The following is a 57,671-nucleotide window of genomic DNA, read 5'->3' as shown; positions in this document are numbered from 1 at the left end:
TGCCATGAGGCAATTCATAACCAGACGCGACCTATTTAGCTCCGCCGGCGGACGTTCCCTCGCTGAGCAGATTATGAGGCAGGTATACGTAGCGGTACTGCCACGGCCGCCACAGGCACCGCCAGAACAGATAATTGCCGCTCTTCTTGCTGAGCGCACCAACCGGGAATCTACCCGCCTACAAGCGGAAGAGCGTATGCGAACCCACCTGCTAGGAACTAAATAAACCCCTTACAGTTGGGACAACCTTTCGACAGATAATTAGTGGGGCCAGCGCTAGCTGGCCCCACTAATTATCTAGAGCCTATTTCTTCGGAAGTACGACGTTCACCAGCTTCGGTGCCTTGACGATGACACGCATGGGCTCGCGGCCACCTAGTGCCTCCTTCACCGCGTCCGTCGAAAGCGCTGCCTCCTGCAACTCTTCAGCAGAAATTGAGGGCGACACTGAAAGCCTCTCGCGCACCTTGCCTTGAATCTGCACAATACAGGTAACTTCGTCCTCTTCCAGCAAGGACTCATCAGTTACCACGGGGAAGGACACGCGGGCGATGGAGTCTTCGTGTCCCAAAATCTGCCACAATTCCTCGGCGATGTGCGGGGCGACAGGCGAGAGCATGAGCACTAGCGGCTCAACTGCCTTTCGCGGTACCTGCTTCAAACCGGTCAGGTGGTTATTCAGCACGATCATCTTGGCAATCGCCGTATTGATGCGCATATTGTCGTATTCGACAGTCACATCGGCAATCGTGCGAGCCAGAAGCTTTGCAGTCTTCCGATCAAGTTCTTCCTCGGTGACAGTTACCTCTCCGGTGTTTTCATCGAGGACGTTTCGCCACAGTCGCTGCAAGAATCGTTGGGAACCAACAACGGCGCGGGTCTCCCAGGGACGGGACATGTCAAGCGGCCCCATCGACATTTCGTATACGCGGAACGTGTCGGCACCGTATTCTTCACACATCTGGTCGGGAGTAACGATGTTTTTGAGGGACTTCCCCATTTTGCCGTATTCCTGGGTGACTGGCTCTCCTTGGTAGGTGAAGCCAGATTCCTCGTCGCCCTCGACCTCGTCTGCGGGCACATATTGACCGCGCCCGTCAGTGTACGCGTATGCCTGCACATAGCCCTGGTTGAAGAGCTTGTGGAAAGGCTCCGAACTAGACAGATAACCAAGGTCAAAGAGCACTTTGTGCCAAAAGCGAGCGTAAAGCAGGTGAAGCACGGCGTGTTCCACGCCGCCCACATACAGGTCAGTTCCGCCAGAGGCACCATCTGAGCGCGGACCCATCCAGTAGGCTTCGTTCATGGGATCCACGAACTGGCCGTCATTATTCGGGTCAGTGTAACGGATCTCGTACCAACAAGAACCCGCCCAGTTCGGCATCGTATTTGAGTCGCGATAGTAGGTTTGCTTACCTTCGCCCAGGTCAAGTTCTACACTCAACCAATCTCGTGCCCGTCCAAGCGGAGGTTCTGGCTCCGACTTAGAATCGTTGGGATCAAAGACTCGCGGGTTGAAATCATCCAGTTCCGGCAAGGTCACCGGAAGCATGTCCTCGGGGAGGGCATGAACGCGCCCATCCTTCGAATAGACCACCGGGAATGGTTCCCCCCAGTAGCGCTGCCTAGAGAAGAGCCAGTCACGCAACCTGTAGGTGGTGGCGGCATGACCATGGCCGGTCTGCTCCAGCCCCTGCACCATCGCCGCGATTGCCTCTTTTTTGTTCTTACCGTTCAGGTCAATAGAATCGTTGGCAGAATTCATGAGCACGCCGTCGCCGGTCCAGGCTGCTTCACTGGGGTCAAAACCTTCTTCCGGCGAAATGGTGGTGATGATATCCAGATCAAACTTCTTAGCGAATGCGAAGTCGCGCTCATCGTGTGCTGGCACCGCCATAATGGCGCCCGTTCCATAGCCCCAAAGCACGTAGTCGGCCACAAACACTGGAACCGGGACACCACTGACCGGGTTCGTAGCAAAGATACCGGTGAATACGCCAGTCTTTTCGGTTGCATCACCACGTTCTTCGTCACTCTTCGCAGCGGCCTGGAGCCGGTATGCCTTCACAGCCTCCTTCGGGGTCGCCGCACCGCCGGTCCACGCCTCCCTGGTACCCTCAGGCCACTGAGCTGGCACATGCAGGTCGTCATTTTGCGGATCCGAATCGCCCAGCAGAGGATGTTCAGGAGCAATAACCATGAAGGTTGCTCCAAACAGAGTGTCCGGCCTGGTCGTGTACACCTCTAGGGAAGAAACATCAGATCCGGCAGAATCAGCCAAATCGAACGTTACGTTCGCCCCATGCGATTCACCAATCCAGTTCTCTTGCATTGCCCGCACCTTGTCGGGCCAATCAATAGTTTCCAGGTCCTTGGTAAGCCGGTGGCCATATTCCGTAATCCGCATCATCCACTGGCGCAGCTTCGACTTGTAGACCGGGTAATTGCCACGTTCGGAGCGGCCCTCGGAAGTAACTTCCTCGTTTGCGAGCACAGTGCCAAGGCCAGGACACCAGTTGACCGGCGCATAGGACACGTAGGCGAGCCGGTAGCTATCTACGATATCGGCCTGTTCCTTCTTAGACAGTTCTGCCCACTCGCGACCATCTGGTGTCTGCCGAGTTCCGTCCTCGAACTGGGCAATCAGAGTCTCGATAGGCCGCGCACAGCCCTTGCCGCCTTCACGGTTTTGCGCATCCGGGTCGTACCAGGAACTAAAAATTTTCAAGAAGATCCACTGAGTCCACTTGACGTATTCGTTGTCAGTAGTGGCGAAAGAACGACGCTTGTCATGAGAGAGGCCGATCTGCCGCAGCTGCCTATTCATGTTTGCAATGTTCTGTTCGGTAGTTACCCGAGGATGCTGCCCGGTCTGAATCGCGTACTGCTCAGCAGGCAGGCCGAAAGCATCGTAGCCCATGGTGTACAGCACGTTCTTGCCGAGCATTCGCTGATACCTGGCAACCACGTCAGTCGCGATATAGCCAAGCGGGTGCCCCACGTGCAGCCCTTTCCCTGAAGGGTAAGGGAACATGTCTAGGAGGAAGAAAGGATCGGCCTCGGCCAGAGGGCCTGCAAGGTCTCCTACCGGGTTATCGGCAGCAAAGGTCTGTTCAGTTTCCCATTTGTCCTGCCATTTTCTTTCAATCTGGCCTGCCAGAGCGGCGGTATACCGGTGAGCAGTCTCTTCAGCCATGAATCTTGTCTCCTCCTTGCGGCGTTATCGCCTCAATCCTAGGTCATTTAGCCCCAACCATTGAAACTAGCTCACAATCCGACTTCCAAATTCATAAGATTGAAGCGGTATAACAAGGAGGATAAATGTCCGTTTTCACCCAAATCATCGATGGGCAAATTCCCGGCACTTTCGTCTATGCGGACGACGTGGCGGTTGCGTTTATGACTATCGAGCCGGTAAATGCCGGTCACACTTTAGTTGTTCCCCGCCAGGAAGTGGAGAGCTTCTGGGAGGCTGACGAAAAGCTTTTCAGCCACCTTGCCGTGGTTGCTAAGCGGATCGGCGCGGCCCAGCTAAAGGCTTTCGACTGCGAGCGCGCTGGTTTAGTCATTGCCGGTTTCGACGTTCCACACCTGCACCTGCACGTCATCCCGGTTCATGGTGAGGGCGAACTCAACCTTGCTAATGCAGCACAGGCTTCCCCTGCCGAACTGGACGAGGCGGCCACCAAACTCCGCCGCGCACTTGTGGATGCAGGTTTTGAGAAGCTCGTGCCAAAGGATCTTCACTCGCTCAAGTAATGGCACAAAAGATGGCGGCGGCCACCGGGTCGCCGATCGTCTTTTCTTTTCCATTTACCACCACTTGCATAACTCCGGCGTACGTCTTGTGTTCAGCTACAAAGACTTCCGCACCGGGTAACAGCTCCTGTGCAATTACTTCCTTCAGGATTAGCGGATCTTCGTCGGAGACGCGTTCTATGCGTGCCAGCGCTCCCTTGTCGACCGCGCTCAGGCGAACCCATTGGGCGTCCTCGACACTGCCGTCAGCTGCGGGAATCGGGTCACCGTGTGGATCGCGTCTAGGGTGGCCCAGGACCTTGTCAATGCGCCCTAAGAGGCGCTCCGTGACAGCGTGCTCCAAAATCTCGGCTTCCTCGTCTACTTCCTCCCAGGTGTAACCAAGAATGTCCACCAAGAAGGTCTCCAGTAGCCGGTGCTTGCGCACGAGCTGCACCGCCAGTTCGTACCCCTGTTTCGTTAACCCTATGCCGCGGTAACGTTCGTGTTCGACCAGTCCGGCGTCCACCAGACGACGAATATTTTCCGAGGCCGTAGAGGGCGCCACGGCCATTGCGGCAGCTAGAGAGTTGGTTCCTACATGGGCATCTTCAAATTCTGTTGCCGAGTAGATGTATTTCAAATAGTCCTCGGCCATCGCAGAAAGATCCATTTACAACACCAACGCAATCTGGTCCGCCATTGCCAAGACGACCACAACCGCGCCAACGAGATAGGTAAGCACAGTTGGAGCCCACGGGTAAGCGGACAGGAAAGAACCCACCGCCCCGTCTGGATTGCAAAGGCGCGCAGCCTTACCAATTAGCATCCACGCCATAGCAATGGCGACCACCCACACCACAAGGCAGTAGGGGCACAGTGCCCCAAAAACGACAATGGACTGGTAGAGGAAGAACGCCACAGCCCCCAATCCCACAATTCCACCAGCGGCACCCAAGAACCAAGCTACCTTCGGCAAGGCAACGTCCATGGCAAGTAGAAGTGCTACCGCGACTGCAAACGCAAAGATCGCAGTTCCGACTAGGGCGTTGGGCACCCCAAGCAAGTGCGCTGCCGGCGACATCAGGGACTTGCCACACCCCACCAGTGGGTTGATGTCGCAAGCCAAAGCTGCATCTGGATTCTTTAGATGCGAAAGCTCTGCCTTTACCAGGGCAATGGAGGCCGCCATCCCGACTACCGAAAGCAGCAGAAAACATTCCGCCCAAGTGCGGCCTACCCCGCTATGCTCGTTCAAAATCTCTCCAAACACTCTTCCAATCTGAAGCTAGTTTAACCGGGATTGACATCCCATTGCGCTACAGCTTCAGGGCAACGCGATGCATGTCACAGGGAGCCAATTTGATATCTGAACAGACGTAGCGCTACAGTAGTTCTCGGACGTTTTGAGAAACAAACGCCTGCGCCATTAGCTCAATTGGCAGAGCAGCTGACTCTTAATCAGCGGGTTGGGGGTTCGATTCCCTCATGGCGCACTCTCTCCCAGCCGCGGGCTGGGATATTTTTTTATCTAGACTGGATTTCGCCTGTGCCCTCTTCAAAAGACAAGATAGCCGCCCTCCTTTCTAAGAGTCCGCGCGAGGACGAACTTGCCCAGGAGGTATTGCGACTAGTCCGGTCCCTAGTAAACACTCCCCTACGCCTGACAGAGCTAGTTGGGCCGTGTTGCACAACTCCCGAACTAGTTGCGTGGCTAGGTATTTCTAGACAGGGAATACATAAAGCGGCAACGGAAAACCGGCTTGTAGCAGTGCAACTGGGACGCACCTGGTATTACCCGACTTGGCAGATGCGTCCAGATCGCGCCCTCGACAAAAACATAGGTAAAATCCACGCGCTACTGCGGCAAAAGATGGGTCCAGTGGAAGCGGCCTGCTGGTGGGCATCCGGCGAGACTCCTCCGAAGCAGGCTATATTCAGCGGCGATACTCACAAGTTGATGGCTCAGGCTCGCAAGGCTAGCAGCCACGGCGAGCCTGAAGTGATGCCTTAGAGGGCGAGTTCCTTCCGAAGCCGGCTAACGTGGCCTTTGGCGCGCACGTTATACATGGCAACTTTTACCAGTCCGTCCTTGCCCACCACGATGGTAGAACGGATCACTCCCTGAACCACCTTGCCGTAGTTCTTCTTCTCGCCGAAGGCTCCGTACGCCTTCATGACTTCCTTATCTTCATCAGATGCAAGCGGGAAAGACAAAGAATACTTTTGCGCAAACTTCTCTAGCGCTCCCATCTTGTCGGGACTAATTCCGACCACCGCGTACCCAGCGCCTTGCAGAGAGGCTAAGGAGTCACGAAAGTCGCAGGCTTCAGTGGTACAACCGGGGGTCGAAGCTCGCGGGTAAAAATATACGATTGCCCCGCTTTCGGTCTTCTTCAGTTCATCTGCCAGAACAAACTGGCCTCCTCCGCATAACGGGATAGAGAAGTCGGGGGCTTTCTGTCCTATTTCCAGTCGCATGCTGCTCCTTCCAACGCTGTTACAGAGTAAGAGTACTTCCCCACAGGGAGCTACCCAATTTCGAAAGTGGGGCAAGACGAGTGACATCTGCCAAGCCATCTGCCCCAAGCACATCTTTCGCCACATGTATGCGGGTCACCTGCCCGAAAGTTAGTATCGCCCCACCAACCTGATGGGTGTCCACTAGTCTGCATTCAAAAGCAGCTTTAGTGCCTGCCAGCATAGGTGCATCCACGTCCTGGGCAGGGATAACTTCTAGGCCCAATTCGGTTGCCTCCGAAACGTCGCGCCTAAATTCCCTCGAGCTAGCCGCAACCAGTTCTTTGTCGCCTACCCCGGCAAAATTCACAACGAAAGCACCGCGTTCACAGGCATTATGGTAGCTGTCCTTGGGCTTTCTAGAAGAGAATTGCACAATCAGCGGTTCCGTACTAGCAGCAGTAAATAACGCGTACGGCGCGACGTTGGCTTCTCCCTTGGAATTATAGGTAGAAATCCAGGCGATTGGCCTGGGTACCACCAGGGACATGGAAAGCCGATAAAAATCTTTGGGATCGGACATATCTGCCACAAACGTTGTTAGGTTCATCGAGCGCCTTTCTACTGCCTTTTAGTCTAGTTAGCGCTAGCGCAAAACAGAAAAGCACGAAGAAGGTATATAAAAAACTGGCCGCAGCGTTTGCTGCCGGCCAGCGATTCACATTTATAACCAGTTGTCAGTACTGGTGAGAACTATTTTGTGGTGCGCGCGGGGGGACTTGAACCCCCACGTCGTAAGACACTGGAACCTAAATCCAGCGCGTCTGCCAATTCCGCCACGCGCGCGAGACTCAATAACCATACCAGCGCCAGTGGCCTATCTCCAAAGCCAAAATAATGGTTATCGCCACATTCTTCAGGCGACCTGCTGTGCCACCCTGGAAGCCTTCATGATGGTCGCCTCAGCCACCACCTGCGAGCCGCGGTACACCACCAACGACTGTCCTGGTGCAACTGCTCGCACAGGCTTTAGTAGCTCCGCTACGAATCCTGCCTCAGTACGCACGATCGTCGCTTCTATCTGCCGCCCATGTGCTCGGAATTGGATTCGCGCGCCCTCTCCGTAAATATCGGACGCCATTGGAACCATGTCCGCGCACTCAATCCGATCAACCGACAAGAGTTCAGCAGCTCCCACCACTACCTGATTGGACTGTGGGCGCGTCTCCAGCACATATCGAGGGCGGCCATCCGGAGCGGGAACAGTAAGTCCTAGCCCTTTCCGCTGCCCGACCGTGTACCCAAAATATCCCTTGTGGCTGCCTAGCACGTTGCCATCGACGTCCACGATCTGGCCCTCTTTCTCGCCAAGTTTAGAAGCAAGAAAGTTTCGCGTGTTTCCGTCGGGGATGAAGCAGATGTCGTATGAGTCCGGCTTGTTAGCCATGATCAGTCCGCGCTCTTCCGCTTCGGCACGAACCAGTGCCTTAGACGGAACCTCTCCCAGCGGGAAAAGTACGTGCGAGAGCGCCTCCCTGCCCATTACCGCGAGCACGTAAGACTGGTCCTTCTCCTCGCAAATAGCCCGATGTAGTTCAGGGCCGTTTTCGCCCTGAACTAGTCGGGCATAATGGCCTGTACAGACAGCATCAAAGCCGAGGGCGATCCCCCTCTCTAGCAGCTCGCGAAACTTCACGAATTCGTTGCATCGCACGCACGGGTTCGGAGTTCGGCCGGCCTGATACTCCGCGACAAAGTCGGAAACTACTGTATCCTCGAAATCTTCTGCCAAATCCCAAATGTAAAAAGGAATGCCCAACTTGGCGGCAGCCCTGCGGGCATCATCCGCATCTTCGATAGTGCAACAGCCACGCGAACCACACCGAGTAGCCTGACTGGAACCGGAGAGCGCCATGTGTACCGCAGTTACTTCGTGCCCGGCCTCTACGGCGCGCGCACATGCAACCGCCGAATCGACTCCGCCCGATAGTGCAGCGAGTACCTTCATTTACGCCCTTCCAGTCTGCGCGCTATCTGCACCGCCTGCGGTAGGCAAGCACAAAACGCTTCTATGTCCTCTTCAGTGGTATGCCAGCCCATTGACACCCTCAGAGAGGACGCCGCTTGAGCTTCGGTTCTGCCCATGGCTAGGAGCACCGACGATGGCCTGGCTACCCCAGCTTTGCATGCAGAACCAGCGCTGACGCATATTTTGCTCTGGTCAAACCCGAAGAGCAAGCCCTCTGAGGTGCATCCCTCACATGTGAAGTTGATTATTTCGGAAACGCCCTCTGCAGTAACCTCTACGCCATCAATTTGGGCAGCTGCTTGCAGAATCTGTTCACGAAACTTCCTGGCTCGCAGTTCTTCTTCGTGCTGGCACGCCAACGTGGTAGTAATGGCTTCGGCAAAGCCAACCGCCCCCAGCACATTTTGCGTGCCGGAGCGAAGGTCGCGTTCCTGCCCCCCGCCTTTGCGATCTGTGCGCAAGGACTGGCCTTTGCGTAAGAGTAGCGCCCCGATACCCGCGGGGCCCCCTAGCTTATGAGAAGCCACCGAAAGAGCGGTAAGACCGGATTTTGCAAAATCAAAATCGATTCTGCCTACTGCTTGGATAGCGTCAGTATGCACGAGGGCGGGGCGCGGCAACGAATTGGCGATTTCAACCAGTTTCGCGATTGGCTGGATTGCCCCGTTTTCGTTGTTTACAGCCATCACCGAAATCAGTGAGGGGCGTTCCCTCTCAATTACCTCTCGGCTCGCTTCGAGGTCTAGCACTCCGTCGGACCCCACAGGCAGGTGAAGTAAGCCAATTCCTTCGCGCTGTGCTATGTCGGCAGCGTTCTTTGCCACCGCCTCGTGCTCGACCGCGCTAATTGCCAAGGGACCAGAGCCGACCAGGCCGCGGACCGCGAGCGCGTCAGCTTCCGTTCCTCCACCTGTGAAGATGACTTCTGCGGGGGCTGCGCCCAGTGCTCGGGCTACCCGTTCGCGGGCAGCCTCGAGCATTTCTTTAGCGGAGCGGCCGGCAATATGGAGCGCGTTGGGGTTGGCCACCATGGGACCGCTCAGTACCTTCATCATTGCTTCCCGTACCGATGGGCGCATCGGAGCGGTGGCTGCATAGTCCAGGTAGACCGGACTCATTTGCGAAGGTCCTCCAATGCCTGAGGGATCACCTGGTTGATGTCCCCTACGACGCCAAAATCGCACAGTTCAAAGATGGGGGCGTCAGGGTCGTCACAAACGGCGACAACCATGCCGGCTCCTTGAATGCCGCAGGTGTGATGGACAGCGCCGGAGACGCCTAGGCCTATGTATAGGGATGGTGCCACGGTCTCGCCTGTCTGTCCGATCTGGATAGCACGATCTACCCATCCTTCGTCGGCTGCCACGCGGGTTGCTCCAACTGCGCCGCCAAGGGTACTTGCCATCTGGTTGACGAGCGAGAAATCCCCATTTGTGCCGCGACCGCCACATACGACTACTGCTGCTTCTGTCAAAGACGGCCCGTCGCCCTCGCGAGCTTCGGAGCTGACCACGCGAACTGCCGAGGAAGAATCTCGAAATTCTACTGTCAGGTCGATTCGTTCAACGTCTGCAGGAGAATCCACCTGTACCGCCTCGAAAGCGGAAGGGCGAACCGCGATCACGGGAGTACCACGGCGCACCGCGAAAATGGTTTCCCAGGAACCCGCCAGCACCGATTTGCCCGCAACTAACTTACCGTCGCGCACACTGAGTCGGGTGACGTCTACAGATGCTCCCGCATCCATCAAAGTGGCCATGTGAGAAGCAACTTCACGACCTCGGTAGTTCGACACCGTAAACAAAGCTGCGGCCTCCGGAAGATGCTTGATGCATGCTGCAGCGGCGTCAGCTACCACTCCAGCTACGCGCGGGCTGCGCCCCTGCAGGTCAGGAACAAATACACTATCCGCGCCGAATGCGGCAAGACGGTCCATTTGCGGGGTGGGATTTAGCGCTACCGCATACACCTTGCCAGAAGTCAGCTTCCGGGCTGCGCTGAGCAGCTGTTCAGAAGGAGGGGTCAAGGTGTAGCCATGAGTGGCATCCCCGACGTGGTCGACCACGACGATTACAGGGTCAGTAAACTGCTTCATTATTTTTCCTCCCCAGAAAAGCCGGCGTTAATCAAAAACTGCGCGAGCTGGTGGCCGCCCTCACCGGCGTCGGCAACTACCTTCCCGGCAGTCTTGGCGGGAGCCTGGCGGGCGCGTAGCACATTGGTACCGGCGCCCTCAATACCGGTACGGTCATCGCCTTGCAAGCCCAGGTCGGAAACCTGCCACACCGTTACCGGCTTCTTTCGCGCCGCAGCCATATCCGCAAAATTCGGGAATCGCGGCTCATTTACCTGGTCAGTCACAGAAACGACTGCCGGAAGATCAGCTTCGAGTTCGTCGACAAAGCCGTCTGCCACCTTGCGAATTCGCACGGTCTTCTCTGTTACTTGCAGTTCCTGGGCAAGCGTCAAAGATGGCAGCCCCAACTGAGTTGCCAGCGATCCCGGCAGCATCGAAGTCATACCGTCCAAAGATGCCATACCCGTAATGATCAGGTCGACCTTGCCGTCTTGACCTATCTTCTGAATTGCCTTAGCTAGCACCTCAGCAGTTGCCAGCGCATCCGAACCCGCCAATTCATCATCCGTAATTCGAACACCCGAATCAGCCCCCAGCTGCAAGGCCCGGCTAATTGCATCCTCAGCGTCTTCGGGGCCCATGGTGAGAGCTACGACTTCCCCACCAAATTCTTCAACAGTAGACACTGCTGCTTCGACAGCATTTTCGTCTAATTCGTTCAGCACGTCGTCTTCGCCACGGACGAGGACGCCATCTTCCAACCTGCGATCTGATTCCACATCAGGCACGTGTTTTACGCATACGACAATCTTCATGACTCCAGCGTGCCACAAACATGCCTGCAATGACGATATGACTTAAGTTATCCGCCAATAACGAAAATGTAAATAAGTGCCAATCCGCGCAATTTCGTGCCTTTCTACGCGAAGCGGCGAAAAGGCGAAACGCTTCCAGAGTTGTTCCAGACCATCTATGAGAATATGCAGTAGTGAGTAACGATCGGACTTTTGCCCCCACTTCAGAACTGGCCCTTCCCATCATGGGGGCCATGCCCGCCCTCGGCGTAACCCTGGTTGGCGGTGGGGTCGACATAGCTGTCGTTGCTCCCCGCGCGACTGACATCGAATTTTGCATCTTCTCTTCCTACGAACCCGACGCAGCAGAACGGCGAATTCGCCTTCGCGGCCCCGTAGAAGGCATCTTTAGCGGGCATGTTTCCGACATCGGCCCGGGCACAGCCTACGGTTTCAGGGCTTGGGGCCCGTGGGAACCCGAAAACGCAATGGTCTACAACCCCAACAAACTGCTGCTCGACCCGTACGCTCGCGCTATCACCGGCAAAGTAGAACTTTGCCCGGCAATTCACGCCCACCAGACCGATGATGAGCTTTACCCGCTCCAGCCGATGCGGCCAAACCCAACAGATTCGGCTCCTTACACGGTGCGCGGGGTCATTACCGGACCATCATTCGAGGTCGCTCGACGTCCACATACCAGCTGGCGAGACACGGTCATCTACGAATCCCATGTGCGGGGCCTCACCGAGAATCTCGAGGGCGTGCCCGCGCACCTACGTGGCACCTACGCTGGGGTGGCGCATCCGGCCACCATCAGCTACCTGAAAAAACTGGGCATTACTGCCCTGGAACTCTTGCCAATTAATGCGAAGTTTGACGAGCCCTTCCTAGCCGAGCGCGGCCTGACCAACTACTGGGGCTATTCGCCGCTGTCCTACTTCGCCCCCGAACCCTCACTGGCAACGAAGCAGTCGCAGCACTCCGGTCCAGGCGCCGTAGTTGACGAGGTACGTGGCATGGTGTCGATCCTTCACGAGGCCGGCATCGAAGTAATCTTGGACGTCGTATACAACCACACCGGCGAGGGCGGACCGGGCGGGCAGTCCCTGTCGTGGCGCGGCCTAGATGAAGCTGAATATTACCTATATGACCCGGAGGGCAAATTTGCTGACGTTACCGGCTGCGGCAATTCGCTCGATGCCGGCTCCACCCGCGTTCAGCAGATGATCCTGGATTCATTGCGGTACTGGGTGAGTGACATGGGAGTGGACGGATTCCGCTTCGATCTAGCTACTACTATCGGCCGCTTTGGCACGCAGTTCACGCCCGACCATCCGATCCTCTCTGCAATCGCTACTGACCCGATTCTTTGCCAGGTGAAGATGATCGCCGAGCCGTGGGACGTAGGCGAAAATGGCTGGCAGACTGGCAATTTCAAGAGGCCGTTCTCTACCTGGAACGACAGTTTCCGCGACAGTTTGCGCACTTTCTGGATTAGCGACGCCAAGGCGCAGGCTGAACGCTCCTCCCGAGGCAGTTCTCCCCGGGATCTAGCCACCCGCCTTTCAGGTTCCCCCGACCTTTACTACCGTGCCGACCCTGCGCAGAATGTAGGCACCAGAGCCTCGGTGAATTTTATCTGCGCTCACGACGGTTTCACCCTGGCCGATCTTGTTTCGTTCAACGACAAGCACAACGAGGCGAACCTAGAAAATAATCGGGACGGCTCTGACCACAATCTCTCTTGGAACCACGGGCTCGAGGCGCCCATTTCGCTCCCTTGGGGAGACATCCGCGAAAGTTCGAATGGCGGTTCTCAGGTCATCTCTTTGATGGAGGATCGCCTGAAAACGATTCGAAATTTGCTCGGCACGCTGTTCGTCTCTGCGGGTACCCCCATGCTGGTTGCCGGAGACGAATTTGGGCGCACTCAACAGGGCAATAACAACGCCTACTGCCAAGACAACGAAATATCGTGGCTGAACTGGAATCTTGCACCCTGGCAGCGGGAATTGCAAGAAACCGTAACCCACCTTATTTCCTTAAGAAAAAGGTATCCGGCAATGCGCCCGGACTATTTCTTGACAGGCACCCAGTACGGCGACGATTCCATCCCGGACCAAAGCTGGTTTGACCGAAGCGGAAAGCCTATGAGCGAACGCGCCTGGCACGATCCGGCCGGACGGGCCTTCCAGATGCTCCGATCTGGCCTACCGTCCACGTCCAACGACGTTCTTGTTTGTTTCAATGGCCTAGACGAGGCCATCCCGTTTTCTCTGGCGGATGGACGAGGCACATTCTGGAGGAAGGTGTGGGACTCTGCCCTATCGAAGCCCCACCCGTTAGTCGCCCTCGATAACGAAGTTCCAGAGGTCGAAGAACCGGGTACAAAAGTCGACCTCCCGGCCCTTTCGATGCAGATTTACATTTCGCGCTAAAGTGGAGCCATGACAAACGCAGAAGACCTACTGGAAACCTCTACCAATGAGGCTTCACTTGCCCGCTCTATTGAGCGATCGGCGCAAATTGACAAAGCAATTGATGAAGACCCTTCTCGTTTCCGCGTACTGACGGGCGACCGACCCACCGGCCACCTTCACCTAGGCCATTACTTTGGTACCTTGCAGAACCGCGTGAAGTTGCAAAATCGCGGCGTCGAAACTTGGGTACTCATCGCTGACTACCAAGTCATAACCGACCGAGACGGTGTGGGACCACTCAAAGAGCGAGTACTAAGTCTTCTGACTGACTATCTAGCAGCAGGCATAGACCCTGCTAAGTCTGTTATTTTTACTCACTCCCAGGTACCGGCACTAAATCAGCTACTGCTACCTTTCCTCTCGCTGGTCACCGAATCGGAGTTGCACCGCAACCCGACAGTGAAGGCCGAATTGGAGGCCACTGAGGGGCGAGCAATGTCCGGACTCATGCTTACCTACCCGGTTCACCAGGCGGCAGACATCCTGTTCTGTAAGGCGAACGTGGTTCCCGTAGGCAAGGACCAGCTCCCCCACTTAGAACAGACCCGCCAGATCGCTAACCGCTTCGATAAGCGCTACGGGCGGGCAGATAAGGAACATGCTGTTTTCCCGCGCCCCGATGCACTGCTATCGAACGTTCCGCTCCTGCTTGGCCTTGATGGAACCAAGATGTCTAAGTCCCGCGGCAACACCATCGAACTGCGCATGAGCGCCGACGAGACTGCCAAGCGCATTAAGAAGGCTAAGACCGACGCCGATCGCCACATTACGTACGATCCGCAGAACCGTCCCGAGGTCGCAAACCTGCTGACGCTAGCCTCACTCGCAAGCGACCAGAGCCCCGAAGAGCTGGCCGACCAGATTGGTGACGGCGGTGGCGGCACTCTAAAGAAGGTCGTCACGGAATCGCTGAATGAATTCTTGGCTCCGATGCGTGCCCGTCGCGCGGAGTTGGAACAGGATCCTGACTATCTGCTTTCCGTACTACACAAGGGCAACGAACGCGCCAATGAAGTAGCAAACGCTACGCTGGCTGAAGTCAAGGCTGCAATGCAGATGGATTACTAAAGACAATTTTTTTGGGGGTCGATAAACTCGGCCCCCAAAATTTTTTGTCTCCCCTTGAAGGCGCTAAAAACCACGAAGGGGGACGCTTTTCAATAGACTGGTACACACGAGCTACGTTGAAAGGCGGCCTCATGACTGACCGGAAGATTTCCAAGGCATCTTCGCCCGTGACCTCCACTAGCCCACGTAGGGCCAGAAAGCCTAGAAAGAGTCTGAAAAGGCCTACTGGAGGGCAGATTGCACGTATTCCGGTTACCGAAGTTTTCCCGTCCATAGAAGATGGGCTGTGGGCAGCGAAAGCTGTCGAGGGCGAATCTTTCCCCGTGCGCGCCACGGTATTCCGTGAGGGCCACGACCGCTACGCCGCCGAAGCGGTCCTTATCAGACCCGATGGAAGTGAACATATGCGGGTCCGGATGGTTGACATCGCGCCCGGGCTAGATCGTTACGAAGCTTGGCTCCGTCCGGGTGAACCCGGCGACTGGAGCTTTCACATAGAGACGTGGGCAGATCCTTACGAGACCTGGTGCCATGATGCGTCAATCAAAGTGGCCGCCGAGGTGGATACCGAATTAATGCTTGAAGAGGGCGCCAGGCTGTTAGAGCGGGCAATTGTCGGCAAGGCAGCCCATAATCCGACGCAGGCAAAGCTAGATCCCAAAAATGCCCAATCCCTTCGCGAAGCAATCGATATGCTACGCGACAAAAGCAAGTCGGCACAGACCCGCCTCTCTGCAGGCCTACATTCTAGAATCCGCCACATCATGCGCAAATATCCCCTGCGGGACCTTGCCGGAAGATCCCGGTCTTACCCGGTGCAGGTAGACCGCGAGCGCGCCCTGTATGGCTCTTGGTACGAAATCTTTCCCCGTTCTATTGGGGCACACTGGCAAGATGGCGAGTGGGTATCGGGCACTTTGCGGACTGCTGCCGACATCGTGCCAAGGGTGGCACAGATGGGGTTCGACGTCGTGTATCTAACCCCAGTTCACCCGATTGGGACCACCTTCCGGAAGGGCAAGAACAACACACTAGAGGCGTCCCCGAGCGATCCCGGCTCCCCTTACGCCATCGGCGCTTTAGAGGGCGGCCATGACGCCATCCATCCAGACCTAGGCACCATGGAAGATTTTGACTTCTTCGTGTCGAAGGCGAAGGAAGCTGGCCTTGAAGTAGCGCTGGATTTCGCCCTCCAATGTAGCCCGGACCATCCTTGGGTCAGTGAGCACCCTGAATGGTTCTCGAAGCGGGCAGACGGGTCCATTGCTTATGCCGAGAACCCACCCAAGAAATATCAGGATATTTATCCGCTGAACTTTGATAACGACCCCAAAGGCATCTATGAGGCGGTCTACGCGGTAGCCGAACAGTGGATAGCCCACGGGGTGACCATCTTCCGCGTAGATAACCCGCATACTAAACCGCTGGCATTCTGGCAGCGCTTCTTGAAGCAGATGCACGAGGAGCATCCGAACATTATCTTCTTGGCGGAGGCTTTCACCCGTCCAGCAATGATGCGCACTCTTGGAGGACTTGGCTTCCACCAGTCCTACACCTACTTCGCGTGGCGCACCACTAAGGAGGAACTGCAGGATTACTTTAAGGAGCTGGCTAACGACACCGCACACTTGCTGCGACCAGCATTCTGGCCTACTACCCACGATATTTTGACGCCGCAAATGTGGACCGGGGGCAGAGCAATTTATGCGATCCGTGCGGTTCTTGCCGCTACCGGCTCCCCCACCTATGGCATCTATTCGGGCTATGAATGCATTGAAAACGTCCCGCGGCCGGGATACGAAGAAAACAATGACAACGAGAAGTACGAATACAAGAACCGCGACTTCGAAGCTGCAGAACAGTTGGGCATTGCCCCGCTTATTCGCTCGTTGAATCGAATCCGCAAAGCGCACCCTGCTTTGCAGCGGCTGCGTAACATTCATATTCACGAGACCTCTAGCCCGAATCTACTAGCTTTCTCGAAACACGTTAGTGCCGAGGAGTCACCTACTGGCAGCGCTGATACAGTTCTGGTGGTAGTTAATTTAGATCCGCATAATACGACCCGGGGCATGGTGTCCGTTGACATCCCGGCACTGGGACTTGCGCTCCCGCCTGCCGAGGGCGGAAGGCCAGTTATGCGGGTACGCGACGAACTCGACGGGCGCACCTACGAGTGGGGATCTTCCAACTATGTGGATTTGTGGCCGAACGGAAAGGTCGCGCACGTCTTTAGTGTGGAGGCACTGTGAATCTTCCCGAACCGCTAGATCCGGAGCCGGTCCGCCCTCTTCATGAGGCTCAGAACTGGCACCGCAATGCCGTTTTTTATGAGGTACTTCTTGGTTCCTATGCCGATTCGAATGCGGACGGAATAGGCGATTTCCAAGGGCTGCGCTCTAGGCTCGGCTATCTGGCTTGGCTTGGGATTGACTGTTTGTGGATTCCCCCGTTTTACCCGTCTCCACAACTAGATGGCGGCTATGACATTTCGGACTACACGGGGATCGATCCCAAGTACGGCACCCTCGAAGATTTTCAGGCGCTGATCGAGGACGCACATGCCCTCGGCATTCGCATTGTCATCGACATGGTCATGAACCATACTTCTTCTGAGCACCCCTGGTTCCAGGCGTCTCGGGAAGAGCCGGATGGTTTCTACGGGGACTATTATGTTTGGCGCGATGAGCCGGACGCCTACCAGGACGCGCGCATCATCTTTGTCGACACTGAACATTCGAACTGGACCTATGACGAGGTGCGCGGCCAGTACTACTGGCATCGGTTCTTCTCGCATCAACCAGATTTGAATTTCGAAAATCCGCACGTGCGTGAATCCATGCGCGAAGTAGTGCGCTATTGGTGCTCGCTGGGAGTCGACGGGATCCGCCTAGATGCAATCCCCTACCTATTCGAGGAAGACGGCACTAACTGCGAGAATTTACCCGAGACACACGAGTTCATTTGCGATCTGCGGCAGATGATTGACGAAGAATTTCCCGGCGTTATCATGATTGCCGAGGCCAACCAACCACCCGAAGAGGTCGTAGATTACTTCGGTACCGATGCGAATCCGGAATGTCACATCTGTTTCCATTTCCCGATCATGCCTCGTCTTTTCGCTGCGATGCAGGAAGAAACATCCAAGGGGGTAAAGCAGATCTTGGCACAGCTGCCTCCCCTGCCAAGCGGTGGCCAGTGGGGCACGTTCCTACGCAACCACGATGAACTTACCCTGGAGATGGTTACTGATCGGGAGCGGCGGGCCATGTACGGGTGGTACGCTCCCCAGGATCGAATGCGCGCGAACGTTGGTATTCGCCGCCGACTTGCTTCACTTTTAGGTTCCTCTCGCCGCCGCATCGAACTGGCGCACGCCCTCTTGCTTGCTTTGCCTGGTTCGCCATTCCTGTACTATGGCGACGAAATTGCGATGGGCGACAATATTTGGCTCCATGACCGTGACGGTGTGCGCACCCCGATGCAGTGGGATGCTTCCGAAGGGGCAGGCTTTTCTGAAGCCGATCCAAAGACGTTTAGGCTACCGCTGATCGATACGCCGGCGTGGGACTATCGCGCGGTGAACGTCGAAGAGGCGTGGGGGCGGCCTACCTCACTGTTGAACTGGCTGCGCCGCACCTTAGCAATCCGCAAGTCCTACCCCGTCTTTGGGGTGGGACAGATGACCTTGGTACATACCTCCGATGATGCAATATTGGCTTTCACCCGCCGCGACGAGTCAGACACTGTCCTTTGCGTCTACAACTTGGCAGGGACTCCTCATGCGGTGAACCTATGGCTTCCCGGCATGGCAGGGTGGCGCACGGTTGACATGTACGCGGGCAACCCGTTCCCCACAGTTGACGCAAACGATGAGCTGACACTGACCTTGGGGCGACACACCTTCTACTGGCTCCGAATGAAACAACCTGAAAAGGGCGATGATGAATAGTATTCCTTCCCTTACTCAGTGGGTCGAATCCAAAAGGTGGTTCCCAAAACGCCTGGCTGGACAAGTCCCTACCGTGCAAGTGTTGGACCACTCCGACCACTGGTGGCTTGTTGAGCTGGATTATGAGGGAGCCTGCCTGCAAGTTCCCCTCGCAGAAGGCAAGGAAGCGCTCTTCAACGGTCACCTGGTAAAGGACGGCTGCGCAGACCCTAATTTTTTGAAGGCATGGTTGCAGAAGGTGGCTAAGAGCGGCGGGTTGTTTCCGTCGCAGCCTGAGCTGGTTGACGAGGCCTACACCGATTGGATGCAGGCCCTTGGCGGTGCCAAGGTTCTTACCGGAGAACAGTCCAACACCTCAGTGCTGGTACCGGCGCGGCGTTGGCCGGTAATTATCAAGTTTTTCCGTGTCCTCTACGGTGGTGAACAGCCTGAGGTATCGCTACCGTTAGCCCTTACCAAGGCTGGCTTTGAAGGGGTGCCGCAGGTACGCGCTATTTCGCAGATCACCAGGAATAACGAGGTCATCACTGACTCTGTTGCCAGTGACTACGTGCACCGGGCCGAGGACGGCTTCGTGTTCTTTACCCAGGCGGCCAAGGCAGGCGATTCTCTCTCCAAGGAGGCCTTCGAACTGGGCAGGATAAGCGCGCAAATGCATTCGCTGTTAGAGCGCCACTTTGGTAGCACTTTGAAGGACATTGATGCCTCTAATCGGCTGAGGGCCTCCTACGAGCGCGCCGCTGCCGCCTACCCGCCCATTACCCAGATAAATCTGCCCATTGCTGACCTTCCGAAGCTGTCGGCTCCCGTGTGTCGGGTGCACGGCGATTTCCATCTTGGACAGACACTTCATAGCGCCACGGGCTGGTCGATCATCGACTTCGAGGGCGAGCCTCTTCGCCCTCTTTCGGAGCGCCTAGAACCCGATATGCCGGAGCGGGACATAGCAGGCATGTTGCGTTCCTTCGACTACGCTAGGGCCACCGGCGGAGCATCGCAGCAGTGGGAGCAAATCCACCGGAAAGCCTTCCTAGAAGGCTACAGCTCAGTAAGGCAGTTCCACCAGGAGGCCTTGCAGATCCTTGAGATTGATAAGGCCCTATACGAAGTTGCCTATGAAGCTCAGCACCGTCCTACGTGGGTACATGTTCCGCTTGGTGGGCTGAAGCGTCTTTTAGGCTAACTTGGCCCGTCAAAATCATCACGTTTAGGGCCTAAACGTGTAAGGCTTAACACATGAACGCAAAACCTGTCTACGTGGATCCACAGACCCTCCTGGATGTAGCGCATGCTCGCTACCATTCGCCCCACGCGGTACTCGGGGCGCACCTAGACCAGGGAGGCGTCACGATTCGTACTGTCCGGCACCTGGCTGATTCGGTGGATATCGTCACCGCCGACGGCACTTACCCTGCAAGCCATGAGCAGGACGGGGTGTGGGTGGCCGTGCTAGAGCGCGAAGACATTCCCGACTACCGGTTGCGAGTGACTTACGGCGATCAGACTTCTACCGTCGACGATCCGTACCGCTTCATGCCCACTTTGGGTGAACTGGACTTGCATCTAATTGGCGAGGGCCGCCACGAGCAACTGTGGAATGCCCTGGGAGCGCACGTACATTCTTACGGGGGCGAACTTGGCCAAGTAGATGGGGTTTCCTTTGCGGTGTGGGCCCCCAATGCGCGTGCCGTGCGCGTGGTGGGCGATTTCAACTACTGGGATGGTTCCGGTTCGGCTATGCGCTCGCTCGGTTCCTCTGGAGTCTGGGAGCTGTTCATCCCCGATGTGAAGGTGGGAGCCCGCTATAAATTCGAGATCTGCGGCCCGGATGGTAACTGGTTCCAGAAAGCTGACCCGATGGCTCGGGCTACGGAGGTGCCCCCGGCAACCGCATCAGTAGTCACTGACCAGTTCCATGATTGGGGCGACGGCGACTGGATGGAATATCGTGAAACGCACGATCCGCACTCGGCCCCCATGTCCGTGTATGAGGTACATCTAGGATCGTGGATGCAGGGACTGCAGTATCGCGAACTAGCTGATCATCTAGTAGACCATGTAACCAAGTTGGGCTTTACTCACGTTGAGTTCATGCCGGTTGCAGAACACCCGTTTGGGGGATCTTGGGGGTACCAACAAACCTCCTACTATGCCCCGACAGCTCGCTTCGGCACCCCGGACGATTTCAGGTACTTGGTAGATAGACTGCACCAGGCTGGTATTGGGGTATTGCTAGATTGGGTACCTGCACACTTCCCCAAGGACGAGTGGGCGCTAGCAAACTTCGATGGCACAAAGCTTTATGAGGACCCGGACCCGCTGCGTGGGGAACACCCTGACTGGGGCACGTTGGTGTTCAACTTTGGCCGTCGAGAGGTACGGAACTTCCTTGTTGCCAACGCACTGTACTGGCTGAGCGAATTCCACATCGATGGGCTGCGAGTCGACGCGGTAGCTTCCATGCTTTATTTGGACTACTCGCGTTCTGACGGAGCGTGGCGCCCCAATATTTACGGCGGCCGCGAGAACCTTGAAGCCATCAGCTTCTTGCAGGAAGCAAATGCCACCGCCTACAAGAACAATCCTGGCATCGTCATGATCGCCGAAGAGTCCACAGCCTGGCCCGGAGTGACCGCCCCAACTGACGCTGGTGGGCTTGGGTTCGGACTTAAGTGGAACATGGGGTGGATGAATGACACCCTGCGGTACTTGAACGAGGATCCGATCAACCGGCGATTCCACCACGGAGAACTCACCTTCTCGCTGGTATACGCTTTCTCCGAAAATTATGTGCTGCCGCTTTCCCACGACGAGGTCGTCCATGGAAAAGGCTCTCTGTGGAATAAGATGCCGGGCGATAACTGGCGGAAAGCAGCGGGGCTGCGCGCGCTGTACGCCTACCAATGGTCCCATCCGGGCAAACAACTCATGTTCATGGGATCCGAATTTGGCCAGGAACGCGAGTGGGACGCCGATTCCTCCATTGACTGGTGGCTGTTGGATGATCCTCTGCATGCCGGAATAACTAGGTTGCTGACCGACCTGAACAACCTCTATAAGGCTGAACCGGCGCTCTGGGATGACACGCATTCGGGCTTCGAGTGGATAGAGGCCGGCGACGGTGACCGGAACACTATCTCTTACTTGCGAAAGGGACAAGACAAGGACGGGAATTGGAAGTTCCTGGTATGCGTAACAAACTTTGCTGGAAATCCTCACGAGGGGTACCGAGTCGGCGTGCCATTTGAAGGGCGGTACGAGGAACTCATCAACACTGATAGCGAGGCCTATGGCGGTTCGGGAGTTACCAATCTTGGTTCGGTCACCGCAGAACCAATCCCGTGGATGGGCAGGCCCTACTCCGTTGAGCTCAGGGTGCCGCCCCTCGGCGCACTGTTCCTCCGCCCTCTAGACATCAAATAGAGCCAAGCCAGCCCCCGATCTTCCCGTTTTCCTTTGTGAGGAGGCAACGCAAGATCGGGGCTGCCGCCCAGCGCGACACTCAGGAGGCTCCAAGGCTAAGACCGAACGGATGACTCTTACCCGCAAGAATGGCCCAGTACCGCTGGTACTGGGCCATTAAGCTGCTAAGACGGTTAGAACAAAATTGCCGACATCTGCCGCCGCGCCTCGTTCACTGCAGCCGAGTCACTGGCAACCTTGAATAGCTCGACTAGCCTCTGCCGGTAGGGCTCCCGCTCTTGCCCGGTGTGGTTGCGCATTGCTTCGAGCAGCACGTCGAAAGCTGCCTTTTCGTTGCCGACTCCCGCGAACCGGTCGGCAAGTACCAACGGGTCGTCCTCGGATTGATTTTCTTCCTGCCTCAACCGCATTTGCAGCTGCACACCTGCCAGCTGCACTTTCAGTTCTTTATCTGCCGGGTGGTTAGTTACTTCCTTCTGTAACAGCTCCTCTGCCCTGGCGTAGTCTTCCTCGGCCAGCGCAGCATCAATTAGTCGCTGTGCTTCGGACACGGGCTTTTCTGCCGGCTGCGCAGCAGTAGCACTTACTCTGCCGGTAATCCCCTGTTGTTGAGCGGCCTGAACTAGTTGGTTCAGCAGCTGTTCCAACTGTTCCTTGGGCTGCGGACCCTGGAATAGAGGCATTGGCCGCCCGCCCAGGAGGGCAAATACTGCGGGCACAGACTGCACCCGAAAGGCAGCGGCCACCTGCTTGGCCGTATCCGTGGAAGCCTTTGCCAGCTGGAACTGCCCACCCATTTGTCCGGCAATCTGCTCCAGATCAGAGGTGACCTGTTTCGAAGCATCGGACCAATCTGCCCAGAAGCTGACCACCACAAGCACATTTTGTGATAGCTGCAGTTCTTGCTGCAGATTCTGCTCAGTTAGCTCGACTACCAGAGCCGGCCCGGCTTGCTCTGCCGCCGGCGCAGTCTCTTGTGCCTTCTGGCTGCCTAGATCGACAGCCCCATATGTCGATGGATTTGCCATTACCTATTCCCCTGCTGGCGCCGCCCCATCGTCGCGCGTCGCTGCAACGATAGCCGTCTCGGCACCAATAGCTTGAATCTTGTCTTTAGAGCCCTTGGGAGGCACTACAAATAGCGCCATGACCGCAGTAGTCCAGTTCGCTGCGCCCGGTACCTTTCCTTCGCCTCCAAGCAGATCTGCGACGCGTCCTTCAAAAGTTATGGTGCCACGAGCTTTGGTAACTTTCACATCAGTTTGCTGTTTTAAGCTAACCGCTACAAGGGCTCCCCCATTGGGTAGCGAAAAGGCCATCGGCTCATTCTCCGGAGAGGGAGATAACTTCACGCTTACCTGGCCGTTATCACCGATCTGGTCGCGCAACTGCGACAAGTTCTTCCGCACCGACTCCGCGTACGGGTCGGCCTCGAATTTGCCAGCCGCCTTATCTTTCGGGTTGACCACTACCTTCGAGTACTGGCTGACCAGGTCTGTCGGAGAGATGGCCAGATCCTTCGTATCGTTGGGCAGAATCTGAGTGCCCTTCTTCTCGCCGGTAGTCTCGGGCACAGTCACCCCTGGGAACAGCCGCACCCAATTCCACAACTTGTAGTTCTGGCGGGCGTCTTCCTGGCGCAGCAAGAATATTGCTGCTGACTTGCTTGAGATCGACTGATCCAGAATTGCTCGCGGCCACCCGGCCGACTTAGTAACGGTAAGCGCGGTGGGGGTCATGTCGAGGGCGGGCGGGGCATCTTTCTTCGCAGCGTCGTATTGCGCAGTACGAGTCTGCAATGCCGGCCCGTACACCCTCTCGGCAAGAACCTTTTTGTCCTTCTTCTGGTCTGCCTTGGAGACCGTTTCCTGCACCTTGCTAATCACTTCGCGAACCTGCGTCGCATTCAAGGAGGGCGCGTCGACCTCTTTGGGAGCACTCACGGAAGGTGGACTCGAGGGCGAGCATGCGGTTGCAGTAAGCACCAGGCATCCTGCCAGTGCAGTAGTTAGGAGCGTCTTACGCATTATTTACTGCTCCTTCTTATTCTTCTTGAAATTAAACTTACTCAGATCGATTCTGCTTGAGCCGGACTTTTTTGGTAGCTCGACCACGGGAACTGCTAGTTCCTCTTCTGGATTGTGTCCCTCTGCGGTGGCCTCATTATCTTTTGTCTCGGCCTCCGGAGTAGCTACCGGTTCCGCTTCTTCTGCTTCGGGGGTCAGCTCAGGTTGCTCCGCTTCTTTCAACTGGGATTCGGGACTATCGGCTTCTTCCTTTTGGTCAGCCTGATCCTGCGCCTGGGTTTCAGCTGCGTCCTCTTCGGCAGAATCTTCCTTCTTGGAAACAACGGGAATCAGTCCGGTCGGGAAGGACACCCCGTCCACAACTATCTCTGACTCACCGCGTTCGCGGGCCTGCCGCAACGCCTTCCTACCCGGAGCCTCAATCTTTCGCGAACCAACATTGATAGAAACGGTATCTGTCTTAGGTTCGTTCTTCCCCGTGCCAGAACGCTTGCGGAACGAACGCAACGCAAGCACTGCCGCGAGCGCAGCTAGCAGAAGGAACACTATCCCGGCGCCAACTAGCGGCCACAGCCACGGGGTAGTAACAGTCCTATGCCATGTCAGCTGTACCTTGGCAGGAGCTTCAGGAGAGTAGATGAGGGCGGACCAGGATCCTTCCTTGTTCTGCCACTTCATCTGTGCTTTGCCGTTCTTGGCTTCCTGTTGCACCCACATGTCAGAGTTGGTGGGATCAGGTAGGTCGACGTTCTTGCCTTTTACCTCTTTGGTGTCTAGGGCAGTAAAGGTCTTCAGGCCGTTGATTTCGGTGTAGCCGGACTGCCCTACCCACGCATTCACGTCGCGGGAGCGGCCGACCATTATGGCAACTGCTCCTTTCGAAGTGCTCGCTTGAATATGGACGTCCTTAGCGATCAGCTCAAGCACCCCGGGGCGGGTGACGCCCAACTTCTGCACTGTAGTTGTTGCTGCAACCGTGGGACTTGGCTTCCAAATGGTAGCGCTGGCAATACCGGCAAGGATCAGGCACAGCCCTATTACGCCCAAGATGAGTGCGATGATGTTCCGGCGAAGAATTGCTAGCACGGTTCCCCTCTTTCAGCACCTTTTCGGCACATTTGACAGTCTTACGTTTAAGAATACGTTCTTTTGGCCAATCCGTACTATCTACCCTGCCTTTTGGCACAAATAAGGCCCTTTTGCTCCGGCGAAGGCAAGACCGCGGCCTCGAGCGCGCAGGTTTGTCATGTTGGCCCTTGGGAGAACCGGCCATCACTGCCGACTGCTTTTCTTCGTCCTCTACTTCGGAGCAAATCATGCAACCGAACATGTATGGGCGAACCTTCGGCGTGGAACTTGGTCGAAATAGGAAAATGGTGCGACAATAGGAACGATTTTTGTATGGATGCCCCCGGGCGCTTACGCGCGGCACGCGCGAGGAGGAACACGTGGAAGAGCAGACTGATTTTCCAATTGTGATGCGTGGCTATGACCGCGTGCAAGTGGATACGCAGTTACAGAACCTGAACGCAGAACTGTCTGAACTGCGTGAACGACTCGCAGCAGCTGAGGCCCGAAGCGAGGATCTGTCCGAACAGCTCTCCGATGCTAAAGCGCAGGTGCGTGACATCGATCGCGGTTCGTACGAGGGCGTGGGCGCACGTATTGAGCAGCTTCTTCGCTCGGCCGAGGAGCAGTCCACCGCCATTGTCGGTAAGGCTAATGCGGACGCCGAGGCACTTCTACAGAAGACTCGCGACAACACTTCCCGAATGACTCAGAGGGCGGAAGCCGAAGCAGCGGGAATGCTTTCTGAGGCTCGTCGCGAAGCTGAAGAGCGCACTACTCGTGCGGCAACTGAGGCCGAAACCGTACTGACCAATGCTCAGCACCGCGCAGATGAGCTCGTTGCTGCTGCAGAGCGTGAAGCCTCTTCCCTGCGCGCTGAGGTGAACACTGAAATTGCCGATCTGCGCGCCACTACCCAGCGCGAGACCGAATTGCAGCGGGCCCAGGCTGAAAAAGATTATGTCGAGATGCGCGTGAAGGCCGAACAGGAATCTTCGCAGATGCGCAACGATGCTTCTACCGAAGCCCAGTCGCTGCGCGATTCTGCTCTTTCGGAGACTAACCAGGCACGGGAGGCGGCCAAACTCGAGGCCGAACGTCTACTAACCGACGCGAAGAACGAGGCCGACGCCCTCTTGCGCGAAGCCCGCGTCGAAGCAGAAAACCTGCGCAACCAGATCGAGCAGAACAGGCAGGAGGCGGACACCGAGATCGCCCAGGCTCGTGCCGAGGCCAAGGAAGCTGACGCTGCCGCCCACCAGCAGGCATATGACGAAACCTCTCAGATGGTTGCCGCTGCCAAGGCCCAGGTTGCCGAGGCGGAAAAGCATCTAGGTGACACCCTGCAGCGAGCCGAACGGTTGCTCACCGACACCGACGCGGTGGTTCGCCGTCGTCAGGAAGAGGCTCGCCGTTCCGCTGAGTCGATTATTGCGGCAGCCGAGGCCGAAGCCGAGCAGCTGCGCGAGTCTGCACGTGTCGAGGCCCAGTCCGAACGAGCCTCCGCTCAGCGGACGGTCGAAAAGCTCACCCAGCAGCGCAACTCGGTTGCCGCCTACCTGGAGGAGCTACGTGGCCTGCTAACTACCGAGACCGCTTCTGCACTAGAGGGAATTACCCCCATGCAGGAACGCCCGCTCGCCCTAGACGAGGGCGAAGCGAGCGCTGCAGATCTGCCGTCGGCTTCTCAGGACTAACCGAATACGTGCTTATATAGATCGCCCAGGTGGCGGGCCACAATACTCGGAGCCTCGATAGGCACCAAGTGCCCGCACCTGGGCACTTCTATAACCTGAGTTTGCAGTGCCTCGGCCATGGCTGTCGCCTGCTCGGGGCTCGTGACGGGGTCTTCAATCCCACGAACTACGATGCCTGGGATGTTCGCCCTCTGTAATACGTGTAGTCTTCCCGGCCTACCGGCCATTGCCCGCTGGCACCATGCCACGGCCTCTGCGGGAGCCTCCGATGCCCAGGAGCGAATTATGTGCACGAGCTCCTCGTCCTTCCTGGAGGAGGCGCCTAACAGGTCCCGTGTGCCTTCGGCACGGGCCGGCATATCTGATCCTGCTAGCGCTCTTACCGCAGCTTCTGTGCGTCCAGCTCTAGCGGCAGCGCTGTCGGGGCCGGCATGGGTACCGAACAGCCCGATTGCAGCCACCATTTTAGGGTACCGTTCCAGCATAGTGAGCGCTGTGTAGCCGCCCATCGAGCAGCCGGCTACCAAGACTCTTCTAATGCCTTCACCGCGCAGCTTGTCTACCACCGAAGAAGCATAGGCTTCCAGGGAGGGGGTGACCGGCACCTGATCTCCACTAAACCCCGGTGGGTCAACCGTTACCACGGGCAACCCTTCAAGCTGGGAGGCGACTGCCTCCCACAGGCGGGAATCAAAAGGAAACGGCGGCAGTAGGACGAGAGCGCCCTCGCGCGCCTCGCCATAGGTATGAATAGCGCTCATGACACTAGTCTAGTTGCCGGCCTGCCTTGATCACGGTTCTTGCTGACAAGTTGGTATCCGCCAGGACTAGATCTGCTTGCTTGCCCACTTCTATGCTTCCCACGTGCTTCATTCCCAGCACCTTCGCACCGGAGGTGGCCGCACAGTAGACGGCGTCGAGCAGCGGGATTCCAGCCGTAACCGCGATCTTTACACAGCCCAGCAGGTGAGAGGTGCCGCCGGCCAAAGAGGTGCCGCCGGCCAAGAATGCTTTCCCGTCCCGCACGTCCACCTCTTGCGGGCCGAGCCGGTAGTGCCCGTCTTCCATGCCTGCAGCAGCCATGGAGTCGGTAACGAAAGTGATTGCTTCGCGTCCGACAAGCTCATAAACGTTCCGCACCAACGAGGGCGATACGTGCACTCCATCGCAGATCACCTCTACGATCAGTCTCCCCCGCCGCGCGGCCGCTAATGCCTCCGGGACAGGTCCCGGTTCCCGATGGTGCATAGGAGCCATTCCGTTAAACAGGTGGGTAGCCGTAGGAACGTTGCAGCGGGCATTCCCGCCAGACATCATCTGAGCAGTCTGTTCTACCGCCTCGCGGAATTCTTCGGAGGAAGCATCAGTATGCCCGTAAGACGGAATCACACCCCCGGCTATCAGTGCCGCGGCAATCCCGTCCTCGCCCAAAACACCCGGCTTTTCCGGCGCGATCGTCATGGTTCGAGCCCACCCATTGCAGGCGGCCAGGAGTCCGTTTACAAAGTCAGTGTCGGGCTCGCGAATATAGCGAGGATCCTGCGCGCCGCAGTGTCCTGCAGACACGAAAGGACCTTCAAAATGGATGCCTGCAAGCATCCCCTCTTCGCACAGTTGCGCAAGCAGCTCGGCCTGTTTTAGCAGAACCGGTTCGTCCTGTGTTACCAGCGACCCCACCATGGTAGTAGTGCCGTGGCGCAGATGTTCTGCCGCCGCCCGTTTCGCATCCGAAGCATCGAGGGCGTCCGGGAAGGATGCGCCCCCTCCCCCGTGGCAGTGCACGTCAACTAGGCCCGGCAAAATGTAGTCAGAGTGGGTAGTAATCTTGCCGGTGAATTCGGCTGCGGGCCCCACCCAGGAAATCGTCTCGCCCTCTATCGCGACTACTCCGTTCGCAATTACTTGTTGCTCCGTTACAACTTTTCCCTCGACGGCAAACATTTCTTCCCTTCTAGAACAATCTTGCTTCCACGTCGTCGGTTCCCCGCATGGCTGCATAATCTAACAGCATTGTGGTAATACCGCGGTCCTCGGCCAATACCTTGGCCTGTGGGCGGATTTGCTGGGCAGCAAAAATTCCCTTAATTCCAGCAAATTTGGGGTCTCTTCCGAGCAATTCCAGGTATCGGGTAAGCTGTTCTACCCCGTCCATACCGCCCACACGTTTTACTTCGATCGCCCACGCATTTCCTTCGGGATCGCGGACCATCAGGTCAACCGGTCCGATTGCGGTCGGGTATTCTCTGCGCACCAGCCGCCACCTTTCGCCGAGGATCTGCGGCACCTGCTCCGCCAGCAGTTCCTGCAGATGGGCTTCTACGCCATCCTTGGTAAGACCAGGATCAATGCCGAAGGTTTCTTCGAGGTCGTGCAGTACTTCCCCGATGCGCACTTTCAGCTTGTCGTCGCTCTTTTTGGCCCGCACATCCCAAACCTTGGTGATGCCAGCTTCCCGTTCGCTCTGGTCGGGCTCTATCTCGCGAAGGGTGCAGGGAGCAGCCATCCAATTGAGCGGCTTGTAGGAGCCGCCGTCAGAGTGGACAAGCACAGAGCCGTCGGCCTTGATCATCAAGAGCCGGATTGCCATGGGCAGGTGGGCGTCAAGACGCCCTGAATATTCGACAGAACATGTCGCAACAACGAGTCGCATGAATTCCCTACTGTGCGCGTGGTGGTGCAGCCTCTGACCAGGAGACCAGGCCGTTCAGATCGTCTCGGTCCATAGCCAAATCGAATTTGTGTCCGTCGGCGCGCACATTCGTCAAAAATACTTCTTTGTCATCGCGTTTCCCGATTCGAACGGGTCGCTCGAGCGTCATTGTCCTGCGCCCCCACGATAGATCAGGGCGGTGACGGAACGACACCAGGCGATACCAATCCAGCGAATCGCGCTCATAGACAGCGAAACCGGCCGTCCACCCCGAGGTGATGTCCGGCCGGTAATCGCAATCGAATGATGCGGCATGCATAACGCGGCGCATGCGGAACGCATAAAGTCCAACGACGACAACAATAATCAGACCAATACAGGCAATAACTGCCAGAACGATGGTCAGTGCATTAGTAGTCGTCATGCACTATATGTTAGCTGTTTTAGCTAGTTCTTATCCAGTTCGTCTATAAGTATGGTTACCATGTCGGAATCGACCGAGATCAATCCGCGAAGAACCTTTACTTCTTTGACTAGTGAATCGCCATTTTTCACCCGCACAGTGCCTCTGGCCATTGCTGCCAGTAGGGGCTGCCTACCCGGCAAGATGCCAATCTCGCCGTCAATAGAGGGAGCCGCCACGAGGCTGGCAGTGCCAGACCAGATGGATTCTGTGCGCGATACCACGTTTACGTCTAACATTTATGCCTTCTGCATTTCGTGCCAGTTGCGTTCCAGATCGTCGATGCCGCCGATGTTGAAGAAAGCCTGTTCGGGTACCTTGTCGTAGACACCGTCACAGATGCGCTTGAATGCCTCAACGGTTTCTGCGAGCGGAACCGTAGAGCCTTCTACGCCAGTGAACTTCTCGGCCATGTAGGTGTTCTGCGACAGGAACTGCTCGATACGACGAGCTCTTGCCACAGTAACCTTGTCCTCTTCAGACAGTTCGTCAACGCCCAGGATCGAGATGATGTCCTGCAGTTCCTTGTTCTTCTGCAGAATGGACTTCACCCTGGTGGCAACCTGGTAGTGCTCGTCGCCCACGTAGCGCGGATCCAGGATTCGCGAGGACGAAGCCAACGGATCCACTGCCGGGTACAGACCGCGGGAGGCAACTTCACGAGAAAGCTCAGTAGTAGCATCCAGGTGAGCGAAGGTAGTCGCTGGTGCCGGGTCAGTGTAGTCGTCAGCAGGCACGTAAATTGCCTGCAGCGAGGTAATCGAGTGGCCCCCTGCCGAGGTAATACGTTCCTGCAACTGTCCCATTTCATCAGCCAGGTTGGGCTGGTAGCCCACTGCCGAAGGCATGCGCCCAAGAAGGGTCGATACCTCAGAACCTGCCTGAGTGAAACGGAAGATGTTATCGATGAACAGCAGCACGTCCTGGTTCTTCACATCGCGGAAGTATTCAGCCATGGTCAGACCGGTGAGCGCGATACGAAGACGTACTCCTGGCGGTTCGTCCATCTGACCGAACACGAGTGCTGTCTTGTCGAAGACACCCGCCTCGTCCATTTCGTGAATCAGGTCGTTACCCTCACGGGTACGCTCGCCGACGCCAGCAAATACAGACACGCCGCCATGGTCCTGAGCCACACGCTGAATCATTTCCTGAATCAGAACGGTCTTACCCACACCGGCTCCACCGAACAGACCGATCTTGCCACCCTGCACGTACGGGGTGAGCAGGTCGATAACCTTGATGCCGGTCTCGAACATCTGGGTCTTCGGCTCTAGCTGGTCAAACTTCGGGGGCTGTCTGTGGATTGGCCACCGTTCGGTAACCTCGAGGCTCTCGCCCTTTTCCAGGTTCAAGCATTCACCGATTACGTTGAAGACGTGGCCACGGGTCACGTCGCCCACCGGGACGGTGATTGCTTCGCCGGTGTCGATTACCTTCGCGCCACGCACCAGGCCATCAGTCGGCTTCAGCGCAATAGCGCGCACCAGGTTGTCCCCTAGGTGCTGGGCAACTTCCAGCGTCATCTGGGTGACGCCTTCGCCCTCGCCCTGACCGGATAGGTTTACCTCAACCTTGAGGGCGTTGTACATGTCGGGGATCGCATCCGGCGGGAACTCGATGTCGACAATTGCGCCCGTAACGCGCGCAATGCGGCCGACGCCCGGGACTTTTTCTTCAGTTTCAGTCATTTTTGTGTATTCCCTCTAACTTGCCAGTGCGTCGGCACCGGACACGATTTCGGTAATCTCTTGAGTGATTTCGGTTTGCCTTGCGGCGTTAGCCAGACGAGTGTAGTCGTTGATCAGCTCTTCCGCGTTATCCGAGGCAGTGTGCATTGCTGTCTGCCTGGAAGCCAATTCGGAAGCAGCCGACTGCAAGAGCGCGTGGCGGATTCGCACGCCCACGTACATGGGCAGCACGTAATCCAAGAGCGCATCGGCGGAAGGCTCAAACTCGTACAGGGGCATTGCGTCGCCCTCGGAGTACTTGTTCCACATTTTTTCGGCATCCAGATCGATGACTTCTTCGGAATCAACAACCTTCAGCGGCAGCATCTTGCGCACCTCGGGAACCTGCGAAACCATCGACTTGAAACGCGTGAAGACCATGTAGACCTCGCCCACTCCGCCCTCTTCGGGGCTGGCTAGGAAAGCCTGCTGCAGGGTCTTCGCAATATCGGTGATCGTTTCTTCATCGGGGTTGTCCGAAACACCGGTCCACGACTTCTCAATAGCCCGTTCCCGGAAGCGGAAGTATGACTGCGCCCGCCTACCAGAGGTGTACAGGACCGGCTCTTTGCCTTCTTCCTGCAACTTCTTCAGCAGCTTTTCAGTTTCGCGCAAAATATTTGCCGAATATGCGCCCGCCATACCGCGATCAGAGGTAATAGCAATTACTGCAACCCTATTGGTATCGGTACGTGGCCGCGTGAGCGGGTGATCCATGTCCGAGTGTACCGACACTGCCATGACTGCCTTGGTCACCGCACGCGAGAACGGTTCCGCTTCGTCAGCAGCCTGGCGCGCTTTGCCAATACGAGAAGCAGCGATCAACTCCATGGCGCGGAACACCTTCTTGAGTGTAGCCGTGGAGTTAATCTTGTGCTTATATACGCGTTGCTTGCCGCCCATTAGGACCGCTTTCCGCGCGTAATCTGCTCTTCGGTATGTTCCGCTTCAACTTTGTTATCGGCACCATCAACGTGGGCCGACTCGAAGTTTGCCGCAAAGGTCGAGTGGAATTCTTCGACAGCATCCTTCAGCGAAGCTTCCGTGTCATCTTCTAGCAAGCCTGTGTCGGCGATCGTCTGCAGCACCTGCGAGTGCGAATGCAGATGGTCGATCAGACCTGCCTCGAAGTCCTTGACAGCGGAAACTGGCAGATCGTCTAGGTACCCGTGGGTACCAGCCCAAATGACTGCTACCTGGTCTTCGACCTTCACCGGGCTTGACTGGGGCTGCTTCAGCAATTCCATCAGCCGCTCGCCGCGGGTCAGCTGCTGCCTAGTAGCTTCGTCGAGGTCGGAAGCGAACATAGCGAAAGCAGCCTGGCTACGGTACTGCGCCAGCGTAAGCTTCAGCGTACCGGCAACCTTCTTCATGGCCTTGATCTGGGCGTCACCGCCTACTCGGGACACCGAAATACCCACGTCCACAGCGGGTCGCTGGTTCGAGTTGAACAGATCGGATTGCAGGAAGATCTGCCCGTCAGTAATTGAAATTACGTTGGTCGGAATGTATGCCGAGACGTCATTTGCCTTGGTTTCGATCAAAGGCAGGCCGGTCATCGAGCCGCCGCCGAGTTCGTCAGAGAGCTTGGCGCAACGTTCGAGTAGACGAGAGTGCAAGTAGAACACGTCGCCAGGGTAAGCTTCGCGTCCCGGCGGACGACGCAGCAGAAGCGAGACTGCACGGTAGGCTTCTGCCTGCTTCGACAGGTCATCAAATACGATCAGCACATGCTTGCCCTGGTACATCCAGTGCTGGCCAATTGCCGAACCGGTGTATGGGGCAAGGTACTTGAAACCTGCCGGGTCTGATGCGGGCGAGGCGACGATAGTCGTGTATTCCAGAGCACCGGCCTCTTCCAGAGTGGAACGAACAGAAGCAATGGTAGAGCCCTTCTGCCCGATAGCTACATAAATGCAACGTACCTGCTTCTTCGGGTCACCACTGAGCCAGTTCTCGCGCTGGTTCAAAATCGTATCGATCGCGATCGCGGTCTTACCCGTCTGCCGGTCACCGATGATTAGCTGACGCTGGCCGCGGCCAACCGGGATCATCGAGTCAATTGCCTTCAGACCAGTCTGTAGCGGTTCGTGCACGGACTTACGCATCATCACGCCCGGTGCCTGCAATTCGAGGGCGCGGCGACCTTCAAGGTCGGTGATCTCGCCTAGTCCGTCAATCGGAGCACCCATCGGGTCAACGACGCGGCCGAGGTAGCCGTCGCCTACGCCGACTGAGAGAACCTCACCGGTGCGGAAGACCTGTTGACCTTCTTCAATGCCACCGAAGTCGCCAAGAACCACACAACCGATTTCACGGACGTCGAGGTTCATTGCCAGACCCAGGGTGCCATCTTCAAACCGAAGAAGTTCGTTTGCCATCGTGCCAGGTAGGCCTTCGACGCGTGCAATGCCATCAGCCGTCTGCGTGACGTGACCGACCTCTTCAGTATCTGCCTGAGTTGGTTCGTAGCTGTCAACAAAGCTGTTCAGCGCTTCCCGAATCTTGTCGGGAGCGATGGAAAGTTCAGCCATGAGAATCCTTACTATCTATCTTGTTAGCCGGCCAAACGTTCGCGCGTGCGGGCCAGGGCGTTACGGACAGTGCCGTCGGTAATGTGAGAGGAAGTGTGGATCCGAAGTCCACCAATTAAGGAAGGAACAATCGAGACATTCAAATCCACGTCGCGACCGTAGCGATTACGCAAAATATTGTGCAACCGCTCCAGCTGAGCCGGTTCCAGTTCCTGCGGCGCCTCAACCGTGACCAGCTTTCGATCACGAAGCTGTGAAGCGCGCTGCGCATAGCGCCTCAGGGTAGCTAGCAGTGAGCCCTCCCTGGGGTAGGCGCTCGCCCTCTGCAGTAGCGTGAGGGCCTGTGGGCTAACCGCGTGCGCAAAAAGAGTCTGAACTAGCTGTGCCCGCCTAGAAGCACGGGATTCAGACAAATCGGAAAGCGCATTGCGCAACTCCCGCTCCTTTTGCAACAGCTGGGTGACATTGAACAACTCCTGGGCAACCTGTTCCAGCTTACCCTCGCTAGCAGCCCAGTAGAACTGCCCGTCACTTGCAATGTCCTCCAGAGCATGCGACAGATCGTTCTCGGAGGAGAACCTGCCGCTTACCAATTCATTTAGAATCGCTTGAGCTAACGGATGTGTTTTTTCTGAAAACACATCCTTCGCCAAGGCGACCTTATCTTCAGCTGACCTAGCAGGATCAGTCAGTGCCCGGGCTAAACCGGGGTTCTGCTTCACCAAATCAGCCACGCTAAATAGGTCACTGGCGACGTCCTGCATCTGCTGCCAAGCAGAGGGAACGCCGTCCTTTAGGACCTTGCGTCCTGCTTCACGCGTTGCCGCACTAGATGCGCGCATTACTTCGACTCAGCTCCTTCCGGCGCCGGGCTTGCCTCCAGATCATCAAGGAAGCGATCAATTACACGGGCGGAAAGTTCCCGATCCTTGAGCTGCTCCCCCACAATCTTTTCTGCTAACTGCGCAGCAAGCAGCCCCACATCTGACCGAAGTGAGAGCTGGGCCGATTGCCGTTCTGCTTCAATTTCTCGCGTTGCTGCGGTGCGCACACGCTCCGCTTCCTGCTTTGCTTCTTCGCGGGCACGGGCGACAATATCCTTGCCATCGGCGCGTGCCTTATCGCGAATCTCCTGGGCTTCCTTACGGGCCTCACGCAATTCGCTCTGGGCCTGTTCGTCGGCCTGAGCGACCTGCTGCTTAGCCTTTTCGGCTAGAGTCAGCCCCTCTTGGATCTTGCGGGTCCGCTCATCGACCATCTTATTGAAGGCCGGGAGGGCGAACTTGCCCAGGACGAGCGCAACCACGACCAAGACGACTGCCGACCAAAAAATGTCGAAGGTCTCGGGTAGAAGCGGGTTGCGTTGTGTCTCTGCAGCAACCTGTAGTACTGCGGAATACATGCTTATACGTTCGCCCAGAGAATGCCTGCTACGATGCCAAGCAGACCGAGCGCCTCAACGAATGCGACGCCGATGAACATGTTGGTGGTTAGCCTACCGGCAACTTCGGGCTGACGAGCGATGGATTCCTGAGTCTTTCCTACCAGCAAGCCGATGCCGATGCCGGGGCCTATGGTCGCAAGACCGTAACCGATGGTTGCTAGTACTGCTGCGCTACCAGTCATTGGTGTGTTCCTTTTCTTTATTTAGTTTCCGAATGCGGATGCCTTCGGATATCAGTGCGAGTGCACTGAAAGATCAATGTACACGGCAGTTAGAATGCCGAAGATGTATGCCTGCAAAAATGCAACAACCATTTCAAACAGAGTCACGAAAATGGCGCCTAAGAAGGTCAAGATACCTACTGCCCTCAGCGGACCTTGCATGTAAAGCAGCAGGAAGTTAGTTCCTGCCAGGCAGAGGGCCAGCATAAAGTGACCAGAGATCATGTTTGCCATAAGACGGACAAACAGGGTGAACGGCCTGATGATGAAGGTCGAAAGCGCTTCGATCGGAGTGAGGATGAGGTAGATAGGCTTAGGCACTCCCGGCGGGAATAGCGCTGATTTGAAAAATCCTCCAACTCCCTGCTCGCGAATGCCGGCCCAAATGAACGCCACCCAAGCGACAATAGCCATGAGAATTGGCAAACCAGCAACTGAGGTTCCGGCCAAGTTCAAACCGGGAATGATCCCGGCAAAGTTCATGAACAGGGCGGTGAAAAATACAACCGCTACTACGCCGTTGTACTTAGCTGCCATTGTCTTTCCCATTGCCTGCTCCGAGATCGAGGTGCGCACGAAGTCGAAGAGCAACTCCATAGTGGCCTGGGCCCTGCCCGGCACCAGCCTTGCACGGCGAGCGTAGACCAGGAGCAGAATCACCATGATCGCCAACATGACCAACCTGATGACCATGACACGGTTCATTGCAAAAGGAGTTCCCTCAAATGCAAAAACCGGGGGGAAGAAATCATCTAGTGATGGGGTATGAAACTCCCCGCTAGTGTGCACTACCGCATTGCCAACCGCCAGCGCTCTTAGCACCAGGGCACCTCCTGCTTCTTTAATGGAGCCATCAACCTAAAGATAGCCATCACCTGATAAAGGGTACAACAAACCCTCATGTTTCGGTCACTACCGATCCTCGCCCTCCAAAGTAGGGGCGAGCTGTGCTTTTGGATCGACGTAGGCGATGCGCGAACGAACCAAGGCTACAGTTTCAGCAAACATTGTGACGACAATCATAACAGTGAGTGTGATTCCCAATACCACCGTGTCAATGCAAACAAATCTTCTAGATAAACACAAGCCAACTGCCAGAGCAACTAACTTGAGGAGCATTCCCCCACCCAGAGCTGGCGCAATGTAGTCCGGATATTTCACGCCGTAGTAGTTGACCGCCATGGTCGCCAAACACAACACCGCCCCTATGGCGGCCGCAACCAATGCTGCAATAAGCCCCGGCCGCCCTCGCCAGACCTGTCCGCCTATGAGGCCAAGGATGCTCGTAGCGAGGTAAGAAACCAGGACTGCTTTGCGCGCTGCAGCCATTGCTCGGCGAACTTGTTCCATTAGTGCCTCTGCCTCTTTCGAAAAATTGATTGGTGTACAGACGGTACTGATAAGACGGTAATAACCACGACCACAACTAAACCGATGGCGAGCCCAATGCCCACATGTATGGGTTCAAATACTACAAGGGCCGCTGCCCCCAATGCGACATAAGCTGCCCACAGATACATGATTAAGACAGCGGTAACCACCGAATAGCCAAGGTTCAATAGGCGGTGGTGAAGATGCATTCTATCTGGGTGAAATGGCGAATGCCCTGCCCGCATGCGACGCACCACTGCCATCGTCATATCTGTTAGCGGCAGTATCAGCACCGCAATCGGCAGCAATATCGGTAGCAGCGAAGGAAACATCTCTGATCCGGCGAACATTGCAGGATCTACCTGCCCCGTAACCAGGATTGACACTCCTGCGGACAGTAGTCCCAGCAGCATTGCTCCGGTATCACCCATAAAGATTGTGGCCGGGTGGAAATTGTGCGGCAAGAATCCTGCACAGATACCCACCAACATGATCACTACGGCTGCGGCCAATGACGCATAAGACTGAGCATTCGTGAGGCGAACCAGCATGTAGGAATAGACAAAGAATCCCATCGCTCCAATGGCAATACAGCCGGCTGCTAGCCCGTCTAGCCCATCAACAAAATTGACCGCATTGATACAGGCCACTACTACCAGCACAGTTACGGCAATAGAGAGTTTTGAAGAGCCGATCGTGAGGCCAAAGATTGGGAAACTAACGAGCTGCACTCCACCCCAAGCCATGCCTCCTGCAATCAGGATTTGCCCGGCTAGTTTGGTCCACCATTCCAAATCCCACAGGTCGTCCAAGAATCCCAGAAGGCAGATTCCCACAGCACCCGCAAGAAGCGACCACGGTTGCGGATCGGCAAACAGTCGGGAAAAGTAAGAAGTCCTGGAAGCGAGCACCATGGCCACCGCAAATCCGCCAAGCATCGCTACTCCCCCAAGTCTGGGGGTTGGGACGGTATGCACATCCCGCTTACGCACAGGCGTCAGGGCGTGAGCTGCCAGGGCGAGTTGTCTAACCACCGGGGTGAGTAAGTAGGTAACGGAGCCAGCTATGAGGGCGAGCAGGAGGTAGAGTTTCACGCACTCTCCCAGACCCGCGCGAGCTCTTCTTCAGGGATTACCCCCTGCCGCAAGATCACCATCTCTTCGCCGCGTTGGGAGACAATTGTAGAGGGCACCGGACCGGGGGTTGGCCCCTCGTCTACATAGATAGCCACTTCTTCGCCGAAGTATCCCTGTGCATCGGATACGTTCTGAGCCGGATCGTCTCCGTGCAGATTTGCGGAGGTCACAGCAAGCGGACCAGTTAGCTTCAATAGCTCCCTAGTTTGTGCCAGACCCGGAACCCTAACAGCAACTGTGCCGCCCTTCGCCTCAGTATCCCATCCGAGGTTCTTGCCCGCGGGCAGAATCAATGTGAGCGCGCCAGGCCAAAAAGCCCTTGCCAATGCCATCATTTTGGGCGACATAGATGCGGCCACCAGTTTCCAGTCCTCCAAAGCAGACACCAACACCGGCGGAGGCATCTGCCCGGTCCTACCCTTAGCAGCTAATAGTTTGGAGACAGCCTGCGCATTTCGCGGATCTGCCCCGATTCCATACACAGTGTCAGTGGGAATAACAACTAGCTCGCCCTTCTGGGCTGCCTCTTGCAACGGCTGGGCGGCTTCGGAAGCTGGATACACATTCATGTCCCCCATTTTAGGGCGACGAGCAAATAGATAACGATCTCGACCAGTAAGATCCTTCATGATACACGGCTGCACATACCCCATCTTCCGAGCGTGCGCGCACAAATCCGCCCCCTGCGAGGGCGCGTGTTCCATCACCAACACACCCCCGTCGCGCAACAAACGTGCAGCTCGGTCGATAATCTGGCAGGGGATCTCGAGCCCATTGCTTCCGCCTCCATACAGAGCACTAGGAGGGTCACAGAGCGCTTCTGCTTGTGCCACGTCCCCTTCGGGCACGTACGGCGGATTGGAAACCACCACATCTATTGACCCGTCCAAATTCCGCATAGTTTCCGCACTGGTGGCATCCGCGCACACGAGCTCCACCTGCAATCCCTGCAGGTTCTCTTTGGCAAGCGCGTAAGCCTTCGGGTCCATCTCGACGGCCCACACCTTAGCGCCCGGGATCTCGTCGGCCACCGCACCGGCTATGGCCCCCGAGCCGGCACAAAGATCCACCACACGCACAGCACCTTCACGGTATCCGAGAGGGCGAGCAACTTCGCGAGCTGCAGCGATTGCGCTCTCGGCAACCATCTCAGTTTCAGGACGCACTATGAACACGCCCTCGGCAGCCTTTAACGTCCGCCGCCGAAAATACATCTTTCCAGTCAAATATTGCAGCGGTATACGACTAGCGCGTTTGCCTACCAAGGTGAAAAACTCGCGTTCCTGGGCAGGACTAAGAGTAGCCGGAGCCGTAAAAATTTCGCCCACTATGGATTCCATTAGCTCTTTCGCATCTGGAGTAGGCGAATCTACTCCGGCCTCGGCAAGAATATAGGCGCCTTGCCGAATAGCTCCCCTTACAGAGCTCATTCCTGACCTGTGGCCTTGGCCAACTGGTGTTCCTCGTCCAGCTTGATAGCCGAATCAATCACGGGCTGCAGTTCTCCGCCCAGGACGATGTCAAGATTGAATGCCTTGTAGCCAGTACGGTGATCAGCAATGCGATTTTCGGGGAAGTTATAGGTGCGAATGCGTTCTGAACGATCCACAGTTCGCACCTGCGAATGGCGCGCCTCCGCTTCCTCAGCCTCGCGCTTGCGACGTTCTTCCTCGGCTAGTCTCGAACGCAAAACGCGCATCGCAGCCTCACGGTTCTGGATCTGCGATTTTTCGTTCTGCATAGACACCACGATGCCAGTGGGCAAGTGAGTAATACGCACCGCCGAGTCTGTAGTGTTCACCGACTGGCCGCCAGGACCAGAGGAACGGAACACATCCACCCGGATGTCATTCGGGCCAATCTCGACCTCTCCCTCATCCTCAACTTCCGGCATAACGTACACGCCGGCAGCAGAAGTATGAATACGCCCCTGCGTTTCGGTAACAGGAACGCGCTGGACGCGGTGCACGCCGCCCTCGTACTTCATGGACGCCCACACGCCCTCTTCCGGAGAAGGATTACCCTTTGCCCGGATAGAGATCTGTGCATCCTTCACGCCACCCAAATCGGTTTCGTTCATGTCCATCACATTGAACGACCAACCACGCTTTTCGCTGTACCGCTGGTACATCCGCAGCAGGTCCCCCGCGAAGAGGGCGGACTCTTCACCGCCAGCACCGGCCTTGATCTCCATAAGTACATCGGAGGCATCCTCAGGATCACGTGGAGCAAGTACTGAGAGCATCTTTTGGTGGGCAGCACTCACCTCAGACTCGAGCCGCTCTGCTTCCTTAGCGAACTCGGAATCTACCTCAGCAAGTTCCTTCGCAGCATCCAAGTCATCACTAAGCTTCTGCCACGACCGGATTGACTCTGCCTGCCGCTTCAGTTCCGAATAACGCCTACCAACCTTACGTGCCTGAACCTGATCCGACAGCACCGCCGGATCCGACATCTTCTTTTCAACCTCTGCCAGGTCGGCAAAAATCTTCTCGCCTGCGTCAAAACTTGCGCTCATTACCGCTTTCCTACAAATTGGGGTGCCGACTACATAGAAGCGCCGGCCGGGAAGACCCGACCGGCGCCCATAAGACCTATTTACTTCTTACGCTTGCCGTAGCGCTTCTCGAAGCGAGCAACACGACCACCGGTATCCATGATCTTCTGCTTGCCAGTGTAGAACGGGTGGCAGGCGCTGCACACGTCAACACGCATCGAATCGCCCGAAATGGTGGAGCGAGTCTGGAACTCGTTGCCGCAGGTGCAGGTTACAGTTACCGGGTGGTAGTCAGGGTGGATTCCCTGTTTCATAATTTATCTCCTTAAGGAATTCGAGGTCGCCGGGTCCGCCAGAGCGGTGAACCGGAACAGAAAGATTATGCCATACTCTTCCACGTATTCATACGTGAGAGTGTTCACTGCAGGCGCTACTAATCGGCCGACGTGCTCATCTTCCCAATGGTGAGTAGGAACTCAGCATTGGAGGAAGTATCACGAAGCTTGCCTAGTACCAGTTCGGTTGCCTCCTGCGTATCGAGCGAGCCAAGGATCCTGCGAAGCTTCCACAAAATCTTCATCTCTTCAGGACGCAGCAACATCTCTTCACGGCGAGTGCCCGACGAGTTGACGTCTACTGCCGGGAAGATACGGCGATCTGCCAAGGCACGCGACAACCGCAATTCCATATTGCCCGTACCCTTGAACTCTTCGAAGATGACCTCGTCCATCTTGGAGCCGGTCTCGACAAGAGCAGTAGCCAAAATGGTAAGAGAACCGCCGTTTTCCACGTTCCTGGCCGCACCAAAGAACTTCTTGGGCGGGTAGAGGGCGGAAGCATCAACACCGCCGGAAAGAATGCGCCCAGAAGCTGGGGCAGCCAGGTTGTAGGCACGCCCAAGACGGGTGATGGAGTCCAGAAGGACCACCACGTCCTTGCCTAGTTCAACCAAACGCTTTGCCCGTTCGATTGCCAGTTCCGCAACGATGGTGTGATCAGAAGCCGGCCGGTCGAAGGTCGAAGCAATGACTTCCCCCTTCACCGTACGCTGCATATCAGTAACTTCTTCGGGCCGCTCGTCTACCAGAACCACCATCAGATGGGCTTCAGGATTGTTGATCGAAATAGCGTTGGCGATCTGCTGAAGAATGATCGTCTTACCGGCCTTAGGCGGCGAAACGATAAGTCCGCGCTGTCCCTTGCCGATGGGGCTAACCAAGTCGATAACACGGGGCGTAATAGCCTTCGGAGAAGTCTCCAGCCGCAGCTGCTCGTCCGGATACAGCGGGGTCAAGTCCTTGAACTGCGGGCGTTCATGGGTCTGCTCGGGCGTCAGCCCGTTAGCCGCATCCAAGCGAACCAGGGCATTGTACTTTTGCCTCCGTCGTTCGCCCTCGCGCGGCTGGCGCACCGCACCCTGGATCGCATCGCCGGAGCGCAGCCCCCAGCGGCGCACCTGCCCCAGTGACAAGTACACGTCGTTAGGACCGGGCAAGTACCCGGAGGTGCGAACAAAAGCGTGGTTATCGCGCACGTCCAAGATACCCGCGATGGGGATCAGCACGTCGTCTTCGCTTACCTCGTTGTTCGAGTTGTTCGAATTGTTGGAGTTGTGGTGAGAATTGTTGTTGCCGTCGTGGCGGCCCCGCTTCCGGTCCCGCCCGCGCCTGCGACGTCCAGAGCGCTCCTCGTCATCATGTTTCTTGCCGCCGGTGGGCAGCTTAATGTCTTCTACCTTCTTCGGTTCATCAGATGAGGACGGAGTTTCAGCCTTGCCCTCGCGCGCCAGTTCCTGCTTCACGTCCAGCTTGGGTGCGCCAGCGTCGGAGGAAGCCCTGCGCCTGCGACTACGCCGAGGACGCCCTTCCCGGGAATCCTGATTCTTGAGGCCTTGCGCATCATCGCCATTTGCCTTTGGGAGATTATCCTGGCTAGCAGCAGCCTTTTCGGGGGTTTCCTGTTCCTTTGCTTGACGGCGCGGCTCAGCTTGACCACCGCCGTCGGTCGAGGACGAAGCAGCTTGAATTTTCTGGATCAGATCAGATTTGCGCATTCTAGAAGTGCCCTTCAGGCCCATAGATGCGGCGAGGGCTTGCAGCTCGGGTAGCCGCTTGGAGCTCAGATCATTATTAGTGCTCACGAAATTCCTTCATAAATGTTGTTGGGAAAGCATAATCCGTTTACGCCCTATTGCGCGAAAGAAAAAGAAAATGGATTAGCTAAAGGCTATTGAGCCCGAAACGCAGAAAATGTCTGCGATGGCTCAACAATAGCAAAAGTTTAGCGATCACGCGAAGAGGTGCCGCCCACAGTTTTGGCGCCCTCTTCATCTACTTTCAATTCGTGTACATCCCACCGGCCTTCGCGGGCCTGCCGGCGCACCCCCGGGGTCACCCGTCCAAGCACTAGCACGGTCGGACCGGCCCCAGAAACCACTGCCGGATACCCCTCGTCGCGCAACCAGCGAACGAGTCCGACGGAGGCTGGCATAGCCGGCTCCCGGTAGTCCTGATGCAACCGATCTTCTGTGGCAGCGCAGAGCAATTCTGGGCGATCGGCCAAAGCAGCAACCAGCAGCGCTGCGCGTCCAGCCTGAAATGCGGCATCGGCGTGAGGCACCTTAGCAGGCAGCATTTTCCGCGCCTTGGAGGTGGCCAGCCTAAAGCCGGGAACAAATGCTGTTGTTACCAAGCCATTAGCTACCGGAATGCGGGTTGCGCAGGCAGTTTCGTCTGCCATCCAGCTGATCGTGGCTCCCCCAAAGATCGTCGGCGCTACGTTGTCAGGATGGCCTTCCATCTGGGTAGCCAGTTGCAAAATCCGTTGATCGTCGAGCACCTCTGGCTCTGCCAGAAATGAACGCGCAAGCAGCATGCCGGCCACAATTGCCGAGGCCGAAGACCCAAGCCCACGCCCGTGAGGGATCGTATTGACGCAGTTCAAGTGGACTCCCACCTGGGGAGCACCGACTGCTTCCAAAGCCACGCGAAGCGCCTGCACTACCAGGTGTTCCTCGCCCTCGGGAAGCTGCCCTTCCCCCTGTCCCTTCACCGTTACCCGAGTTGGCCCAGCAACCGCGCGGGCATCGATCTGGTCATACATGGCCAAGGCCATCCCCATGGAGTCATATCCAGGCCCCAGATTCGCAGATGTGGCCGGTACCCGTACCCGCACCGAGTCGTTAGTCAGCCGCATCTTATGCCTCTAGCACCAGCACGGAAGCAACATGAACCCCAGTTGCTTCCAAGCGCTCGCGGATCTTCGCAATAGCCTTCTGCGCTACCTTATGCGTCGACAACACAACCGATACCTTGTCCTCATTGGCACTCTGGTGTACTGCGGAGATCGAGACGCCCTCATCTGCAAAAATTTGGGCAAGTTCTGCCAGGGTACCTAGCTCGTCAGGGACATTCACCCGGAGCCGGTACCGATGGCAGCCTTCGCTAGCGGGCAGGATTGGCAGATTCGCATAGGAGTTTTCTCGTGGCGCGCTCCCCCCGTGGGCAATGTGGGACGCACCCGCCACCACGTCAGAAAGCACGGCTGAGGCAGTCTGTACTCCGCCCGCTCCCTGTCCGGTAAACATCAGAGTGCCAGCGGCCTCAGCCTCCACCACCACTGCGTTGAAGGCTCCATTTATATTGGCGAGGGCGGAAGACTGCGGTACAACTGCGGGATAAACTCCAAGGCTGAGTGCCTCCCCGTCTTCAGTTTGTACGCGCTCGGCTACTGCCACCAGCTTGATCTTCTCGTCGAAGAAAGCAGCGTCCGCCGAGTCTTGTTCCGTGATGGAGCGGATGCCCGTAGCAGGCACATCCTGCAGCGACACCCTGGTGTGGAATGCCAGGGACGCCAATATCGCGCACTTTGCGGCCGCATCGAAACCGTCTACGTCGGCTGTGGGATCGGCCTCTGCAAACCCCAGCTCCTGTGCCTTCGCCAGCGCCTCGTCGTAAGAACGACCGGCCGTATCCATCTGTTCAAGCATGTAATTGGTAGTGCCGTTGACAATACCGGTTACCTTGTTAATACGGTCGCCGAGCAAGGATTCTCGTAGGCCATAAACGACGGGGACTGCTCCGGCAACCGCAGCTTCGTAGTAGAGATTGGCACACTTTTCGGCGGCCAGCTCGTACAGTTCCGGTCCGTGTGCGGCTAATAAAGCCTTGTTGCCAGTAACCACCGTCTTGCCGGCACTGAGGGCGCGCCTCACCAACGTGCGAGGAGGTTCAATGCCACCTATCAGTTCAATGACGAGGTCGGCTTCATCAATAACACTGTTGGCATCTGTGGTTAGCAAAGACCGGTCAACTGCCTCATCGCGTTCTGCCTGCAGATTTGAAACACATATACCCACAATTTCTAGGGGTGCTCCCGCACGCGCTGCTAGGTCGCGTCCCCGCTCCCCGAGTAACCGCACAACTTGGGTACCGACGGTGCCGCACCCCAGGACGCCAATCTTTACAACCTCTTTTGACATTCAGTCCTCGCTATTTTTCCAAGGTCTTATCTGCAGCCAATAGATCTTCAATAGTTTCGCGCTTTATAATTTCGCGCCATTTGCCGTTTCTTACTCCGACAACTCCGGGTCTCGCCAGCATGTTGTAATTCGATGCCATGGCACGACCGTACGCACCCACAGCCGGTACAGCTAATAGATCCCCGGCCTGTAAATCTGCAGGAAGGGCAACGTCATTTACTACCACGTCCCCGGATTCACAGTGTTTGCCTACTACCCGGCAAAGCACCGTTTCTGCCTCAGAGATGCGATTTGCCAGCGTGGCGCTGTAGTTGGCGCCATAAAGAGCCGGCCTAATATTGTCTGACATTCCGCCGTCTACCGACACATAACGCCTGGTTTGCCCCTGCGCGATAGTGACATCTTTGATCGTTCCGACCGAATACAGCATCACCTGGGATGGGCCCGCAATAGAGCGCCCCGGTTCGATCGAGATTACGGGGATATCAGTGCCCGCCTTCTGGCAAGCATCCTTCACAGCCTCGGCTAGGGCGAGGCTAATCTCATTAGCAGTAGGCGCCTGCGGATCAGCACCGGTATAGGCGATGGCATATCCGCCTCCCAGGTCAACCTCGCCTACGGCTAATCCCTTTTCCAGGATCTTGGCACGAAATGCCATTACCTTTGAGGCAGATGCCGCAAAAGCGTCCAAATCCAATATCTGAGAACCAATATGAGAGTGCAGTCCCACCAGCTCTAGGTGATCGCACTGAGCGATGGCGTCGATGACTTCCTCTGCCTGCCCAGTAGCGATCGAGAGGCCAAACTTTTGGTCCTCGTGTGCGGTGGAAATGTATTCATGCCCACCGGCGTGAACCCCGGTGGTTAATCTGACCATCACTCGCGCCTGTTTACCGGCCGCAGCCGCAATGCGTTCGACCTGCGCTACTTCAGGTAAGGAATCAACAATTATTCTGTCGATGCCAGCTGCGATGGCCAACTCCAGTTCGCGATCCCCTTTGTTATTGCCATGCAATCCAATCTCGCTCGCGGGGGCACCTGCAGCTAACGCTAGTGAGAGCTCGCCCAAGGAGGCCGTGTCGATACCGAGGCCGGCCCGCGTTGCAGCGCGCACAGCATCGGCACACAGGAAAGCCTTTCCAGCGTAATTTACCTTTGCTCCCGAAAATCCGTAGCCTTCCCAAAAAGCTTCGGCCATAGCGGCAGCCCACACCTGGCAGCGCCCTTCGAAATCTGCCTCATCCCACACGTAGGCGGGGGTGGCGTATTCTTTCGCCACATCAATCAGAGAAACTCCACCCACCCATAGCGCTCCGTCTTCGCGGGCAGCACTCCAGGGCCACAGGTCGGGGCGCTGGGCAGGATCAGGGCACGCCAATGCGGCCAAATCAGTCATGAGAGCTACATCCTTTCGGGTGCTTGCACCCCTAGCAAATCTAGACCGTTGCGCAGGACCTGGCCGACGGCATCATTTAGCCACAGGCGAGCCACATGCGAAGGCTCGACAGGATCGTCCCCACGGGGAGTAACTCGGCACTGTCCGTACCAGGCGTGGTAGGCACCGGCTAGTTCTTCTAGATAACGAGCCACTCGGTGCGGCTCTCGCATGCTAGCGGACTGCGCCACGATTTCCGGGTATCGAGCCAGGGTGCCTAGCAGTTCCCCGTCGGCTGCGGAAGATAGTTCCTCCGGAGCGAAGCCGGCCTCGCGGGAAACTCCGTGTTCCTGCGCATTGCGGGCAACAGCGCAGGTACGCGCGTGTGCGTACTGCACGTAGTAGACCGGATTCTCGTTCGTGTGCGATGCCACAACATCCAAATCCAGCTCCAGGGTGGTATCTACCGAGGAACGAATCAGGCTGTACCGCGCCGCATCTACCCCAACAGCTTCCACTAGGTCCTCAAGGGTAACTACGGTTCCGGCACGCTTGGACATGCGAACTGGTTTACCGGCGCGCACTAGGTTTACCAGCTGCCCAATCAGAATTTCCATATTCTTTCCGGGGCCGGCCTCGTCCCCGAAAGCGCGAGCCATGGCGTACATGCGTCCGATATAGCCGTGATGGTCCGCGCCAAGCATGTAAATACACTGGTCAAACCCACGTTCACGCTTATTCAGATAGTACGCAACGTCGCCAGAGAAGTAGGCAGCATTGCCATCGGACTTGATTAGGACGCGGTCCTTGTCATCTCCAAAATCGGTAGACCGGAGCCACAGGGCACCTTCCGATTCGAAAATTACGCCCAACTTGCGCAGCTTCTCGATGGCATCGTCTACCGCACCAGATTCATGCAGAGTCTGCTCATGGAAGAAAACGTCAAAATCCGTACGGAATGCGTGCAAAGATTCCTGGATCTCGGCGAACATGAGCTTTACGCCTTTTTCCCTGAATACTTCCTGAGCTTCGACATCTCCTAATTCCCGTGGATCAGTGCCTCCCTCGGCGCCAACCTGCGCAATTACTTGGTCTGCGACCTCGGAAATGTACTTTCCGCCGTAGCCATCTTCTGGCGTTGGGCGCCCCTTCGCAGCCGCTAGCAATGAAGCCGAGAAGTTGTTGATCTGATTACCGTGATCGTTGAAGTAGTATTCGCGAGTTACCTGCGCGCCAGCAGCTTCGAGGACGCGCGCCATAGCATCTCCCACTGCGGCCCAGCGTGCTCCACCGATATGAATCGGACCGGTGGGATTAGCAGAGACGAATTCTAGGTTCACGTGCGAACCCGACTGCGCATCACTGCGACCATACTGCGAGCCAGCCTCCAAGATGGTGGCAGCTAAGGCACCTGCGGCTCCAGAGGAAAGTCGGACATTCAAAAATCCTGGACCTGCCACTTCCGCGGCCGCAATAGCGTCGACCTGTTCTAACTCTCCGGCCAACAGAGTTGCCAGGGCACGCGGATTAGTTGATGCCTTCCTAGCTAGCTGCATAGCCACGTTCGTTGCCCAATCGCCATGTTCACGATTGCGTGGTCGCTCAACTTTTACCTGAGGAATATCTTCTGCGTTGAGGGCGATGTCTCCCCTCTTCGCTGCCGCAGAAAGACACTGGTGAATTAGTTCTGAAAGTTCTTCTGGAGTCACACGCTAAGACTACCTGCTAAAGGGGTAGGCTACGCAATCGCCTTTCCCAAAACAGAAAAGTTCGCCTTTTCAACAAAATTTCCTACCCTATTTACCGGTTGTCACATACACTGGCGGGGTGAATACACAAGTAAATGCCCCCTCAGAGAAGCTGGTAATGTCCTCACCAGTAGAAACATTAAAAACTGCCACCTCCGCAATGGCGGGGAAAGCAGGCGTTGCAAATACTAAGCCGCTGAATACCTTCCTGTTGGCGATTGCCGCAGGCGCCTACATCGGACTTGGCTTCATCTTTTTCACAACCGTGCAGATGGGCGCCGATAAGCTGCCCCTGGGCGTAGCCAAACTGATGGGAGGCTTGGTCTTCTCAGTCGGCCTGATCCTAGTAGTTATTACCGGAGCTGACCTGTTCACCTCCACCACCATGTCGCTGATCGCCAAGGCTTCGGGTCGCCTTACTTGGGCGGAACTGTTAAAGCACTGGGCAATCGTCTACGTCGGCAACTTCGTCGGTTCACCACTTGTGGTTGCCCTCGCCTATTTCGGAAACCTGCAAGCAGGCGGCAAAGGCGCCTTCGGTCAGGTAATAGTCAACACTGCAACGGCGAAAGTATCGCACACCCCAATCGAGAGCTTTGTCTTGGGCATTGGCTGTAACCTGCTAGTTTGCCTGGCAGTGTGGCTGACCTTCGCGGGCAAGACTGTCGCGGATAAGATCCTCGCCATCGTGGGCCCGATCTCGGCTTTCGTCGCCGCAGGATTCGAACACTCCGTGGCAAACATGTTCATGATCCCCTACGGCCTAATCCTGGGCTACGGAGGGCAGCTAACCTTCTCTAATTTCTTGTTGGTAAACCTGCTTCCGGTAACGCTCGGCAACATCCTTGGTGGGGGCGTCTTTGTTGGCCTCCTCTACTGGATAATAAATAGACCAGCCGAATAGAAAACTACTAGATTTGGCCCCGCTTCGGCGGGGCCATTTTTGTCTGCTCACATAAAGTGCTGGCTGCTAACAACCAAAGTATCTGCGCGGTTTTGGGTATGAAAAGCGCCCCGAACAGGATTCGAACCTGCGACCTTCTGCTCCGGAGGCAGACGCTCTATCCACTGAGCTATCGGGGCCTACGGCCCTCCACTTTACCAGCGAAGGGCCTAGTATCGAAAATCTGCTGGTAAATCAGTGTTTCTGGTCGTACTCGTCCAGTAGATCAATACGTCGGCAGTGCCTCTCCTCACCGGTAAATGCTGTGTCGACAAACTTGTCTGCAATCCGAATGGCGTCTTCCGTGGAGTGCATGCGAGCTCCTATACCGGCAACCTGAGCATTGTTGTGCAGCCTTGCCAACTCTGCCGTCTCCTCTGACCAACAGAGGGCGGCGCGGATGCCTTTAACCTGGTTTGCGGCAATCTGCTCACCGTTGCCCGATCCACCCAGCACGAAGCCTAGCGAACCTGGATCCGCAAGCACCGCTTCTGCGCATGCCTGGCAGGTTGGGGGATAGTCATCAGCTGGATCGTATGTTTCAGGGCCGTGATCAATGACTTCATTGCCACGTTCAGAAAAATGGGTTTTCAACGCTTCTTTGAGTTCGAACCCAGCATGGTCCGATGCAATGTGAATCCTCATGGATTCGACACTATCATTACAGTTCCTACCTACGGGCTTCTTCCCCTACCATCTTCGCTAACCGCTCCGAGATAATCCGCTGCACATAGGCTTTATCTAGAGCCGCTCTGGTGTCTGCCCCACGACTGTTCCATCTGCGCAATTCTTCAACCAGTTCTTTTCTAGTTACTACCCCGGCTACAAATCTTTTAATCGCCTCGTCCGGATCGGCAGAAAAGTACCCTGACGCTACTGGAGGTTGCCGTTTGGCCGAACGGAGCAATTGCGATACAGAAGACTGTGATACCCCTAATTCCTCGGCCAGCTGGGTCTGGTTCATTTTCATGACGGCACGCTGAACCGCGCGCAAGTAGTCAAGATGCGCAATTTCTTCCGCCGCGCGCGCTTTCCTGGCCGCTCTAACCAGCTTTTTATCTACCGGCTTTCTGATCCAAGGCATTAGCCCTCCCAAATGTTCCTTTGGACCAACACTTCTTTGAGTACCGAGGGCGAGTCAGTCATTAGCCCATCGACTCCGGCGTCGATCATTTTCAATATAGTTTCTGTTTCACTAACAGTCCATACATCAACAAATAAACCGGCGTCGTGCGCTCTTGAGATGAAAGTCTTTGTGGCTAATTTGATCGGCCCATAAGTGGGAGGTATTTGTACCGCGTCAACCCTCTCCAGCAGCCTTTTAGGCAGCGGCATTCCCAAGCGAAGCCCGGCTACCTCGGGCATAGTAAGTGCTGTCTTTTCGGCTCCAGCCTGCCGCAATTCTTTTACTGTCCGCGCTGAAAAAGAAACAAAGCGGACCCGGTCCAAATCGTTCTTGGCGAGCCTCAGCAATGGCATTGCCACGGCATTTTCTTTCGCGTCAACGTTGAATTCAACCTGGTCAAAACGCTCTAGCGCTTCTTCAAAACGCATGAGCCTGCCTCCATTAGGCATTCGAAATTCCGAGAGCTCGGCCCAATCCAAGTCAGCGATCTTCGCGGCTATCCCATAGGTTCGCTTCAGGTCGGGATCATGGTGCAGCACCACTTTGTTGTCTCGGCTAAGATGCGCATCCGTTTCTAGCCGCTTATACCCGAGCGAGAGCGCATATTCGAAAGCCTGCGGAGTATTTTCTTCCGCTTCATTGGCTCCCCCGCGATGGGCAAATGCCCTTAGCAATCTTCTTGACCTACCGGATGGGCGTTATGTTCCTTCAACCATGGCAGCGGATCGATAGGATCTTTATCTGGCCTGATTTCGAAATGCAAGTGCGGCCCAGTGGAATTACCGGTAGAGCCGACCTGGGCTATCATCTGCCCGGCCTTGACCGTCTCCCCTACCTTCACCTGGATGGATCCCGCAAGTAGGTGCATATACCCCGACGAGAAAGTCTCGCCGTTTTCCATCGTGTGAGTAATTTCTACAGTGTAGCCACCGCCCTCAATTTCAGAGGCGGTCTTCACAACGCCCGGAGCAGTGGCAAAAACAGGGGTACCTGACGGGGCGGCCATATCGGCGCCCTCGTGCAATTTAGAAGTGTGGAACAGCGGGTGGGACCTGTACCCGAAGGGGGAGGCGATTGTAAATGTACCGGCGGGCAGCGGCTCGACGATGGCATCAGAAGTGGCAAAAACACCGCGTTCACCGGCAGAGGCATACTTCGCCACGCACCGTTTCATCTCTTTACTTGTACGTACCCTCGCAACCGAAACGGGGGCTGCCACCGCTGTTAGTTGGCTCTGCGATTCAACAGTAGAAACGTTAGAACGCACCTTCGCCCAGGTGTCTCCGGCGTGATATCCAGATTCTTTAGGCATTGCAATAGACATGTCGGCCCCGACGAAACCGGCAAGTGGAGCAGCTACGGTGATCGCTCCCAAGGAACCAAGAACTGCTAGCCGCCGTCCCATTCCACGGGGATGCCGAGGACGTTTGTTCGCCTTCCGCATGTCAATCCTGCTCTCCACTGTTTCCCTTTCGTCTCGTCTACAAGGCCACATCACGAAACAATAACGTTTATATTACACGATGACATACAAATGTTATGCATTCTACAGAGAATCCCTACTGCCGCTGCATTACGTCCCGAACCTCACCTACAAGTTCTTCCAAAATATCTTCAAGGAAGATGACGCCAACGATACTTCCTTCGCGCTCTACCTTAGCTAAGTGAACACCGGTCATCTGCATTACCCGAAGCGCATCCTCGACCTCGTCCTGAGGAGATGCCTTGGGCAGCTGTCTGATCCACCATGAGGGCACAGGCTTGTCTCGCTGTTCTTTAGAGTCGGCCTGCAGTACATCTTTTAGATGCAGGTAGCCGACGTATTCGCCAGTTCCATCTACTAGCGGGAAGCGCGAAAATCCCGTCTGGGAAACTACTTTTTCAAACTCGGCAGGAGTTACTTGCACGGGCAGCGTCACAAGCTTTTCGGGACCCACCATTACGGCCTCTACAAGTTCTTCGCTAAATTCTAGCGTTCCGGACAGCAGACCTAGATCGTCAGTCAGCTTGCCTTCAGCTTCTGACAATTCCACGATGGTAGCCACTTCTTCTGCAGTAAAGGTGGCAGCCACCTCGTGCTTGGGTTCCACCCCGAGTTTCGTGATAAACCAATTCGCAAAATGATCCATTCCCTCAACAATTGGCCGCACTAGACGGCCCAGCCGCACCAGAGGTGGAGCTAGCACCAGCACCATTTTCGCCGGTGCTGACACTGACAGATTCTTGGGAATCATTTCGCCAACAACTACGTGCAGATACAGTACGACCAGTAAAGCAATAATCACTGCCACCAGATGAGAGCTTGCAGCGGGCAAACCGAACCGAAGGAGGAGCGGCCTGACCGCTCTTGCAAGAGCCGGCTCCGCCACCGCACCCAATGCTGTAGAAGCAAGCGTTACCCCTAACTGACACACTGCCAGCATTAGGGAAACGTGCTCTAAGGCCCACTGTGCAGCCTTTGCGCCTGCCCTGCCTTCTTCTACTAGCGGGTCAATCTGGGATTTTCGAGACGAGGTAACTGCAAATTCAGCTCCCACGAAGAACGCGTTCACTGCCAAGAGGGCAATCGCTATGATCAGTCCGGTACCAATTCCCATTTCAGACCTCCTTCGTTGGCTGAACTAGGACTTGGTCCACTCGCCTGCCATCCATACCGGTCACCTGCAACCGCACATGATTGACATCTACGTAGTCGCCCTCTTTTGGGATCGCCCCGAGCCGGTCCATTATCAATCCTCCGAGGGTGTCGTAGGGTCCGTCATCAGGCACCCGCAGTTTCGTGTAATCGTGTAGTTCGTCAGGGCGAACCAGCCCGGAAACATACCAGCCATTTTGCCCGGCAATTCGAATCCCACGGCGCTTGGGATCATGTTCGTCAGCGATCTCGCCTACGATTTCTTCAACTATGTCCTCGAGGGTGACAAGTCCCGAAGTACCGCCGTATTCATCAACCACTATCGCCATCTGTAGGCCCTCTTCACGGAGGGCAACCATGAGCGGAGCCAGTTGCACCGTCTCCGGAACGCGCATCGCATCAAACATGATCGACTGGCTAGTGACGGGAACCTCTCCTCTCTTGGCAAAGGGAACGGCAGCCGCCCTGCGCAGGTGCGCAATTCCCAGAATGTCGTCCGTGTCCTCGCCGATTACAGGGAAGCGCGAGCGCCCCGTCTTACGGGCAAGATCGATAAGATCTTCCACGTTGTTCGTTGCTTCTAAGGTGTCCATTCGCCCTCGGTCAACCATGATGTCGGCTGCAGTCAGTCGCCCCATTCGGACCGATCTGGTGAACATCGAAGCGGTAGACGTATCAAGGGTGCCTTCTTCTGCGCTGTGCCGAACCATCGCCGCTAGCTCCGAAGCAGATCTGGCAGAGGACATCTGTTCCAGGGGCTCTACTCCGACCGCCCGCAGCACCATATTCGCAGAGCCGTTGAGCAGGCCGATTAGGGGCCGGAATAAGAACGTGAAGGCTCGCTGCACCGGAGAAACTATGCCAGCAACCTTCAGTGTTTCCGCGAGCGCAAAATTCTTCGGGACAAGTTCGCCGAAGACCATCGAGAAAACATTGACCACGATCACGGCGGCTGCCACGCCCACGGTAGTGGAAATTGCTACTGCTACTCCGAGTCCGCGGAGAGACCGATCGATCATGTCAGCTACAGCAGTCTGCGTAGTGTAGCCGAGCATGATTGTGGTCAGCGTAATTCCAACCTGAGCTCCCGAAAGGTGAGTGCTTAGGTGGTGCATTGTCTTCGAGACACTGCTGGCACGCTTGTCGCCAGCCGCTGCTCTTCGATCCACGGTTGCCGGATCTAGAGCGACTAAAGAGAACTCGGATGCAACAAAGAGCGCAGTCCCGAGCGTTAGGACCACTCCCGCTCCGATCATTAAAAGGTCATAGAGCATGTAAAAGTAGCCCGTCCAATCCATTGGTGCACATGATTCTTTATTGTACTGGCCTCGCCCGAGCAATTACATGCCCAAACTGGGGCAAAGTGTCTCGAAATAAAAGGGAAATGCTGTGGATTCGGCATTCATTGCCTAATCTTGTTTCTACGAGTAGTTTCCGTCGCACTCCACATCGAGGTGTTACATGTCTCAGGACAGCAGTGAACAAGCGCCCACCAGTGACGTAATCGCGCAGATGCGCAAGAAGTATGATGCAGATCCCCTATCGGTGCCCACCGATTGGCAGGATTATTTCAAAGCTGTCGAAAGTATGGAGGAGCTCAAGGCGACCTCTACTCCCGCACAGAGAGAGAAGGTGCAGGACCAGCCTGCAGAGCAAGTAGCAGACGAGACACGTTCTGATCTTCCCCCTCTTCCCCTCTCGAAGGTGGAGCCGCCAACTTCGCCGTATGCGGCAAATGCTCTGAAGGGCAACGGCGCGCTACTGGGGTCCGAGGGCGAAGTCGACCAGGTACAGCGACTGCGTGGCCCGGCGGGCGCCATCGTGAAGAATATGGAAACCTCTTTGAGCGTTCCGACCGCGACCTCTGCCCGGCAGATCCCAGCAAAAGTACTGATCGAAAATCGTTCGGTTATTAATAACCATCTAGCCAGAACTCGGGGCGGAAAGGTTTCCTTTACCCACCTAATCGGATACGCGGTGGTCGAGACCTTGACCAAGATGCCTTCTATGAACGTCCGTTACGAAGAGGTCGACGGCAAGCCCAACGTTCGCCAGTACGGACACGTGGGGTTCGGGTTAGCTATTGATCTACCGAAGAAGGACGGCACCCGCACTCTTATGGTGCCCGTGATCCACGAGGCTGACAGGTTAGATTTCCAGCAATTTGTGGCCGCCTATGAGGACCTTGTTGCGCGGACCCGTGCGGGCAAGCTCACCCCTAAGGATTTCCAGGGTGCCTCGATGACGCTGACTAACCCCGGCACCTTGGGAACAAGCCATTCCGTACCCAGGTTGATGGCCGGGCAGGGGACAATTATTGGCGTCGGCGCCACGGCGTATCCTGCCGAGTGGGCTGGCGCATCCCCGACCGTGCTGGCACGTATGGGGGTCGGCAAGGCCATGTATATGACTTCCACCTACGACCACCGGGTTATTCAGGGAGCTGCCTCCGGGGAATTCCTTCGTACTGTAGAGGAAAAGCTAACTGGCAAGGATGGCTTCTACGAACGTGTCTTCCGCGCCATGGAGGTACCCTACGAGCCTTTCGTCTTCCAGCAGGATTACGAGTACTCGCTTGAGACAGAGAAGGGCAAGCCTGCTCGCATTGCTGAGCTTATTCATGCCTATCGTTCTCGCGGACACCTTGCGGCAGATACTGACCCGCTGGCGTATCGGCAGCGTCGCCATCCCGACCTGTCTCTTGCTAACTACGGCCTAACTGTTTGGGATCTTGATCGATCCTTCCCCACCGGCGGATTCGGTGGAGCTGCAAATATGACTTTGCGGCAGATCCTTACCAGGCTGCGCGACACTTACACCCGTTCTATGGGCATTGAGTACATGCACATCCAGGATCCAGCCCAGCGGGCTTGGCTGCAGCGGCAAATTGAGACTCCTTACGAGAAGCCTTCCAAGGAAGCCCAGCGACACATTCTGTCCACTCTGTCTAGAGCCGAGGCATTCGAAACTTTCCTGCAGACCAAGTATGTCGGCCAGAAGCGTTTTTCTCTTGAGGGCGGCGAATCGCTGATCCCGCTGCTCGATACCGCTCTTACGGCTGCAGCGAGGCGCGGCCTTCCTGATGCTGTCATTGGCATGGCGCACCGTGGCCGCTTGAATGTGCTGGCCAATATTGGCGGAAAGTCCTACGGGCAGATCTTTTCTGAGTTTGAAGGCAATCAGGATCCACGCACGGTTCAAGGTAGCGGTGACGTGAAATACCACCTGGGCACAGAAGGGGTTTTCTCTGTCGAGGACGGCGTGGCTATCCGCGTAACTCTGGCGGCTAACCCATCTCACTTGGAGGCAGCCGACGGGGTGCTGGAAGGCATCTGCCGCGCCAAGTTAGACAAGATGGGGCAGGTTGACGACTACCCCGTTCTGCCGATTCTGATTCATGGGGATGCAGCTTTCGTTGGCCAGGGCGTGGTCTATGAGGTCTTGAATATGTCTCAGCTGCCTGCATACCGCGTCGGGGGTACCCTGCATGTCATTGTGAACAACCAGATTGGGTTCACAACCGGGCCAGCTTCTGGCAGGTCAACCCGCTATTGCACCGATATGGCAAGGGGGCTACAGATCCCTGTCTTCCACGTCAATGGAGATGACCCTGAAGAGGTGGTACGGGCTGCGAATCTAGCCTTCTCCTTCCGCGAAGAATTCCACAAGGATGTAATCATTGACATGGTCTGCTACCGTCGGCGCGGCCACAACGAGGGCGACGACCCCTCGATGACGCAGCCGATCATGTACAACCTGATCAATCAACTTCCTTCTACTCGGTCGGTGTATACCAAGAATTTGATTGGCCGTGGAGACATAACTGAAGAGGAGGCACGCGCCTCTTTGGCTGAGTACAACACCGAGATGAATCGCATCCTGACTGAGACTCGCGAACACGGCTGGTCCCCTGGGGAAGCCGCGTTGGAATTACCGGAATCTCAGCGTCCTGGAGCGGGCATGATGGTCGGTTGGGATACTGCGGTGCCACGGCAGGTAATCGAGCGCATCGGGGATGCCTACTTGCACGTTCCCGAGCACTTCACTCCTCACCCGAAGATGCGCAAGTTGATGGAACGACGCCACCAGATGAGCCGCGAAGGCAAGATCGATTGGGGCTTCGGCGAGCTGTTAGCGTTCGGCTCATTGCTGATCGAGGGAACCCCGGTGCGGATGTCTGGCGAGGATTGCCGTCGCGGCACATTCGTACAGCGCCATGCGGTTCTTCACGATCACGACACTGGACGCGAATGGACGCCGTTAGACTTTCTGACTCCGGATCAAAAGATGCTCTCCATATACGACTCTTCACTGTCGGAGTATGGGCCTCTTGCCTTTGAATATGGCTATTCTGTTGAGCGCCCGTCGGCCTTAGTGCTGTGGGAAGCGCAGTTTGGCGACTTCGTAAATGGAGCCCAATTGGTTGTGGATGAGTTCATTTCTGCAGCCGAGCAGAAGTGGGGCCAGCACGCTTCGCTGGTGATGCTTCTGCCACATGGCTA

The 57,671-nt window shown here is 56.3% G+C and carries 52 protein-coding genes and 3 tRNA genes (2 of these 55 only partly in view); 13 read left to right on the top strand and 42 right to left on the bottom strand.

From position 1 onward, the window contains the following. Positions 1-226: the end of an RDD family protein gene (locus AC1EKG_RS04020; protein WP_048707004.1), read on the top strand. It extends 563 nt beyond the left edge of the window; 226 of the gene's 789 nt are visible here — the last part of the coding sequence; the start codon falls outside the window, past its left edge; the stop codon is at positions 224-226. A 78-nt stretch (positions 227-304) separates the two neighbouring features. On the opposite strand, the gene AC1EKG_RS04015 is transcribed toward AC1EKG_RS04020, so the two are convergent. After that, the gene (locus tag AC1EKG_RS04015; protein ID WP_004806173.1) at positions 305-3,196 is read right to left on the bottom strand and encodes a leucine--tRNA ligase; all 2,892 of its coding nucleotides are present in this window, start codon (positions 3,194-3,196) and stop codon (positions 305-307) included. 125 nt (positions 3,197-3,321) lie between these two features. Here AC1EKG_RS04015 and AC1EKG_RS04010 point away from each other — a divergent pair, with 125 nt between their 5' ends. Beyond that, positions 3,322-3,759, top strand: coding sequence for an HIT family protein (locus AC1EKG_RS04010; protein WP_004806171.1), 438 nt, complete (start codon positions 3,322-3,324; stop codon positions 3,757-3,759). On the opposite strand, the gene AC1EKG_RS04005 is transcribed toward AC1EKG_RS04010, so the two are convergent. Beyond that, positions 3,752-4,411, bottom strand: a complete 660-nt coding sequence (locus AC1EKG_RS04005; protein ID WP_101485663.1) for a metal-dependent transcriptional regulator — start codon at positions 4,409-4,411, stop codon at positions 3,752-3,754. The two genes, AC1EKG_RS04010 and AC1EKG_RS04005, sit on opposite strands and share 8 nt — an antisense overlap. Then, complete coding sequence (locus AC1EKG_RS04000; RefSeq protein ID WP_048707000.1) at positions 4,412-5,011, bottom strand: vitamin K epoxide reductase family protein; 600 nt, start codon at positions 5,009-5,011, stop codon at positions 4,412-4,414. Between the two features lie 150 nt (positions 5,012-5,161). On the opposite strand from AC1EKG_RS04000, the gene AC1EKG_RS03995 reads away from it, so the two are divergent. Further along, positions 5,162-5,234 (top strand) — tRNA-Lys (locus tag AC1EKG_RS03995). Positions 5,235-5,287: 53 nt separating this feature from the next. Further along, entirely contained in the window at positions 5,288-5,752 is a 465-nt protein-coding gene (locus AC1EKG_RS03990) for a helix-turn-helix domain-containing protein (protein ID WP_004806167.1), read from the top strand. On the opposite strand, the gene AC1EKG_RS03985 is transcribed toward AC1EKG_RS03990, so the two are convergent. The 7 genes from AC1EKG_RS03985 to AC1EKG_RS03955 all read right to left on the bottom strand — a co-directional run bounded on the left by AC1EKG_RS03985 (position 5,749) and on the right by AC1EKG_RS03955 (position 11,119). Further along, positions 5,749-6,219: a peroxiredoxin gene (locus AC1EKG_RS03985; protein WP_004806166.1), complete on the bottom strand. Its 471-nt coding sequence runs from the start codon at positions 6,217-6,219 to the stop codon at positions 5,749-5,751. The genes AC1EKG_RS03990 and AC1EKG_RS03985 overlap by 4 nt on opposite strands. 19 nt (positions 6,220-6,238) lie before the next feature. After that, positions 6,239-6,808 carry a flavin reductase family protein gene (locus AC1EKG_RS03980; protein WP_004806165.1) on the bottom strand — a complete coding sequence of 190 codons (570 nt, stop codon included), beginning with the start codon at positions 6,806-6,808 and terminating at the stop codon, positions 6,239-6,241. Between the two features lie 151 nt (positions 6,809-6,959). After that, positions 6,960-7,044, bottom strand: a tRNA-Leu gene (locus tag AC1EKG_RS03975). A 70-nt stretch (positions 7,045-7,114) separates the two neighbouring features. Then, positions 7,115-8,206, bottom strand: coding sequence for a tRNA 2-thiouridine(34) synthase MnmA (mnmA, locus tag AC1EKG_RS03970; protein ID WP_004806162.1), 1,092 nt, complete (start codon positions 8,204-8,206; stop codon positions 7,115-7,117). Continuing rightward, positions 8,203-9,345 (bottom strand): cysteine desulfurase family protein, encoded by a 1,143-nt coding sequence (locus AC1EKG_RS03965; protein ID WP_004806161.1) that lies wholly within the window; start codon positions 9,343-9,345, stop codon positions 8,203-8,205. Before AC1EKG_RS03965 ends, mnmA begins: the two co-directional genes overlap by 4 nt. After that, entirely contained in the window at positions 9,342-10,322 is a 981-nt protein-coding gene (locus AC1EKG_RS03960; RefSeq protein WP_004806160.1) for an electron transfer flavoprotein subunit alpha/FixB family protein, read from the bottom strand. Before AC1EKG_RS03960 ends, AC1EKG_RS03965 begins: the two co-directional genes overlap by 4 nt. Next, complete coding sequence (locus AC1EKG_RS03955; RefSeq protein ID WP_004806158.1) at positions 10,322-11,119, bottom strand: electron transfer flavoprotein subunit beta/FixA family protein; 798 nt, start codon at positions 11,117-11,119, stop codon at positions 10,322-10,324. The genes AC1EKG_RS03960 and AC1EKG_RS03955 overlap by 1 nt, the downstream gene beginning before the upstream one ends. A gap of 173 nt (positions 11,120-11,292) precedes the next feature. On the opposite strand from AC1EKG_RS03955, the gene glgX reads away from it, so the two are divergent. The 6 genes from glgX (at position 11,293) to glgB (ending at position 22,024) form a co-directional block, all read left to right on the top strand. After that, positions 11,293-13,539, top strand: coding sequence for a glycogen debranching protein GlgX (gene glgX, locus AC1EKG_RS03950; protein WP_004806156.1), 2,247 nt, complete (start codon positions 11,293-11,295; stop codon positions 13,537-13,539). A gap of 9 nt (positions 13,540-13,548) precedes the next feature. After that, positions 13,549-14,649 carry a tryptophan--tRNA ligase gene (gene trpS, locus AC1EKG_RS03945; protein ID WP_004806150.1) on the top strand — a complete coding sequence of 367 codons (1,101 nt, stop codon included), beginning with the start codon at positions 13,549-13,551 and terminating at the stop codon, positions 14,647-14,649. A gap of 131 nt (positions 14,650-14,780) precedes the next feature. After that, complete coding sequence (locus tag AC1EKG_RS03940) at positions 14,781-16,901, top strand: alpha-1,4-glucan--maltose-1-phosphate maltosyltransferase (RefSeq protein WP_239181400.1); 2,121 nt, start codon at positions 14,781-14,783, stop codon at positions 16,899-16,901. Beyond that, positions 16,898-18,601 carry a maltose alpha-D-glucosyltransferase gene (gene treS, locus AC1EKG_RS03935; protein ID WP_048707132.1) on the top strand — a complete coding sequence of 568 codons (1,704 nt, stop codon included), beginning with the start codon at positions 16,898-16,900 and terminating at the stop codon, positions 18,599-18,601. The genes AC1EKG_RS03940 and treS overlap by 4 nt, the downstream gene beginning before the upstream one ends. Then, complete coding sequence (locus AC1EKG_RS03930) at positions 18,591-19,784, top strand: phosphotransferase (RefSeq protein WP_141740526.1); 1,194 nt, start codon at positions 18,591-18,593, stop codon at positions 19,782-19,784. The genes treS and AC1EKG_RS03930 overlap by 11 nt, the downstream gene beginning before the upstream one ends. Before the next feature lie 53 nt (positions 19,785-19,837). Beyond that, positions 19,838-22,024, top strand: coding sequence for a 1,4-alpha-glucan branching protein GlgB (glgB, locus tag AC1EKG_RS03925; RefSeq protein WP_004806142.1), 2,187 nt, complete (start codon positions 19,838-19,840; stop codon positions 22,022-22,024). A 173-nt stretch (positions 22,025-22,197) separates the two neighbouring features. On the opposite strand, the gene AC1EKG_RS03920 is transcribed toward glgB, so the two are convergent. From AC1EKG_RS03920 to AC1EKG_RS03910, 3 genes are read right to left on the bottom strand one after another with little or no spacing between them, the layout of a single operon-like run. Further along, positions 22,198-23,052 (bottom strand): tetratricopeptide repeat protein, encoded by an 855-nt coding sequence (locus AC1EKG_RS03920; RefSeq protein ID WP_004806140.1) that lies wholly within the window; start codon positions 23,050-23,052, stop codon positions 22,198-22,200. A gap of 3 nt (positions 23,053-23,055) precedes the next feature. Further along, positions 23,056-24,051 (bottom strand): DUF8094 domain-containing protein, encoded by a 996-nt coding sequence (locus tag AC1EKG_RS03915; protein WP_004806138.1) that lies wholly within the window; start codon positions 24,049-24,051, stop codon positions 23,056-23,058. Positions 24,052-24,054: 3 nt separating this feature from the next. Further along, complete coding sequence (locus AC1EKG_RS03910) at positions 24,055-25,137, bottom strand: hypothetical protein (protein ID WP_004806136.1); 1,083 nt, start codon at positions 25,135-25,137, stop codon at positions 24,055-24,057. A 392-nt stretch (positions 25,138-25,529) separates the two neighbouring features. On the opposite strand from AC1EKG_RS03910, the gene AC1EKG_RS03905 reads away from it, so the two are divergent. Then, on the top strand, positions 25,530-26,816 hold the full coding sequence (locus tag AC1EKG_RS03905; protein ID WP_040315013.1) for a coiled-coil domain-containing protein: 1,287 nt from the start codon (positions 25,530-25,532) through the stop codon (positions 26,814-26,816). Here AC1EKG_RS03905 and AC1EKG_RS03900 read toward each other — a convergent pair. From AC1EKG_RS03900 to argS, 22 genes are all read right to left on the bottom strand, one after another. Next, positions 26,813-27,577 (bottom strand): alpha/beta fold hydrolase, encoded by a 765-nt coding sequence (locus AC1EKG_RS03900; RefSeq protein WP_004806132.1) that lies wholly within the window; start codon positions 27,575-27,577, stop codon positions 26,813-26,815. The two genes, AC1EKG_RS03905 and AC1EKG_RS03900, sit on opposite strands and share 4 nt — an antisense overlap. 4 nt (positions 27,578-27,581) lie before the next feature. Next, on the bottom strand, positions 27,582-28,757 hold the full coding sequence (locus tag AC1EKG_RS03895; protein ID WP_004806131.1) for an N-acetylglucosamine-6-phosphate deacetylase: 1,176 nt from the start codon (positions 28,755-28,757) through the stop codon (positions 27,582-27,584). A gap of 10 nt (positions 28,758-28,767) precedes the next feature. Beyond that, complete coding sequence (gene nucS / locus AC1EKG_RS03890; protein WP_004806129.1) at positions 28,768-29,466, bottom strand: endonuclease NucS; 699 nt, start codon at positions 29,464-29,466, stop codon at positions 28,768-28,770. 7 nt (positions 29,467-29,473) lie between these two features. Further along, entirely contained in the window at positions 29,474-29,890 is a 417-nt protein-coding gene (locus AC1EKG_RS03885; RefSeq protein ID WP_004806127.1) for a DUF2550 family protein, read from the bottom strand. Between the two features lie 23 nt (positions 29,891-29,913). Continuing rightward, a complete protein-coding gene (locus tag AC1EKG_RS03880) occupies positions 29,914-30,168 on the bottom strand; it encodes a hypothetical protein (RefSeq protein ID WP_004806125.1) in 255 nt (84 codons plus the stop codon). After that, the gene (atpD, locus tag AC1EKG_RS03875; RefSeq protein ID WP_278614156.1) at positions 30,169-31,620 is read right to left on the bottom strand and encodes a F0F1 ATP synthase subunit beta; all 1,452 of its coding nucleotides are present in this window, start codon (positions 31,618-31,620) and stop codon (positions 30,169-30,171) included. 15 nt (positions 31,621-31,635) lie between these two features. Continuing rightward, positions 31,636-32,562: a F0F1 ATP synthase subunit gamma gene (locus AC1EKG_RS03870; protein WP_004806122.1), complete on the bottom strand. Its 927-nt coding sequence runs from the start codon at positions 32,560-32,562 to the stop codon at positions 31,636-31,638. Further along, positions 32,562-34,193, bottom strand: a complete 1,632-nt coding sequence (gene atpA, locus AC1EKG_RS03865; RefSeq protein WP_004806119.1) for a F0F1 ATP synthase subunit alpha — start codon at positions 34,191-34,193, stop codon at positions 32,562-32,564. Before atpA ends, AC1EKG_RS03870 begins: the two co-directional genes overlap by 1 nt. 23 nt (positions 34,194-34,216) lie before the next feature. After that, a complete protein-coding gene (locus AC1EKG_RS03860) occupies positions 34,217-35,035 on the bottom strand; it encodes a F0F1 ATP synthase subunit delta (protein WP_481067750.1) in 819 nt (272 codons plus the stop codon). Next, a complete protein-coding gene (locus AC1EKG_RS03855; RefSeq protein ID WP_004806115.1) occupies positions 35,035-35,595 on the bottom strand; it encodes a F0F1 ATP synthase subunit B in 561 nt (186 codons plus the stop codon). Before AC1EKG_RS03855 ends, AC1EKG_RS03860 begins: the two co-directional genes overlap by 1 nt. Positions 35,596-35,597: 2 nt before the next feature. Then, positions 35,598-35,819: an ATP synthase F0 subunit C gene (gene atpE, locus AC1EKG_RS03850; protein WP_004806111.1), complete on the bottom strand. Its 222-nt coding sequence runs from the start codon at positions 35,817-35,819 to the stop codon at positions 35,598-35,600. Between the two features lie 51 nt (positions 35,820-35,870). Continuing rightward, a complete protein-coding gene (gene atpB / locus AC1EKG_RS03845; RefSeq protein ID WP_004806108.1) occupies positions 35,871-36,680 on the bottom strand; it encodes a F0F1 ATP synthase subunit A in 810 nt (269 codons plus the stop codon). A 90-nt stretch (positions 36,681-36,770) separates the two neighbouring features. Continuing rightward, positions 36,771-37,208, bottom strand: coding sequence for a Cg1360 family ATP-synthase-associated protein (locus tag AC1EKG_RS03840; RefSeq protein WP_004806106.1), 438 nt, complete (start codon positions 37,206-37,208; stop codon positions 36,771-36,773). Then, positions 37,208-38,323, bottom strand: a complete 1,116-nt coding sequence (locus AC1EKG_RS03835; protein ID WP_004806104.1) for an MraY family glycosyltransferase — start codon at positions 38,321-38,323, stop codon at positions 37,208-37,210. Before AC1EKG_RS03835 ends, AC1EKG_RS03840 begins: the two co-directional genes overlap by 1 nt. Continuing rightward, positions 38,320-39,795: a peptide chain release factor N(5)-glutamine methyltransferase gene (gene prmC / locus AC1EKG_RS03830; protein WP_004806102.1), complete on the bottom strand. Its 1,476-nt coding sequence runs from the start codon at positions 39,793-39,795 to the stop codon at positions 38,320-38,322. The genes AC1EKG_RS03835 and prmC overlap by 4 nt, the downstream gene beginning before the upstream one ends. Continuing rightward, positions 39,792-40,883 (bottom strand): peptide chain release factor 1, encoded by a 1,092-nt coding sequence (gene prfA / locus AC1EKG_RS03825; RefSeq protein ID WP_481067749.1) that lies wholly within the window; start codon positions 40,881-40,883, stop codon positions 39,792-39,794. Before prfA ends, prmC begins: the two co-directional genes overlap by 4 nt. Positions 40,884-40,963: 80 nt before the next feature. After that, positions 40,964-41,176 carry a 50S ribosomal protein L31 gene (rpmE, locus tag AC1EKG_RS03820; RefSeq protein ID WP_004806098.1) on the bottom strand — a complete coding sequence of 71 codons (213 nt, stop codon included), beginning with the start codon at positions 41,174-41,176 and terminating at the stop codon, positions 40,964-40,966. A 119-nt stretch (positions 41,177-41,295) separates the two neighbouring features. Then, positions 41,296-43,002 carry a transcription termination factor Rho gene (rho, locus tag AC1EKG_RS03815; protein WP_004806096.1) on the bottom strand — a complete coding sequence of 569 codons (1,707 nt, stop codon included), beginning with the start codon at positions 43,000-43,002 and terminating at the stop codon, positions 41,296-41,298. Positions 43,003-43,142: 140 nt separating this feature from the next. Then, entirely contained in the window at positions 43,143-44,057 is a 915-nt protein-coding gene (gene thrB, locus AC1EKG_RS03810) for a homoserine kinase (RefSeq protein ID WP_004806093.1), read from the bottom strand. Position 44,058: 1 nt separating this feature from the next. Next, positions 44,059-45,342 (bottom strand): homoserine dehydrogenase, encoded by a 1,284-nt coding sequence (locus AC1EKG_RS03805; protein WP_004806091.1) that lies wholly within the window; start codon positions 45,340-45,342, stop codon positions 44,059-44,061. A gap of 10 nt (positions 45,343-45,352) precedes the next feature. Next, the gene (gene lysA / locus AC1EKG_RS03800) at positions 45,353-46,738 is read right to left on the bottom strand and encodes a diaminopimelate decarboxylase (RefSeq protein ID WP_004806089.1); all 1,386 of its coding nucleotides are present in this window, start codon (positions 46,736-46,738) and stop codon (positions 45,353-45,355) included. Positions 46,739-46,743: 5 nt separating this feature from the next. Further along, positions 46,744-48,426, bottom strand: a complete 1,683-nt coding sequence (argS, locus tag AC1EKG_RS03795; protein WP_004806087.1) for an arginine--tRNA ligase — start codon at positions 48,424-48,426, stop codon at positions 46,744-46,746. Positions 48,427-48,544: 118 nt separating this feature from the next. Here argS and AC1EKG_RS03790 point away from each other — a divergent pair, with 118 nt between their 5' ends. Further along, positions 48,545-49,369, top strand: a complete 825-nt coding sequence (locus AC1EKG_RS03790; RefSeq protein ID WP_481067748.1) for a formate/nitrite transporter family protein — start codon at positions 48,545-48,547, stop codon at positions 49,367-49,369. A 106-nt stretch (positions 49,370-49,475) separates the two neighbouring features. Here the strand turns inward: AC1EKG_RS03790 and AC1EKG_RS03785 are convergent. From AC1EKG_RS03785 to AC1EKG_RS03755, 7 genes are all read right to left on the bottom strand, one after another. Beyond that, positions 49,476-49,548, bottom strand: a tRNA-Arg gene (locus AC1EKG_RS03785). 55 nt (positions 49,549-49,603) lie between these two features. After that, entirely contained in the window at positions 49,604-50,053 is a 450-nt protein-coding gene (locus AC1EKG_RS03780) for a ribose-5-phosphate isomerase (RefSeq protein WP_004806083.1), read from the bottom strand. Positions 50,054-50,078: 25 nt separating this feature from the next. After that, entirely contained in the window at positions 50,079-50,492 is a 414-nt protein-coding gene (locus AC1EKG_RS03775; protein WP_004806081.1) for a helix-turn-helix domain-containing protein, read from the bottom strand. After that, positions 50,492-51,208, bottom strand: coding sequence for a glycerophosphodiester phosphodiesterase family protein (locus AC1EKG_RS03770; protein ID WP_004806079.1), 717 nt, complete (start codon positions 51,206-51,208; stop codon positions 50,492-50,494). Before AC1EKG_RS03770 ends, AC1EKG_RS03775 begins: the two co-directional genes overlap by 1 nt. Further along, complete coding sequence (locus AC1EKG_RS03765) at positions 51,202-51,996, bottom strand: M23 family metallopeptidase (RefSeq protein ID WP_160309229.1); 795 nt, start codon at positions 51,994-51,996, stop codon at positions 51,202-51,204. Before AC1EKG_RS03765 ends, AC1EKG_RS03770 begins: the two co-directional genes overlap by 7 nt. Positions 51,997-52,093: 97 nt before the next feature. Then, positions 52,094-53,131 carry a hemolysin family protein gene (locus tag AC1EKG_RS03760; RefSeq protein WP_004806074.1) on the bottom strand — a complete coding sequence of 346 codons (1,038 nt, stop codon included), beginning with the start codon at positions 53,129-53,131 and terminating at the stop codon, positions 52,094-52,096. 1 nt (position 53,132) lies between these two features. Continuing rightward, positions 53,133-54,467 (bottom strand): hemolysin family protein, encoded by a 1,335-nt coding sequence (locus tag AC1EKG_RS03755; protein WP_004806071.1) that lies wholly within the window; start codon positions 54,465-54,467, stop codon positions 53,133-53,135. A 163-nt stretch (positions 54,468-54,630) separates the two neighbouring features. Here AC1EKG_RS03755 and AC1EKG_RS03750 point away from each other — a divergent pair, with 163 nt between their 5' ends. Further along, on the top strand, positions 54,631-57,671 hold the 5' portion of the coding sequence (locus AC1EKG_RS03750; RefSeq protein ID WP_101485659.1) for a multifunctional oxoglutarate decarboxylase/oxoglutarate dehydrogenase thiamine pyrophosphate-binding subunit/dihydrolipoyllysine-residue succinyltransferase subunit. 643 nt of this gene lie beyond the right edge of the window; only the first 3,041 of its 3,684 coding nucleotides appear in the window; it begins with the start codon at positions 54,631-54,633; the stop codon falls past the right edge of the window.

It is taken from the genome of Winkia sp. C0117E2 (assembly GCF_056590455.1).
The sequence above is the reverse complement of the archived record's forward strand: the minus strand, read 5'-3'. Positions and strand labels throughout refer to the sequence as shown.

Excerpts from the sequence above, each read along its gene's own strand:
- AC1EKG_RS04015 (WP_004806173.1), bottom strand. The coding sequence starts at position 3,196 with ATGGCTGAAGAGACTGCTCACCGGTATACCGCCGCTCTGGCAGGCCAG.
- AC1EKG_RS04010 (WP_004806171.1), top strand. The coding sequence starts at position 3,322 with ATGTCCGTTTTCACCCAAATCATCGATGGGCAAATTCCCGGCACTTTC.
- AC1EKG_RS04005 (WP_101485663.1), bottom strand. The coding sequence starts at position 4,411 with ATGGATCTTTCTGCGATGGCCGAGGACTATTTGAAATACATCTACTCG.
- AC1EKG_RS03985 (WP_004806166.1), bottom strand. The coding sequence starts at position 6,219 with ATGCGACTGGAAATAGGACAGAAAGCCCCCGACTTCTCTATCCCGTTA.
- AC1EKG_RS03980 (WP_004806165.1), bottom strand. The coding sequence starts at position 6,808 with ATGAACCTAACAACGTTTGTGGCAGATATGTCCGATCCCAAAGATTTT.
- mnmA (WP_004806162.1), bottom strand. The coding sequence starts at position 8,206 with ATGAAGGTACTCGCTGCACTATCGGGCGGAGTCGATTCGGCGGTTGCA.
- AC1EKG_RS03965 (WP_004806161.1), bottom strand. The coding sequence starts at position 9,345 with ATGAGTCCGGTCTACCTGGACTATGCAGCCACCGCTCCGATGCGCCCA.
- AC1EKG_RS03960 (WP_004806160.1), bottom strand. The coding sequence starts at position 10,322 with ATGAAGCAGTTTACTGACCCTGTAATCGTCGTGGTCGACCACGTCGGG.
- AC1EKG_RS03955 (WP_004806158.1), bottom strand. The coding sequence starts at position 11,119 with ATGAAGATTGTCGTATGCGTAAAACACGTGCCTGATGTGGAATCAGAT.
- trpS (WP_004806150.1), top strand. The coding sequence starts at position 13,549 with ATGACAAACGCAGAAGACCTACTGGAAACCTCTACCAATGAGGCTTCA.
- AC1EKG_RS03940 (WP_239181400.1), top strand. The coding sequence starts at position 14,781 with ATGACTGACCGGAAGATTTCCAAGGCATCTTCGCCCGTGACCTCCACT.
- AC1EKG_RS03930 (WP_141740526.1), top strand. The coding sequence starts at position 18,591 with ATGATGAATAGTATTCCTTCCCTTACTCAGTGGGTCGAATCCAAAAGG.
- glgB (WP_004806142.1), top strand. The coding sequence starts at position 19,838 with ATGAACGCAAAACCTGTCTACGTGGATCCACAGACCCTCCTGGATGTA.
- AC1EKG_RS03920 (WP_004806140.1), bottom strand. The coding sequence starts at position 23,052 with ATGGCAAATCCATCGACATATGGGGCTGTCGATCTAGGCAGCCAGAAG.
- AC1EKG_RS03915 (WP_004806138.1), bottom strand. The coding sequence starts at position 24,051 with ATGCGTAAGACGCTCCTAACTACTGCACTGGCAGGATGCCTGGTGCTT.
- AC1EKG_RS03905 (WP_040315013.1), top strand. The coding sequence starts at position 25,530 with ATGCGTGGCTATGACCGCGTGCAAGTGGATACGCAGTTACAGAACCTG.
- AC1EKG_RS03900 (WP_004806132.1), bottom strand. The coding sequence starts at position 27,577 with ATGAGCGCTATTCATACCTATGGCGAGGCGCGCGAGGGCGCTCTCGTC.
- AC1EKG_RS03895 (WP_004806131.1), bottom strand. The coding sequence starts at position 28,757 with ATGTTTGCCGTCGAGGGAAAAGTTGTAACGGAGCAACAAGTAATTGCG.
- nucS (WP_004806129.1), bottom strand. The coding sequence starts at position 29,466 with ATGCGACTCGTTGTTGCGACATGTTCTGTCGAATATTCAGGGCGTCTT.
- AC1EKG_RS03885 (WP_004806127.1), bottom strand. The coding sequence starts at position 29,890 with ATGACGACTACTAATGCACTGACCATCGTTCTGGCAGTTATTGCCTGT.
- AC1EKG_RS03880 (WP_004806125.1), bottom strand. The coding sequence starts at position 30,168 with ATGTTAGACGTAAACGTGGTATCGCGCACAGAATCCATCTGGTCTGGC.
- atpD (WP_278614156.1), bottom strand. The coding sequence starts at position 31,620 with ATGACTGAAACTGAAGAAAAAGTCCCGGGCGTCGGCCGCATTGCGCGC.
- AC1EKG_RS03870 (WP_004806122.1), bottom strand. The coding sequence starts at position 32,562 with ATGGGCGGCAAGCAACGCGTATATAAGCACAAGATTAACTCCACGGCT.
- atpA (WP_004806119.1), bottom strand. The coding sequence starts at position 34,193 with ATGGCTGAACTTTCCATCGCTCCCGACAAGATTCGGGAAGCGCTGAAC.
- AC1EKG_RS03860 (WP_481067750.1), bottom strand. The coding sequence starts at position 35,035 with ATGCGCGCATCTAGTGCGGCAACGCGTGAAGCAGGACGCAAGGTCCTA.
- AC1EKG_RS03855 (WP_004806115.1), bottom strand. The coding sequence starts at position 35,595 with ATGTATTCCGCAGTACTACAGGTTGCTGCAGAGACACAACGCAACCCG.
- atpE (WP_004806111.1), bottom strand. The coding sequence starts at position 35,819 with ATGACTGGTAGCGCAGCAGTACTAGCAACCATCGGTTACGGTCTTGCG.
- AC1EKG_RS03840 (WP_004806106.1), bottom strand. The coding sequence starts at position 37,208 with ATGGAACAAGTTCGCCGAGCAATGGCTGCAGCGCGCAAAGCAGTCCTG.
- prmC (WP_004806102.1), bottom strand. The coding sequence starts at position 39,795 with ATGAGCTCTGTAAGGGGAGCTATTCGGCAAGGCGCCTATATTCTTGCC.
- prfA (WP_481067749.1), bottom strand. The coding sequence starts at position 40,883 with ATGAGCGCAAGTTTTGACGCAGGCGAGAAGATTTTTGCCGACCTGGCA.
- rpmE (WP_004806098.1), bottom strand. The coding sequence starts at position 41,176 with ATGAAACAGGGAATCCACCCTGACTACCACCCGGTAACTGTAACCTGC.
- thrB (WP_004806093.1), bottom strand. The coding sequence starts at position 44,057 with ATGCGGCTGACTAACGACTCGGTGCGGGTACGGGTACCGGCCACATCT.
- AC1EKG_RS03805 (WP_004806091.1), bottom strand. The coding sequence starts at position 45,342 with ATGTCAAAAGAGGTTGTAAAGATTGGCGTCCTGGGGTGCGGCACCGTC.
- lysA (WP_004806089.1), bottom strand. The coding sequence starts at position 46,738 with ATGACTGATTTGGCCGCATTGGCGTGCCCTGATCCTGCCCAGCGCCCC.
- AC1EKG_RS03780 (WP_004806083.1), bottom strand. The coding sequence starts at position 50,053 with ATGAGGATTCACATTGCATCGGACCATGCTGGGTTCGAACTCAAAGAA.
- AC1EKG_RS03775 (WP_004806081.1), bottom strand. The coding sequence starts at position 50,492 with ATGCCTTGGATCAGAAAGCCGGTAGATAAAAAGCTGGTTAGAGCGGCC.
- AC1EKG_RS03760 (WP_004806074.1), bottom strand. The coding sequence starts at position 53,131 with ATGGGAATTGGTACCGGACTGATCATAGCGATTGCCCTCTTGGCAGTG.
- AC1EKG_RS03755 (WP_004806071.1), bottom strand. The coding sequence starts at position 54,467 with ATGGATTGGACGGGCTACTTTTACATGCTCTATGACCTTTTAATGATC.